At 64.5% G+C, this 57,671-nt stretch carries 42 protein-coding genes, 1 other RNA gene and 2 pseudogenes (2 of these 45 running past the window's edge); 34 read left to right on the top strand and 11 right to left on the bottom strand.

Annotated elements, in window-relative coordinates:
* Both miaA and QRX41_RS05955 read left to right on the top strand, forming a co-directional pair.
* Nucleotides 1-425, top strand: the final stretch of a protein-coding gene (miaA, locus tag QRX41_RS05960; RefSeq protein ID WP_313839343.1) for a tRNA (adenosine(37)-N6)-dimethylallyltransferase MiaA. It extends 580 nt beyond the left edge of the window; the window shows 425 of its 1,005 coding nt (coding positions 581-1,005); its start codon lies beyond the left edge, outside the window; the stop codon is at nucleotides 423-425.
* A gap of 34 nt (nucleotides 426-459) precedes the next feature.
* Nucleotides 460-981: a MerR family transcriptional regulator gene (locus QRX41_RS05955; RefSeq protein ID WP_313839341.1), complete on the top strand. Its 522-nt coding sequence runs from the start codon at nucleotides 460-462 to the stop codon at nucleotides 979-981.
* 24 nt (nucleotides 982-1,005) lie between these two features.
* Here the strand turns inward: QRX41_RS05955 and QRX41_RS05950 are convergent, their stop codons facing one another.
* Nucleotides 1,006-1,725 (bottom strand): Fic family protein, encoded by a 720-nt coding sequence (locus tag QRX41_RS05950; protein WP_313839339.1) that lies wholly within the window; start codon nucleotides 1,723-1,725, stop codon nucleotides 1,006-1,008.
* Nucleotides 1,726-1,825: 100 nt separating this feature from the next.
* On the opposite strand from QRX41_RS05950, the gene QRX41_RS05945 reads away from it, so the two are divergent.
* The 7 genes from QRX41_RS05945 to QRX41_RS05915 all read left to right on the top strand — a co-directional run bounded on the left by QRX41_RS05945 (nucleotide 1,826) and on the right by QRX41_RS05915 (nucleotide 9,185).
* A complete protein-coding gene (locus tag QRX41_RS05945; RefSeq protein WP_313839337.1) occupies nucleotides 1,826-4,540 on the top strand; it encodes an FtsK/SpoIIIE family DNA translocase in 2,715 nt (904 codons plus the stop codon).
* Nucleotides 4,541-4,647: 107 nt separating this feature from the next.
* Nucleotides 4,648-5,253, top strand: coding sequence for a CDP-diacylglycerol--glycerol-3-phosphate 3-phosphatidyltransferase (gene pgsA / locus QRX41_RS05940; protein ID WP_144085991.1), 606 nt, complete (start codon nucleotides 4,648-4,650; stop codon nucleotides 5,251-5,253).
* The gene (locus QRX41_RS05935; RefSeq protein ID WP_144085992.1) at nucleotides 5,250-5,819 is read left to right on the top strand and encodes a CinA family protein; all 570 of its coding nucleotides are present in this window, start codon (nucleotides 5,250-5,252) and stop codon (nucleotides 5,817-5,819) included. The genes pgsA and QRX41_RS05935 overlap by 4 nt, the downstream gene beginning before the upstream one ends.
* A 166-nt stretch (nucleotides 5,820-5,985) precedes the next feature.
* Nucleotides 5,986-6,504: a helix-turn-helix domain-containing protein gene (locus tag QRX41_RS05930; protein ID WP_372338668.1), complete on the top strand. Its 519-nt coding sequence runs from the start codon at nucleotides 5,986-5,988 to the stop codon at nucleotides 6,502-6,504.
* 145 nt (nucleotides 6,505-6,649) lie between these two features.
* On the top strand, nucleotides 6,650-6,883 hold the full coding sequence (locus tag QRX41_RS05925; protein WP_024627845.1) for a DUF3046 domain-containing protein: 234 nt from the start codon (nucleotides 6,650-6,652) through the stop codon (nucleotides 6,881-6,883).
* Nucleotides 6,884-7,111: 228 nt separating this feature from the next.
* Nucleotides 7,112-8,266 (top strand): recombinase RecA, encoded by a 1,155-nt coding sequence (recA, locus tag QRX41_RS05920; RefSeq protein ID WP_313839335.1) that lies wholly within the window; start codon nucleotides 7,112-7,114, stop codon nucleotides 8,264-8,266.
* Between the two features lie 4 nt (nucleotides 8,267-8,270).
* Nucleotides 8,271-9,185: a regulatory protein RecX gene (locus QRX41_RS05915; RefSeq protein ID WP_313839333.1), complete on the top strand. Its 915-nt coding sequence runs from the start codon at nucleotides 8,271-8,273 to the stop codon at nucleotides 9,183-9,185.
* Between the two features lie 36 nt (nucleotides 9,186-9,221).
* Here the strand turns inward: QRX41_RS05915 and rnpB are convergent.
* An RNA gene (rnpB, locus tag QRX41_RS05910) (RNase P RNA component class A) lies at nucleotides 9,222-9,598 on the bottom strand.
* Between the two features lie 177 nt (nucleotides 9,599-9,775).
* Here rnpB and hpf point away from each other — a divergent pair.
* The 4 genes and pseudogenes from hpf (at nucleotide 9,776) to trpD (ending at nucleotide 14,986) form a co-directional block, all read left to right on the top strand.
* A complete protein-coding gene (gene hpf / locus QRX41_RS05905; RefSeq protein WP_313839331.1) occupies nucleotides 9,776-10,459 on the top strand; it encodes a ribosome hibernation-promoting factor, HPF/YfiA family in 684 nt (227 codons plus the stop codon).
* 234 nt (nucleotides 10,460-10,693) lie between these two features.
* Nucleotides 10,694-13,202, top strand: a pseudogene (gene secA / locus QRX41_RS05900) (preprotein translocase subunit SecA); the annotation flags it as partial.
* 134 nt (nucleotides 13,203-13,336) lie between these two features.
* Nucleotides 13,337-13,654, top strand: a pseudogene (locus QRX41_RS08535) (SEC-C metal-binding domain-containing protein); the annotation flags it as partial.
* Nucleotides 13,655-13,885: 231 nt separating this feature from the next.
* Nucleotides 13,886-14,986, top strand: coding sequence for an anthranilate phosphoribosyltransferase (trpD, locus tag QRX41_RS05895; protein WP_313839328.1), 1,101 nt, complete (start codon nucleotides 13,886-13,888; stop codon nucleotides 14,984-14,986).
* A gap of 96 nt (nucleotides 14,987-15,082) precedes the next feature.
* Here the strand turns inward: trpD and QRX41_RS05890 are convergent, their stop codons facing one another.
* Nucleotides 15,083-15,628, bottom strand: coding sequence for a hypothetical protein (locus QRX41_RS05890; protein ID WP_313839327.1), 546 nt, complete (start codon nucleotides 15,626-15,628; stop codon nucleotides 15,083-15,085).
* Nucleotides 15,629-15,676: 48 nt separating this feature from the next.
* Here QRX41_RS05890 and QRX41_RS05885 point away from each other — a divergent pair, with 48 nt between their 5' ends.
* The gene (locus QRX41_RS05885) at nucleotides 15,677-16,375 is read left to right on the top strand and encodes a lysophospholipid acyltransferase family protein (protein ID WP_101432207.1); all 699 of its coding nucleotides are present in this window, start codon (nucleotides 15,677-15,679) and stop codon (nucleotides 16,373-16,375) included.
* Nucleotides 16,376-16,387: 12 nt separating this feature from the next.
* On the opposite strand, the gene QRX41_RS05880 is transcribed toward QRX41_RS05885, so the two are convergent.
* Nucleotides 16,388-18,583, bottom strand: a complete 2,196-nt coding sequence (locus QRX41_RS05880) for a protein kinase domain-containing protein (RefSeq protein ID WP_313839325.1) — start codon at nucleotides 18,581-18,583, stop codon at nucleotides 16,388-16,390.
* Nucleotides 18,576-19,802: a polyprenyl synthetase family protein gene (locus tag QRX41_RS05875; RefSeq protein WP_313839323.1), complete on the bottom strand. Its 1,227-nt coding sequence runs from the start codon at nucleotides 19,800-19,802 to the stop codon at nucleotides 18,576-18,578. Before QRX41_RS05875 ends, QRX41_RS05880 begins: the two co-directional genes overlap by 8 nt.
* A 184-nt stretch (nucleotides 19,803-19,986) precedes the next feature.
* Between QRX41_RS05875 and QRX41_RS05870 the strand changes: the two genes are divergently transcribed.
* From QRX41_RS05870 to QRX41_RS05855, 4 genes are all read left to right on the top strand, one after another.
* Entirely contained in the window at nucleotides 19,987-20,592 is a 606-nt protein-coding gene (locus QRX41_RS05870; RefSeq protein ID WP_313839321.1) for a DUF4192 domain-containing protein, read from the top strand.
* Nucleotides 20,593-20,706: 114 nt separating this feature from the next.
* Nucleotides 20,707-22,122: an RNA polymerase sigma factor gene (locus QRX41_RS05865; protein ID WP_396176794.1), complete on the top strand. Its 1,416-nt coding sequence runs from the start codon at nucleotides 20,707-20,709 to the stop codon at nucleotides 22,120-22,122.
* Nucleotides 22,123-22,253: 131 nt separating this feature from the next.
* Nucleotides 22,254-24,602, top strand: a complete 2,349-nt coding sequence (locus QRX41_RS05860; protein WP_313839319.1) for a DNA gyrase/topoisomerase IV subunit B — start codon at nucleotides 22,254-22,256, stop codon at nucleotides 24,600-24,602.
* A gap of 49 nt (nucleotides 24,603-24,651) precedes the next feature.
* Nucleotides 24,652-29,571 carry an ATP-dependent helicase gene (locus QRX41_RS05855; protein ID WP_313839317.1) on the top strand — a complete coding sequence of 1,640 codons (4,920 nt, stop codon included), beginning with the start codon at nucleotides 24,652-24,654 and terminating at the stop codon, nucleotides 29,569-29,571.
* A gap of 17 nt (nucleotides 29,572-29,588) precedes the next feature.
* Here QRX41_RS05855 and QRX41_RS05850 read toward each other — a convergent pair whose 3' ends face one another.
* Nucleotides 29,589-32,225: a DNA gyrase/topoisomerase IV subunit A gene (locus QRX41_RS05850; RefSeq protein WP_313839315.1), complete on the bottom strand. Its 2,637-nt coding sequence runs from the start codon at nucleotides 32,223-32,225 to the stop codon at nucleotides 29,589-29,591.
* Between the two features lie 114 nt (nucleotides 32,226-32,339).
* On the opposite strand from QRX41_RS05850, the gene QRX41_RS05845 reads away from it, so the two are divergent.
* Entirely contained in the window at nucleotides 32,340-33,563 is a 1,224-nt protein-coding gene (locus QRX41_RS05845; RefSeq protein ID WP_313839314.1) for an alkaline phosphatase family protein, read from the top strand.
* A gap of 1 nt (nucleotide 33,564) precedes the next feature.
* Here the strand turns inward: QRX41_RS05845 and sepH are convergent, their stop codons facing one another.
* Nucleotides 33,565-34,599 (bottom strand): septation protein SepH, encoded by a 1,035-nt coding sequence (sepH, locus tag QRX41_RS05840; RefSeq protein WP_313839313.1) that lies wholly within the window; start codon nucleotides 34,597-34,599, stop codon nucleotides 33,565-33,567.
* A gap of 167 nt (nucleotides 34,600-34,766) precedes the next feature.
* Here sepH and QRX41_RS05835 point away from each other — a divergent pair, with 167 nt between their 5' ends.
* From QRX41_RS05835 to QRX41_RS05825, 3 genes are all read left to right on the top strand, one after another.
* On the top strand, nucleotides 34,767-35,060 hold the full coding sequence (locus tag QRX41_RS05835; RefSeq protein ID WP_101432216.1) for a DUF4193 domain-containing protein: 294 nt from the start codon (nucleotides 34,767-34,769) through the stop codon (nucleotides 35,058-35,060).
* The gene (gene dut / locus QRX41_RS05830) at nucleotides 35,060-35,524 is read left to right on the top strand and encodes a dUTP diphosphatase (protein WP_313839311.1); all 465 of its coding nucleotides are present in this window, start codon (nucleotides 35,060-35,062) and stop codon (nucleotides 35,522-35,524) included. Before QRX41_RS05835 ends, dut begins: the two co-directional genes overlap by 1 nt.
* An 83-nt stretch (nucleotides 35,525-35,607) precedes the next feature.
* Nucleotides 35,608-37,968, top strand: coding sequence for a RelA/SpoT family protein (locus tag QRX41_RS05825; RefSeq protein WP_232342002.1), 2,361 nt, complete (start codon nucleotides 35,608-35,610; stop codon nucleotides 37,966-37,968).
* Nucleotides 37,969-38,153: 185 nt separating this feature from the next.
* Here the strand turns inward: QRX41_RS05825 and QRX41_RS05820 are convergent, their stop codons facing one another.
* A complete protein-coding gene (locus QRX41_RS05820) occupies nucleotides 38,154-39,665 on the bottom strand; it encodes a DUF349 domain-containing protein (RefSeq protein WP_313839308.1) in 1,512 nt (503 codons plus the stop codon).
* Between the two features lie 84 nt (nucleotides 39,666-39,749).
* On the opposite strand from QRX41_RS05820, the gene hisS reads away from it, so the two are divergent.
* The 7 genes from hisS (at nucleotide 39,750) to QRX41_RS05785 (ending at nucleotide 49,413) form a co-directional block, all read left to right on the top strand.
* Nucleotides 39,750-41,135, top strand: a complete 1,386-nt coding sequence (hisS, locus tag QRX41_RS05815) for a histidine--tRNA ligase (protein ID WP_313839307.1) — start codon at nucleotides 39,750-39,752, stop codon at nucleotides 41,133-41,135.
* A 39-nt stretch (nucleotides 41,136-41,174) separates the two neighbouring features.
* Nucleotides 41,175-42,977 carry an aspartate--tRNA ligase gene (gene aspS / locus QRX41_RS05810; protein WP_313839360.1) on the top strand — a complete coding sequence of 601 codons (1,803 nt, stop codon included), beginning with the start codon at nucleotides 41,175-41,177 and terminating at the stop codon, nucleotides 42,975-42,977.
* Nucleotides 42,978-43,160: 183 nt separating this feature from the next.
* Nucleotides 43,161-43,976 (top strand): amino acid ABC transporter ATP-binding protein, encoded by an 816-nt coding sequence (locus QRX41_RS05805; RefSeq protein ID WP_301280166.1) that lies wholly within the window; start codon nucleotides 43,161-43,163, stop codon nucleotides 43,974-43,976.
* A gap of 43 nt (nucleotides 43,977-44,019) precedes the next feature.
* Nucleotides 44,020-44,850 (top strand): glutamate ABC transporter substrate-binding protein, encoded by an 831-nt coding sequence (locus QRX41_RS05800; protein WP_313839358.1) that lies wholly within the window; start codon nucleotides 44,020-44,022, stop codon nucleotides 44,848-44,850.
* 1 nt (nucleotide 44,851) lies between these two features.
* Nucleotides 44,852-45,529: an amino acid ABC transporter permease gene (locus tag QRX41_RS05795; RefSeq protein ID WP_024627819.1), complete on the top strand. Its 678-nt coding sequence runs from the start codon at nucleotides 44,852-44,854 to the stop codon at nucleotides 45,527-45,529.
* A 6-nt stretch (nucleotides 45,530-45,535) separates the two neighbouring features.
* Nucleotides 45,536-46,726, top strand: coding sequence for an amino acid ABC transporter permease (locus QRX41_RS05790; protein ID WP_313839304.1), 1,191 nt, complete (start codon nucleotides 45,536-45,538; stop codon nucleotides 46,724-46,726).
* A gap of 83 nt (nucleotides 46,727-46,809) precedes the next feature.
* Nucleotides 46,810-49,413, top strand: coding sequence for a DEAD/DEAH box helicase (locus QRX41_RS05785; RefSeq protein ID WP_313839302.1), 2,604 nt, complete (start codon nucleotides 46,810-46,812; stop codon nucleotides 49,411-49,413).
* A 10-nt stretch (nucleotides 49,414-49,423) separates the two neighbouring features.
* On the opposite strand, the gene QRX41_RS05780 is transcribed toward QRX41_RS05785, so the two are convergent.
* A complete protein-coding gene (locus QRX41_RS05780; protein WP_101432222.1) occupies nucleotides 49,424-50,239 on the bottom strand; it encodes an amino acid ABC transporter ATP-binding protein in 816 nt (271 codons plus the stop codon).
* A complete protein-coding gene (locus QRX41_RS05775) occupies nucleotides 50,236-51,750 on the bottom strand; it encodes an amino acid ABC transporter substrate-binding protein/permease (protein ID WP_313839300.1) in 1,515 nt (504 codons plus the stop codon). The genes QRX41_RS05780 and QRX41_RS05775 overlap by 4 nt, the downstream gene beginning before the upstream one ends.
* A 268-nt stretch (nucleotides 51,751-52,018) precedes the next feature.
* On the opposite strand from QRX41_RS05775, the gene QRX41_RS05770 reads away from it, so the two are divergent.
* Together QRX41_RS05770 and QRX41_RS05765 are read left to right on the top strand one after the other, a co-directional pair.
* Nucleotides 52,019-53,413, top strand: coding sequence for a replication-associated recombination protein A (locus QRX41_RS05770; RefSeq protein ID WP_045924187.1), 1,395 nt, complete (start codon nucleotides 52,019-52,021; stop codon nucleotides 53,411-53,413).
* Between the two features lie 185 nt (nucleotides 53,414-53,598).
* Nucleotides 53,599-54,996: an MFS transporter gene (locus tag QRX41_RS05765; RefSeq protein WP_313839297.1), complete on the top strand. Its 1,398-nt coding sequence runs from the start codon at nucleotides 53,599-53,601 to the stop codon at nucleotides 54,994-54,996.
* Nucleotides 54,997-55,012: 16 nt separating this feature from the next.
* Here the strand turns inward: QRX41_RS05765 and QRX41_RS05760 are convergent, their stop codons facing one another.
* Nucleotides 55,013-55,453, bottom strand: coding sequence for a MarR family winged helix-turn-helix transcriptional regulator (locus tag QRX41_RS05760; RefSeq protein WP_045924188.1), 441 nt, complete (start codon nucleotides 55,451-55,453; stop codon nucleotides 55,013-55,015).
* Between the two features lie 431 nt (nucleotides 55,454-55,884).
* Here QRX41_RS05760 and QRX41_RS05755 point away from each other — a divergent pair, with 431 nt between their 5' ends.
* The 3 genes from QRX41_RS05755 to mtrB all read left to right on the top strand — a co-directional run.
* On the top strand, nucleotides 55,885-56,463 hold the full coding sequence (locus QRX41_RS05755) for a haloacid dehalogenase-like hydrolase (protein WP_313839294.1): 579 nt from the start codon (nucleotides 55,885-55,887) through the stop codon (nucleotides 56,461-56,463).
* A 120-nt stretch (nucleotides 56,464-56,583) separates the two neighbouring features.
* A complete protein-coding gene (mtrA, locus tag QRX41_RS05750) occupies nucleotides 56,584-57,297 on the top strand; it encodes an MtrAB system response regulator MtrA (protein ID WP_313839293.1) in 714 nt (237 codons plus the stop codon).
* Nucleotides 57,294-57,671: the 5' end (the start) of an MtrAB system histidine kinase MtrB gene (gene mtrB, locus QRX41_RS05745; RefSeq protein WP_313839291.1), read on the top strand. The gene runs 1,260 nt beyond the window's last position; only the first 378 of its 1,638 coding nucleotides appear in the window; the start codon lies at nucleotides 57,294-57,296; its stop codon lies beyond the right edge, outside the window. Before mtrA ends, mtrB begins: the two co-directional genes overlap by 4 nt.

The following is a 57,671-nucleotide window of genomic DNA, read 5'->3' as shown; positions in this document are numbered from 1 at the left end:
CCGCCCTGCAGCTGGGACTGGACCTGCCCCGGGAGGAGCTGGACCGCAGAATCGACCGACGCACCCAGGCCATGCGCGACCAGGGGCTGGTCGATGAAGTGAGCCGGTTGCGCAACCGCCTGGGGGCCACGGCCTCACGCGCCCTGGGCTATCAGCAGATTCTGGACTATTTGGACGGCCGCACCGACCTGGATGCCGCCTTCGGTTTGATAGCGCAGAAGACCAAGCGCCTGGCCCGCAAGCAGATGGGCTGGTTTGGCCGGGACCCGCGCATCCACTGGCTGAATGCCCTGGCCCCGGACCTGGCCCGGCAGGCCCTGGACCTGGTGGACCAGGCCGACCAAGGCTGCTTCGACCAGGCGGACGCCCAGGCCGACCAGTCGGACCAGGGGAGGGTGACCAGACACCATCTGGGCGCGCTTTGACTTCAAGCACTTGAAGTTCCTAGGCTGGACGGGTATGACCACCATCACGCAGCCCCAGGCTGAAACCCAGACCGCCCAAACCCAGCCCGACCAGGAATCAGGGCCCTGGTACACCATCCGCCAGGCCTCGCTCATGTCGGGGATGCCGGAGACCACCCTGCGCTATTACGAGACCATCGGCATCATTCCGCCCATCGCCAGGGATCCCTCGAGCGGCCACCGCTGTTACAACCAGGAGGATCTGGACCTGCTGGAGACCATCTCCTGCCTGAGCGCCACGGGCATGTCCCTGGAACACATGCGGGAGTATCTGGGCAACCGCGCTGGGGGAGCCGAGGCCGCCGGACGGCAGATCGAACTCCTGGACGAACAGGGGCGGCGGCTGGACCAGCGGATGGCCGACCTGCAGGCGCGGAAGCGCTATGTGCAGCTCAAAATACAGTACTGGGGACACGTGCGCGACCACGACCAGGCCGGGGCGACAGAACTGATCAACCAGAGTGCCCAGATCATCGAGGCCGCCAAGCGCAGCGGCAACGAGCGGCTGGCAGGCTGAGACTGCCGGGCTGAGGCTGTCGGCTCAGTGGGCTGGGCCCTGGTCCCATCCGGCGATCAGAAATATTCTGGTTGGGTTGACCGGGCGGACCATGCCCGCGATCAGGGTCTGCAGGCCGTCGGTGTCGCCCTGGAGCGCCCGCTGGAGGGCCCGGCGGTGGTCGGTCGGATCAGTCCGCCCCCAGTCCAGGTCCCAGCCTGCATCGTGGGACAGGCGTGACAGGAAGATGCGCAGGGTCATGCCGTCGCAGTCGGCGAAGGGGTGCAGGTAGGAGAGCTCGTCGTAGTAGTGGGCCAGGCGCTCCACGAAGACCGGACGGTCCAGGCTGGCCAGGTTGCGCTCGGCCGCCAGCTCCTGGCCGATGGCTGCCGCTCCCTGCTCCAGCATGGCCGCCGGGTACAGGTTGGCGTTGTCGTCTGGTTGAGGTCGGCGCAGCGCTCCCTCTTCCGGCTGGCTGGGCAGCAGCCGGCGGTGGATGGCCCGCAGCTCTGCAAGATCGCCCTCGGTCGCCCAAGGCTGCTGACCGACCAGGATGGTCCGCAGAAAGAGGGCATCCACATTGGCGTTCGTACTATTGCTCTGGGCTTCCAAGCGTCGGGCCGTGTCGGCCAGTGCCTCAGTCTGCTTCCTGCCTGCCATGAAGTCGCTGGCTGCCTGCAGGGCTGAAGGACTGGGATGACGGTCATCCAGAAGCAGGTTGCGCAGGGCGAAGGCCACGGCGCTCTGACGTTCGGCTGGTGTCATGCCAACGATGCTAGCCCGGGCGGCCCCCGTCTGAAAGAGTTGTGCACACTGACCCGGCGGGCCCGATGCGGACCGGGGTTCTGGGTAGGCTGAAAGGGTTATGACACGTAAGCAGCAAGCAGACGCACGCGGTCGCGGCCGGACCGCATCCAAGGACAGCCAGGACCCGGAACCCTTCTGGCACAAGGCCTTGCTGGCCCTGCCCCGGGGCCTGGGATCCCTGGTGCGCGCCGTGGCCGGCAAGAACGGCGACAACTCCGCCTACCGCAAGGACGGGCTCTGCTTCGTGCTGGTCATTCTGGCCGTGCTCTTCTGCGCCAGTGAATGGTTCCGTGTGAACGGCTTCCTGGGCCGGGGACTGCATGCCCTGGCTGCGGGCGTTCTGGGACTCTGCAGCATCATCCTGCCGGTGGTCCTGCTCTTCGCAGCCTTCCGACTGGTCTGCTACACCGGGCGCGAGGCGGGCAACCTGCCTGTGGTGGGCGGCCTCGTGGTGGTGCTCTGGTCGGTCTGCTCCATTCTGGATGTGCTCATGGCTTCGGACCATCGTGGTTTCGACATGAGGGCCATCAGCGGCTCAGGCGGCCTTCTGGGGTTCGCTCTGGGTTCGCCCCTGGCCTGGGGGCTGTCCAAGGTCTTCGCCGTCATCATCTTCGTCCTCGTGGGCATTTTCGGCCTCTTTATCACCTTCAGATTCCATATGAGCGACCTGGTTGCCTTGCTGCGCGGCAAGAGGACCCATGCCTCGGGCTCGGCTCAGGCGCAGACCGCTCCCAACGAGGTCAGGCTGGGGGATGACACCCTGCCTCTGGCGCCCGGCGTGCCCGCCCACGAGGAGTCGGACCAGGAGGATGCCCAGGATTCCGGCCGTGGCGGGGTGGCCGGCTGGTTCAGTCGCTTGCTGCATGGCCGCATCGGCAAGGACACGGACACCCATCTTGAGCGTTACGAGGCTGACGAGCCTTTCTCCCAGGCGGCTTCGCTGGAGGGGGCTGACCAGGCCGACCAGGCTGACCAGGGTGATCAGGTGTCCACGCAGAACATGCCCGCGGTGGAGGCCCCGGCCACGGCCGCCCTTCTGGATGCCAGGGAGCAGGGGCACCCCAAGGTGGATCCGGCCGCCCTGTCCGGCGTGGGGGCCTCGGATCCCTGGGCCGCTGCCGCAGCTGCAGCCGACACCGTGCAGATGGATGCCCAGCCCGCTCCGGGAGCAGGGAACCAGGCTGCTGGAACCCAGGCTGCAGGCGCTCAGGCTGCAGAAGCGTCAGGTTCCTCAGACGACCGCCAGGTGGACGAGAGCCGGCCCTATGTGCTGCCCAGCACGGACCTGCTGGTCAAGGGCAAGCCCCATGCGGTCAGGACCTCGGCCAACGACGCGGTCATCAAGGCCCTGCAATCGACCTTCCAGCAGTTCGACGTGGATGCCAAGGTGGTCGGCTTCCTGCGCGGCCCTTCGGTCACCCAGTACGAGGTGGAGCTGGGCCCGGGCGTCAAGGTGGAGAAGGTCACCAACCTCCAGCGCAACATCGCCTACGCAGTGGCCAGCTCGGACGTGCGCATCCTGTCGCCCATCCCGGGCAAGTCGGCCATCGGCATCGAAATTCCCAACGTGGACCGCGAGATCGTCCACCTGGGCGACGTGCTGCGCTCCGACAAGGCCCAGCAGGACGACAACCCCATGATGACCGCCGTGGGCAAAGACGTGGAAGGCCACTATGTGACCGCCGACCTGACCAAGATGCCCCACCTGCTGGTGGCCGGCGCCACGGGATCGGGCAAATCCAGCTTCATCAACTCCATGCTGGTTTCGCTGATCATGCGGGCCACGCCGGAACAGGTCCGCCTGATCATGGTGGACCCCAAGCGTGTGGAGCTGAGCGCCTACGCCGGCATTCCCCACCTGCTCACGCCCATCATCACCGAACCCAAGAAGGCCGCCCAGGCCCTGGAATGGGTGGTCAAGGAGATGGACGCCCGCTACGACGACCTGCAGTTCTTCGGATTCCGGCACATCAAGGACTTCAACAAGGCCGTGCGCGAGGGCAAGGTCCACGCCCCCGCCGGCTCCAACCGCAAGGTGGCCCCGTATCCCTACCTGGTCGTGGTGGTCGACGAGATGGCCGACCTGATGATGGTGGCCAAGAACGACGTGGAGAGCTCCATCCAGCGGATCACCCAGCTGGCGCGTGCCGCCGGCGTCCACCTGGTCCTGGCCACCCAGCGGCCCTCGGTGGATGTGGTCACCGGCCTGATCAAGGCCAACATCCCCTCCAGGCTGGCCTTCGCCACATCCTCCTCAACCGATTCCCGGGTCATCCTGGACGCCACCGGCGCCGAGACCCTGATCGGCCAGGGCGACGCCCTCTTCCTGCCCATGGGGCAGGCCAAGCCCACCCGCGTCCAGGGGGCCTGGGTTTCCGAGTCCGAGATCCGCAAGGCGGTGGATTATGTGCGCACGCAGCGCAAGCCCCACTACCGTGAGGACATCGAGCAGATGGCCGACAAGGCCGACCACAAGAACGAGATCCAGGAGGAGATCGGCGACGACATGGACGAGCTGCTCCAGGCGGCCGAGCTGGTGGTGACCACCCAGTTCGGATCCACCTCCATGCTCCAGCGCAAGCTGCGTGTAGGCTTCGCCAGGGCAGGGAGGCTGATGGACCTGCTGGAGTCGAGGGGAATCGTGGGGCCGTCGGAGGGTTCCAAGGCCCGCGAGGTGCTCATCCAGCCGCCGCAGTTGCAGCAGGCCCTGGCCTTCATCCGAGGCGACGCCACCTCCATGGATCCCGCCCCGGATGAGCAAGCGCAGGGCTGAACATCGGCCCAAAAAGCTGGGCCTGGTCTACCGTTATGATGAAACTGCCGCCCGGCATCTCTTGTTGGACGGCCCGAGCGCACGAGTATCGCGTATAAGGAGTGGCAATGCAGGAGCATGCCGAGTCAGAGACCGGTCGTGAGAGGCGCAGGCTTCTCGAAGGATGGAATTCACCCCCAAACCTGGTCACCTACACCCGTATCCTCCTGGTCCTGGTCTTCATCGCCCTGGATCTGATGGCCGGTCCCTGGGGCGAACGCAGGCCTGGCATGCGCTGGACCGCCGCCGTGCTCTTCATCCTCGCCGCCTCGACCGACAAGCTTGACGGGTGGCTGGCCCGCCGGTACAACCAGGTGACCGAGCTGGGCAAGCTCATGGACCCCATTGCCGACAAGCTGCTGATCTGCTCGGCGCTGATTGTGGCCTCCGTCTTCGGCGAGCTCTGGTGGTGGGTCACCGTGCTCTTCCTGGTGCGGGAACTGGGCATCACCCTGCTGCGGGTCCTGGTCATCAACAAGCAGGGCCGGGTCATCGCCGCCTCCCAGGCTGGTAAGTACAAGACCTTGTTTGAGTGCATCGGCCTGGGCATGCTCATGATGCCCCTGTCGACGGTCTGGCCCTGGTACCTGGTGGCCACCCGCGTGGTCATCCTGGTGGCCCTGGCCCTTTGCCTTTACTCGGGGGCGGAATACGTGATGGGGATGCGGCGATGATCGGCAAGAGCGTGCAGGGCCGTTGCGACGACCTGGCTGGACGGATCATCGACACCTGCCGTGATTCGGGCCTGTTCCTGGCCGCCGCCGAATCGCTGACCGGGGGGCTGCTGGCCGATGCCTTCGTCAGGATTCCCGGGGCCTCAGACGTTTTCCTTGGGTCGGCCGTCACCTACGACATCGCTGCCAAGGCCGCCATCCTCAAGGTGGACCAGGATCTGCTGGCCACCCAGGGCGCGGTCCATCCAAGGGTCGCCCAGGAGATGGCCGAGGGCACGGCCAGGCTCTACACCAGGCCGGGGCACGAGGACACGGTCATCGGCATGGCCACGACGGGCGTGGCCGGTCCGGGCCCTGACGGGGACGATCCTGCCGGGCTGGTCTACATCGGTCTGGCTCTGCCCGTCCGGGTGCTGGGTCGGCGTATCGAGACCGGCCTTCAATCCCACGCCTACCGGACCTATGCCTACGAGCTGCATCTGGACGGCGACCGGGAGCAGGTGCGCCGGGGCACGGTCATGCGGATTCTGGACCAGCTGGATCGGGCCCTGCACTCGCGGGGCTGACGGCCTGATGCGGTGAGTCGCTTCCACTTACCGCTGTCGGACCTTGTGCATACGTGACCTTGGTCACAAAGCGGGCCTTTCGGGTTCCTCCCCTGGAATAATTCAGCGGCTCGTCTGTTGGTCACTGTGTAAGAAGTTGAACACGATAATGGCGAAAGGGGCTGCTATGGCCAGCACCGAGACCGTGATGACTCGAACCAACGATACCTATGATGTCAAGCCGGCCGCACCCGGAGTGGAGCGCAACGCGCGGGTTCGTGATCTGACACCCGCCCAGCGTCGTGCCGTCGTCTTCGCCCAGCAGCAGGTGATCCGTGCCAAGGCCGCCAAGAAGGCCAAGGAGGAGCGCCAGGCCAACCTGAACAAGATGTGGATGGAGGAGGACGGCATGGAAGCCAGCCGTCAGCGGGCAGCCTCCAACAACGACGGCCGGGCCGTCACCCATACCGTCTCCCTGCGCGAGGCCCTGGGCCACGTGCTGCGCGAGCTGAGGACCAACGATCACAAGACCCTGCGTGAGGTCAGCGAGAAGGCCGGCGTCTCCCTGGGCTACCTGTCCGAGGTGGAACGCGGCCAGAAAGAGGCCAGCTCCGAACTGCTGAGCTCCATCGCCGACGCGCTGGGCCTGGGTGTGCCGCAGACCCTGCGGATGGTGGCGGACTACCTGGAGTCCACCCAGGAGTAAGCATGTCAGGTCCGGTCGGCTGACCCGGCGGACCGTTCTTGAGGGCGTCCGGTTCTGAGGAACCAGGCGCCCTCTTCTGCTGACTGTCGGTTGCTACCGTAGAAGGGGTGTGACAGGGTGGGTCTTGGACGAAAGGTGATGTCGGGTGCGTGAACGGGAATTCTGGCAGCTGCTGGAGGAGGTCTTCGGCCGGGTCTACGGACGCAGTCTGGCCCGTGACCAGAGGCTGACCGCCCTGGATGCCATGACCGTAATAGAGGCCCTGGATGCGGGTGTGGAGCCGCGCGTGGTCTGGAATGTGCTCTGCGATCAGATGGAGATTCCCGACTCCCGGCGCTGGGGGAAGGACCACAATGCGCCGCCCCTGCCGGCAGCCTGATCGGCGGGTTTTATCCTCCGCGAATTTATTGCCCATTCCAGGTGATTTTCGAACATTTGTTCGCATAGTCGGGTATACTGATACCCATGGTCCGGTGACCATCGGCACGTTTGACCACATCGGGCGCCGGGACCGCAGACAGGTTCCGACGGCGGATAGGCTGTCAATCGTGAGGTCGTCAATCAGGATGTCGTCATCGTGAGGTCGGTTACGAAGAAGGAGAGCCATATGGCACGTCAGAGCAACAGTGGCAAGGCGAAGAAGGAAGAGGAGGGCGGGATCGACCCCCGTCGCCAGGCAGCCTTGAACACGGCCCTCGCGCAGGTGGAGAAGAGCTTTGGCAAGGGTTCGGCCATGCGCCTGGGCGACAAGCCCGCCCAGGATGTGGAGGTCATTCCCACCGGGTCCCTGGCCTTGGACATGGCCCTGGGCATCGGCGGACTGCCCCGCGGCCGCATCGTCGAGATCTATGGTCCAGAATCCTCGGGCAAGACCACCCTGGCCCTGCACGCGGTGGCCAATGCACAGGCCGGCGGTGGAGTGGCCGCTTTTATCGATGCTGAGCACGCTCTGGATCCCGAGTACGCCAAGAAGCTGGGCGTGGACACGGACTCCCTGATCGTCTCCCAGCCGGACAACGGCGAGCAGGCGCTGGAGATCGCCGACATGCTGATCAGATCGGGCGCCCTGGATGTCATCGTCATCGACTCGGTGGCCGCCCTGGTGCCCAAGGCTGAAATCGAGGGCGACATGGGCGACAGCCACGTGGGTCTGCAGGCCAGGCTGATGAGCCAGGCCCTGCGCAAGATGACCGGTGCCCTGTCCCAGGCCAACACCACGGCCATCTTCATCAACCAGCTCAGGGAGAAGATCGGCGTCTTCTTCGGCAGCCCGGAGACCACCACCGGCGGCAAGGCCCTGAAGTTCTACGCCTCGGTCCGCTTGGACATCCGCCGTATCCAGACCCTGAAGAACGGCGACGAGGCGGTGGGCAACCGCACCAAGGTCAAGGTGGTCAAGAACAAGATGGCCCCGCCCTTCAAGGTGGCCGAATTCGACATTCTCTACGGGGAGGGCATCTCCAAGGAGGGTTCGGTTCTGGACATGGCCCTGCAGACCAACATCGTCAAGAAGTCGGGCTCCTGGTTCACCTACGAGGGCGATCAGCTGGGTCAGGGCAGGGAGAACGTCCGTCAGTTCCTCAAGGACAACCCCGGCCTGACCAAGGAGATCGAAGATAAGGTCAAGGTCGCCTTCGGCCTTATTCCCGCTCCTTCCGAGGACGACAAGGCCGATCAGGCTGATGCTGGCCAAGACAGCAAGGAAGACGACTCGGCTCCTGTCGACGTCAACACCACTGTGCCCACGGCCCAGGCTGCATGACCCGATGATCTCGGCCGAGGACTTCCTCAAGGAAAATCCGGTCCGACTGGCGCAGACCGGGGATCCTGCCGACTCCATCACAGAATCGGTGGATTCCCAGTCGGACCGGTTCCAGGCAGAATCTGCGGGTGCGTCTGCTCCAGCAGATTCGGTGGCACTCCTTGCTCCTGCCCCTGCGCAGAAGGATGACAGCTACAAGGAAGACAGCCGCCCAGTGCCGCCCCCTGTCCCCGGTCTGGGACATGGCGCTCGGTTCGGAGGCAGTCTGGAAGATATTGACAGTCCTGCCAATGCTGATATGGGTGAGGATTCCCTGGCAGATCGCTATTCCCATGGTCGCCGTTCTGCCCGGGGTTCCGACAGAAGGACCCGCCGCCGTGGCCGTCGTCCACGTGCTGGCGGCTTTGGCGGAGGTTCAGCGCCTGCAGCCCCTCGAGCGGATGCGGATGATGCGGATGCTTGCCGGGAGGCTGCCCTGACCCTGCTGGATGCAGCGGCCCGTTCGAGTGGAGCCCTGGCCCGTCGTCTGGTCGACAAGGGGTTTGACACGAACGTGGTCGATCAGGTGGTCGATCGGTTGACCAAGCTGGGCCTGGTAGATGACCAGGCCTATGCCCAGGATCTGCTGCGTTCCTGTCTGCATCGCACCATGGGGGAGCGCGGCGTGCTCTCGGAGATGACCCGTAAGGGACTGGATCCGGGACTGGCTGCACAGGTAGTGGCCCAAGCCTCTCGTGAGGGACTCTTCGTCGACTCCGCCTACGAGCTCGGCCGCAAGGTGGCCCGGAAGACAGCCGGACTTGATCTTAAAGTGCGCAAACGGCGATTCTGGAGTGCTGGATCTCGCAAAGGCCACAGTCCCGGCCTTCTCAACCAGGTGGCAGCTGATCTTTTCGTCTCCGGCGACCCTCTCGATTGAGCCGATGGCTGCCTAGGCACTGTACAGTAAAAGAGAAAATGAGACCTCTCATATACCCCGGGTTCTGTCATCGACCGGATAAAATCCGGACGACGGATGGCCATCCATCTCGACCTGACGTTGCCGCCAGGCTCTAGCGGCCTACCCGAAGGCGGGACGAGCAGCCCCTGAATGCCTTCTGCTTGGCCTTGCTCCCGATGAGGCTTGCCATGCGGTCGGCGTTACCGTCGACCCGGTGGTCTCTTACACCGCCGTTTCACCCTTGCCCGCCTTTAGAAGGCGAGCGGTCTGTTCTCTGTTGCGCTATCTCTCAGGTCACCCTGGGCGGACGTTATCCGCCATCGTGCTCTGTGGAGCCCGGAAGTTCCTCAGCCCCTCCCAGGAGGAGGGGCCGCGGCCATCCGAGAGGTCTCGGGGATTCAGCATAGCGGAACTGAACGACCTGACCGGCGGTCATGATCCCGCTCTGGCCTCAAGCTCAATCAGTGAGTCAGCCCTGCTCTTCGGATACAATCGGAAGCACAGTCGATGGTGACCAAGTCCGCCATCGCACCAGCGGTTCGTCCGCTCACGAGTGCAAGGAGATTCCCATGGAGATCGTCATTACCGGTCGACATACCCAAATCAAGCAGCGGTTCCGCGATGTTGTGGACAGCAAGATGAATAGGGTGACGGCCATCGCCCCCGATGCCCAGCGCATCCAGGTCGTTCTGACACATGAAGGCAATCCCCGCCAGGCTGACAGCGCCAAGAGGGTGGAGCTCACGGTCCAGGCTGGCAAGACCGTGATCCGCGCCGAGGCCTCCAGCGCCGACGAGTTCAGCGCACTGGACATGGCCCTGGACAAGCTGACCCAGCGTCTGCGCCGGGTCCGCGACCGCCGCAAGGACCACCGCCGGGGACTCGAGCATCCGCCCCTGCCCGCCGACCTGCCCGTGGATGACCAGACAGGCGATGAGGGCGATCAGGGAGACCAGGGCCAGGAGTCCAACCCCGATAACAGCGCCCAAACCGCCGTGGCCTCGGACCTGGCTCCGGGCCAGTCGGTCGAGGTGCAGGTGGGCGACACCCCCATCGTCATCCGCCGCAAGCTGCACATCGCCGAGCCCATGAGCATCGACGAGGCCCTTTACGAGATGGAACTGATCGGCCACGACTTCTTCCTCTTCGTCAACAAGGAGACCAGGCGGCCGTCAGTGGTCTACCGCCGGCACGGATGGAGCTACGGCGTCTTCGAGATCGATACGCCCGAGCATGTAGGCCAGAAGAAGTAACAGCACAACGGATACACGGATATTGAACTGTGGGGCGATTCCCCGGCGGCAAATTAGCCTGACCTCCGGAGAATCGCCCTTCTTCAATGCCCGGCCCGGCTGCCAAGGCCGCAGCCGGGTTTGCGGAACCATCGGTTTCGAGAAAATCGGTGCATTCGCGTAAGATAATCAAGGTCTGGGCCTACGTCAGCTGAGGGCGTGCGAAGGCCATAAAAGAACGGTAGGGAGCGCAACGTGGTAGCAGTCTTGGACAAGGTCCTCCGTATGGGCGAGGGTCGTCAGATTCGCAAGCTTCAGGGGGTGGCCAAGGCGACCAACGCCTTCGAGGATCAGATCTCGGCCATGTCCGATGAGGAGCTCAAGGCGCAGACGCCCAAGTTCAAGCAGCGACTGGAGAACGGCGAATCCCTCGATTCCCTGATGCCCGAAGCCTTCGCCACGGTTCGCGAGGTTTCCAAGCGCACCCTGGGCCAGCGGCACTTCGACGTCCAGCTGATGGGCGGCGCGGCCCTGCACTGGGGCAACATCGCCGAGATGAAGACCGGCGAGGGCAAGACCCTGGTGGCCACCCTGCCCAGCTATCTGAACGCCCTGGAGGGCAAGGGCGTGCACGTGGTCACGGTCAACGACTACCTGGCCTCCTACCAGAGCGAGCTCATGGGGCGCATCTTCCGCTTCCTGGGCATGAGCGTGGGCTGCATCATCACCGACCAGCGCCCCAACGAGCGCCGCAAGCAGTACCAGGCGGACATCACCTACGGCACCAACAACGAATTCGGCTTCGACTACCTGCGCGACAACATGGCCTGGGACAAGGACGAGCTGGTCCAGCGCGGCCACCATTTCGCCATTGTGGACGAGGTGGATTCCATCCTGATCGACGAGGCTCGAACTCCTCTGATCATCTCCGGACCCGCCGAGGGCGATGTGACCCGATGGTACCGGCAGTTCGCCAAGCTGGTCCCCAAGCTCACCAGGGATGAGGACTACGAGGTCGACGAGAAGAAGAAGGTCGTCGGCATCCTGGATCCCGGCATCACCAAGGTCGAGGACTACCTGGGCATCGACAACCTCTACGAGCCCGCCAACACCGCCCTGATCGGGTATCTGAACAACGCCATCAAGGCCAAAGAGCTCTTCCTGCGCGACCGTGACTACGTGGTCCAGAACGGCGAGGTCCTGATCGTGGACGAGCACACCGGCCGTCTGCTCAAGGGCCGCCGCTACAACGAGGGCCTCCACCAGGCCATCGAGGCCAAGGAGGGCGTGGAGGTCAAGGCTGAGAACCAGACCTTCGCCACCATCACCCTGCAGAACTACTTCCGCATGTACGACAAGCTGGCGGGCATGACCGGCACGGCCGAGACCGAGGCCGCCGAGTTCATGAATACCTACAAGCTGGGCGTGCTGCCCATCCCCACCAACAAGCCCATGATCCGCAAGGATCAGGACGATCTGATCTACCGCTCCAAGAAGGAGAAGCTGGCCGCCATCGTCCGGGACGTTGCCAAGCGGCATGCCAAGGGCCAGCCCATCCTGCTGGGCACTGCATCCGTGGAGTCCTCCGAGGTGGTCTCCTCCCTGCTGGACGTGGCCGGCATCGACCACCAGGTGCTCAACGCCAAGCAGCATGCGCGCGAGGCTGCTGTCGTAGCTGTGGCAGGGCGCAAGGGGGCCGTGACTGTGGCCACCAACATGGCCGGGCGCGGCACCGACATCATGCTGGGCGGCAACGTGGAGTTCCTCGCCGATCAGAAGCTCAAGGAGCAGGGCTACTCGCCCGACGACACCCCTGAGGAGTATGAGAAGCGCTGGCCCAAGATGCTGGATTCCGTCAAGGAACAGGTCAAGGATGAGCACGAGGAAGTCGTCAAGCTGGGCGGCCTCTACGTGCTGGGCACCGAACGGCACGAGTCCCGCCGCATCGACAACCAGCTGCGCGGTCGTTCCGGCCGTCAGGGTGACCCCGGTGAGTCCAGGTTCTACCTGAGCCTGGAGGATGACCTGATGCGCCTGTTCAACACTCAGCTGGTGGCTCGAATGATGTCCTCCACGAGCCTGCCCGAAGGTCAGCCCATAGGCACCAAGAGTGTCTCCAAGGGTGTGCGCAATGCACAGAAGTCTGTCGAATCCCGCAACTACGAGATCCGCAAGAACGTGCTCAAGTACGACGACGTGATGAACAAGCAGCGCCAGGTCATCTACGGCGAGCGTCAGGCCGTGCTCAAGGGCGAGGACATCCACCAGGACATCCTCCGCTTCATCCGTGAGACCGTGACGTCATACATCCATGGGGCGCAGAACGGCTCGGACAAGCCTCAGGATTGGGATGCTGACGGGCTCTGGAAGGCGCTGGCCTCCGTCTATCCGATCAGTCTCGACCAGGACGAGACCATGGACTCCCTGGAGTCTCTGAAGGGTGACAAGGCCGTCAAGGCCCTGGCGGACAAGATCGTGGAGGACGCCGAGTCCATCTACCAGGAGCGCGAGGATGAACTGGGCGAGAAGGGCTCAAGGCAGCTGGAGCGCCAGGTGGTCCTCTCCGTCCTGGACAGCAAGTGGCGCGAGCACCTCTACGAGATGGACTACCTCAAGGACGGCATCGGCCTGCGCGGCATGGGTCAGCGCGACCCCCTGGTCGAGTACCAGCGCGAGGGCTACCAGATGTACAACTCCATGATCGACGCCATCAAGGAGCAGACCGTGCAGCTGCTCTTCAACGTGGACCTCAAGCAAATTGCGGCCAGCCAGGAGAACGAGCGGCGGGCCCGCGAAGAACGCAAAGAAAACGAGGCCAGCCAGTCCGAAGAGGTCAACTACCAGGCGCCTGAAGAGCCTGACGCCGAGGATGAGACCACCGACATCGACGAGACGGCCGAGGAGCGTGATGAAGATGCTCCGGCGGGCAGCGTCCAGGAGGACTCCGCCGAGGATACCGATGACGCCCAGTCGGGTCTGAGCACGTCCGCCGCGGACTCGGAAGCACCCGACGCTTCGAGCCCGGCTCCAGTGGGGCCTGCGCCCATCAGCCATGCCGAGGGCAAGGTTCCTGCCAATAAGAGGCCCAAGGCCGTAGAGGACCACTCGCCCTGGGCCGACGGCCGCACCTTCCCGGGCACGCCCCGCAACGCACCTTGCCCCTGCGGCTCCGGACGCAAGTACAAGATGTGCCACGGTCAGAACGAGAAGAAATGACAGGTACGCGTAATCAGTAGCGGCTTTTGCAGATAGGGTTGCTGATCTGATTGACGGCCATCGCTCACCAGGGCGGTGGCCGTTTCCATATAGTGGATTGCCTTCTTTCATATATTGGTAGCAAAATGACCAAAATATGGGATGGTCTTGTGCAGGGGAGGGGCAGGGCAGTAAACCTAGAGCAAACAGCGGGGCATCCGGCCCCGCTTCTTCAAAGGGAAAAGAGTCATCATGCGGCCACTTAGCTGGAAATCCGTCCTGAACTCCTTGGTGTCCGGTCGACACCTGAGCGCGGATGAGGCCGAGTGGTGCATGAACGACCTGATGGACGGCAATGCCGACCCGGTGCAGGTGGGCGCCGCCCTGTCCATGCAATCCACCCTGGGGCTGACCAGCCCGGAGGTCGAAGGGGCCGCCAAGGCCATGGTGGGCCATGCGGTACCGCTGAAGGTCAGCGGTGACGTGACCGACATCGTCGGCACCGGCGGCGACGGGGCAGCGACGGTCAACCTGTCGACCATGGGCGCCATCGTGGCTGCAGCTGCGGGGGTCAGGATCGTCAAGCACGGCAACCGGGCCGCATCCAGCAAGAGCGGCACCGCCGACTGCCTGGAGCAGTTGGGCCTGCCTTTGGATCTGCCGCCGCAGGAGGTGGCTGCCATGGCTGACCGCTACGGCATCACCTTCGTCTTCGCCAAGACCTTCCACCCCGCCATGCGGTTCGCCGGGCCTGTCCGCTCGTCGCTGGGCATCCCGACGGTCTTCAACCTCCTGGGTCCCCTGACCAATCCGGTCAACCCCCGCTATGTGGCCATCGGATGCGCCCAGCGCCAGCTGAGCCCCATGCTGGCCCAGGTCTATGCCTCACGCGGCCAGGAGGGCATGGTCTACACCTCGGCCGAAGGCCTTGACGAGATGGCCCCGACCGGGCTGGTCTCCATCTGGGAGATCCACCAGGGCAAGGTGGAGGAACGCTCCTTCGACCCGACCCGTGAACTGGGCCTCGACCCGGTGGATTTGGATGACCTGCGCGGCGGCGACCCCGCCTTCAACGCCAGCGTCGTCAGGGACTTCCTGGCTGGAAAGTCGGTTCCCTCCCGTTCCACGGCCCTGCTCAATGCGGCCTCGGCCATCGTGGCTGACGGCACGCAGATCGACGCCGGTCCCGAGGCCGACCTGAACGTGCGGTTTGCCCAGGCCTATCAACTGGCTACCGAGGTTGTGGACCAGGGCAGGGCCGCCGACCTGCTGGCAGCCTGGATCCACGGAGCCCAGGAAGCGCAGTCCCGCTGCCAGCAAGAGCATCCGACACGCCGTCCGATCTTGGTGTAAGTTCGCTGCTGCCAAACCTGTTCGGGCCTCGCTGGCGGAAACATCAGCCAGCGAGGCCCGACTCTTTTGGCGGCTCACCAATGGCGGCACATGGCATTATCGCCGGTAGTGTCGTTCGTCGTCATCGAAGAGCCCGCTTGAATCGTCGCGGAAATTCTTCCGGTCGATGATCAGTCCTGCGATGCCTATCAGCAGGAGCAGGCCCGCCAGCAGGCCGGTCAAGCCGGACCAGCGGGGAAGGAAGATGGTCAGGAAGAAGCAGACCAGGCCCAGAGCCGTCATGATCATGAAGGCCACCCGCCTTCCGCCCAGGTCGCTCAGGTCGGGGTTGGGCGGCACAAAGTTCGACGACCGGTCCATGACCTCGTCGGTGTCCAGCCAGCTGCTGCCTTGGAAATCGCGAGGCCCGGAGCCGCCGACGAAGGAGTCGCGCTTCAAGTCCTCGGCCCTCAGCGCCGCCTTCTTCTCGGACTTTCGAGCCTTCTTCTCGAATTCCTTGGCCGTCCTGGACGATTCCAGGGAACCCAGCTCGTCAGCATGCGAGTTCAGGAAGTCCGCCCACTCCTCGTCCCCCTGTGGGGAGCCGGTTCCCGCCTCGCTGTTATACTGATTCCCGGCGTCGTTATGCTTGTGCTCGGTCATAGAACCATCGTAACCTCGGCCGCACGCATTCGCTACCAAGGAGTCTCTGTGCTGTACTGGTTCTTCGTCAAACTGCTCGGTCCGTTGGCGCGTACCTGGTTCAAACCGACCGTTGAAGGCACGGAGAACATTCCCAAGCAGGGGGCTGCCATCATCGCCTCCAACCATCTGGCCGTCATCGACGACGCCCTCCTGCCCATCACCTGCCCTCGGATGATCCACTTCATGGGCAAGGCCGAGTATTTCAACGGCAAGGGGATCAAGGGCAAGTTCAAAAAGTGGTGGTTCAGCTCGGTCGGCGTCTTCCCCGTGGACAGGTCAGGCGGCTCCAAGTCGCTGGGCGCCATGGAAACCGCGCGTTCCATCCTTGAGCACGGGCACATCTTCGGCATCCATCCGGAGGGCACGCGCAGCCCGGACGGCAGGCTTTACCGGGGGCATACCGGGGCGGCACGGCTCGCCTTCGAGACCGGGACGACGGTGGTGCCCGCAGCCATCATCGGCACCAGGCAGCTTCAGGAGCCCGGCCATGTGATTCCTCATAAGGGCCGGACCAAGGTCATCTACGGCAAGCCCATCACCGTGCCCTGCGTTCCGGTCAACAGCCTCACCCATGAGGAGATCCGCAACCTGACCGACCGGATCATGCAGGAGATCCAGGAGATGAGCGGGCAACGCTACGTGGACGTGTATGCCCAGGTCATCAAGGCGCATGAAAACCATGAGAACAACCAGGAGCTGGACTGACTTCCCAGGGGTTCAGACCACGGTCAGGGTCACGACGGCCGGCGAGCCGTCATCGTTGAGCACCTTGACCTGACTGCCGGGATTGGGGTCCTGGATGCGCACCGTGTGGGTCAGGTTGCCCAAGGGAGCGGAGATGTTGACCTTGAGCCCGTATCCCTCCAGAATCCGGGTGGCCTCGTCCTGGCTCTTGCCCTTCACGTCGGGCATGGTGATGGACTGCGGCCCCTTGGAGATCACCACGTTGACGGCGTCGCCCCAATGCAGCTGCTCCTGGGCCTGGTGGGAGGCGGAGATCACCTGGTTGCGCGGCACCTTGTCGGACCAGTCCTCGCTGTAGCTGACCTTGAGTCGCAGGGCTTCCAGGGCCGCTTGAGCCTCATCCCTCGCCTTGCCGACGATATCGGGCATGGCCACGGGCATGCGACCCTTGGACAGGACCAGGCTGACCTTGGCATCGTGACGGGTCTTGGTCCCTGGGGCCGGATCCACTGAAATGGCCGCTCCTTCGGGGACGTTCATGGAGTATTGGTCCTTGGACGCGTCGTGGTCGATCCTGTCGAACCCGGCTGCCTTCAGCGCCTGCACCGGATCCTTGCCGTTGGATGTGTCCGGCGTGAGGATGTCCTTGGGCACCGTGGCCTGGCGCACCCCTTTGGAGACGGTCAATTTGAGCCTGCCGCCCCGCTTGCTGATATGGGCTCCGACCGTATCGGGATCCGCGGCCATGACGGCTCCCTTGGCCACCTGGTCGCTGAAGTCATAGGCCGTGTCGACCTCGATGCCGGCGACCTTGAGTGTACGGGCGTACTTGGAGAAGGCGGCGCCGATGACCTTGCACTCCTGGTTTTCGGCGCAGGAGATGTCATCCGGCTTGGGCAGTGCGACATAGCTGCCCGGACCCAGGAAGTACCACCAGGCGCCACCGCCGCCTCCGGCCAGGGCCAGGACCAGCAGAACCGCCAACACAATGATCAAGCCGCGATGCCGGTGCTTGGGTTGAGCCGCTTCAGCGCCTTGCTGCATGGTCGTTGCATCGGCGGAAGATGCTGCCGGATCCTGAGGCTGCAGAACGGTCGTGGTCTCGGCTCGGGAGGGGGTGTCCACGTCGTTGAGCTGATAGCGTCTGGTCGCTGCGCCCGCATCGGTTTCGGGCGGGACGGGCACAGACAGAACCGTGTCTGAATTCTCCCGGTCTCTGGCCGCCTCCTCGTCGTCATTGGCAGCTGCCGCCGTCTGCCTTGGCGACCCGGTCACCTCAGGGTCGTGCCTAGCGGTTCCGGCGATGGCGGATTCGGGCTGTCCGCCGGCTGCGGCCGCTGCGGCGCCTGCGGGCAGCACATAGTCCATGGCCTGTCGGTCCAGTCCCTTGACCACCTTCCTCAGGCTCTCCAGGGCCTTGCCGGCGTCATCCGGGCGATGCTCGGGGGAGCGGTCGGTCAGTTCGGCAACCAGGGCGGCCACCGATGGGTCGATTCCCGGGCAGACCCTGGCCAGGGAGGGGACGTCCTCGTGGACGTGCTTGAAGACGATGGTCACCGGATTGTCACTGGCGAAGGGGACCGTGCCGGTCAGCATCTCGTAGGCGATAATCCCCACGGCATAGAGGTCGCTCTGGGGGGAGGCCTCGTTGTTCTCGATGGTCTCGGGGGCCAGGTAGGCGGCCGTGCCCATGAGCATGCCTGTCGAGGACAGGGTGGCCTGGGCGGCGGCGCGGGCCAGGCCGAAGTCGGTGATCTCCACGTGGCCGCGGTCGTTGATGAGGATGTTTTCCGGCTTGATGTCGCGGTGGATGACGCCGGCTCGGTGGGCGGAGGCCAGGCCGTCCAGGATCTCGCCCACGATGCGCAGGGTCTCCTTCAGGGGATAGACGCCCTGCCGGACCATGTCCCGCCGCAGGCTGATGCCGTGGACATACTCCATGACCAGGTAATCCAGCCCCTGATCGACACCCGTGTCGTAGACCTGGACGATGTGGGGGTTGGCGATGGCGGCCGCGGACCTGGCCTCCCGGCGGAAGCGCTCCTCGAACTGGGCCCTGTGCGGCCCTTGGGCCAGCATGGTGTGCATGATCTTGACCGCCACATGCCTGGACAGCCGCTGGTCCAAGGCCTCGTAGACCGTGGCCATGCCACCCTGCGCGATCTCACGCAGAATGCGGTAGCGCCCGTCGATGATCCGGTCGCTGGTCCTCTCGTCCGCTTCACTCATGCTCGTCTTGTCCGGCCCTCTGCACCTCGGAGGCCTGACCGGCCTCAGCATCAATGGAAGATACACGTTCATGATACCCGGCGGTGGTGGCAAGCGGCAGGAAGCGTCGGCAGGCCTTGAGGAATATGGTTCGGCCCCCTGTCGACAGATGCAGATGATCGGCCAGGGCCTGGGCTTGGGCCTGGGCCCGGACGGACAGGTCGGCCATGCGTTGCCGGCTGGCTTCTACGGCCCCGCAGGACTGCATCAGGTCGCGGACCATATTCACCTGGGTGTCATTGCGGCCTTGGGAGGGGGGGCCGTACAGTCGGCGGATTTCCTTGGCCTGATCAGGATCGGCCAGGGCCAGGGTGTCGGCCAGGAGGACGGTCCGCTTGCCCTCGCGGATATCGCCACCCACAGGTTTGCCGGTGCGTCGGTCGTCGCCTGTCACATCCAGCAGATCATCCGCCAGCTGGTAGGCCAGCCCCAGGTCCAGACCCAGGGCGCGCACTGATGCTTTATGCTCTTCCAGGTCTGCTCCAGCGGCCAGCAGGCCCAGAGCCAGCGGGGCCAGGGTGGTGTAGGAGGCGGTCTTCCAGGCCATGGTGTGCAGGGCCTGGCGGCGCAGGCGTTCCGGATCGTCCAGACAGGCCTCCTCCATGCCCATGTCCAGGACCTGGCCGGTGACCACAGCCGTCTGCATGGCTTGAAAGGCCCTGCCGATGGTCGGCCCCTGAGGCAGTTTGGCAGCCGCCTGGAGGGCCATGTCCGTGCTCAGCGAGGCCAGCAGGTCGCCAAGGAGGATGCCTAGGCCGGTGCCGCGGGCATCAGGTCTTGCGGGCGCCCGGCCGCTCGAACCGTTGCCGGCAACCGACCGGCTCAGGGCCAGGTGGGCGGCAGGGCGGCCCCGACGACGGGGGGAACCGTCGATGATGTCGTCATGGACCAGCGCGCTGGTCTGATAGACCTCTAAGGCGCAGGCAAGATCCACTACCGCCTGTTCACGGTCAGGATGCTGCTCGGACTCCAGAGCCTGCCAGACGTCGCAAAGCAGCAGGGCGCGCAGGCGTTTGCCGCCGCGGCCAGCCTCCACTGCCTGCAGGATGACCTCCTGCAAAGCCTGCCGGGAGGGGTCTTGATCCAGGGGTGAGTCCGCTCCGGGCTCTGGAGCAGTCAGGTGGTCGCAACAGCGCTGGAGCAGTTCCTCCATGCGCTGTTCGACCCGTGCTGCAGTCACGCTTTTCATGCCTTAGAGCCTATCCGCATATCTGCCCAGCGGACAGGCTGCCAGGACCACGGTGGATGGATGGCCTCACTTGACCACATGATCGGTTGCGGCCTTCCTGACGGCTCCGACTGGATCAGGATGGTACCAAGGCTCCCGGTGCTCATGCTGGGAGCGAATGGGAGGCGATGACGGCATGGACGATGTGCATGAAGACGGCATGAAAGAACTGGTGGAGCACTACCGAGAGGGCCGGCGACGATGGGGTGTGGAAGAGGCCGACAGACGATGGCTCCATCAACCTCTGACAGATTGGACTGCTGGTTTGCAAGGGCCGCAGACGCACCAGCAGTTGGACGCCGACTCGGCCGACTGCCTGGCCGTGGCCATTAAGGAGACACTGGCCATACGCGACGGGCTTATTTTGTCGATTCTGGCACCTGAGCCTGGTCTGGACAGCGATCGGCTGATGGACCTGTGTGTTCGTCCCAACGATCCATCGAATGTGACATCGCTCTGCAGCATCCTGGATGCGGTCTTCAAGGATCCTGCGACGCGGCCGGACCAGCCCCGTTGCCATGCTGGGTTGGCCATGCTTGAAGCTATGGCAGATCAGGTTCCGCCGGGGTTTCGGTCCCAGCCGCTGGCGGTCGCGGCTTATGTCGACTGGTGGAGTGGGGGATCCCGGGCATCGGAGTTTGCCGAGGAAGCCCTGGCAGACGATCGTTCCTGTACCTTGGCTGCCATCGTCCTGGCCTTGATAGGCCGCGGCATCGACCCGGCCTGGAGGCAATTGAGCTGAATCGGGAATAATCGTCCCCCTGGGGTGGTTCACTTTAATGAGTCTACGATTTGACCTTGCCAGAGCTGTGCCCTAAAAGCAGTGTCGGCGGGTGGGATGATCCAGGAGGAGAATTTGGCCACGAAGGACACCAAGTCAGCCAAGACAGCCGCAGTGGATACCGCAAAGGGCCGGACCAGTTCAACTGCCGGCAAGACCAAGACCGCCACCAGGTCCAAGACCAGCAGCAAGGCGTCCCGCAAGACCGCGTCCCGCAAGACCGCGTCCCGCAAGAGCGCCACTACGAGCACCTCAGCGACCAAGACGAACCGCCGTCCGGCCTCCAAGACCGCCAAGAAGGTCGAAGAGAAGCCCATCCTGCAGCAGGAGGAGCAGGAGCCCGACGAGGACCTGCTCGAGGATCAGGAGGACGACGACCAGCTGGAGGACGAGCCCGACGAGGACGATCAGGAGGAGGACGAGGCCTCCCAGGTCCAGGACGAGGCCGAAGAGGACCGCAAGGCCGCCCATGCCCTCGCAGCCAAGGTCAAGGGCGCCTTTGTCGTCGACGATTCCGATGACGACGAGAATGTCACCCCCTCTGGCAATCCCAAGCGTCGGGTGGTCACCGCCGGCGCCACTGCCGATCCTGTCAAGGACTACCTCAAGCAGATCGGCCGCGTCAGCCTGCTGAACGCCGAGCAGGAGGTGGACCTTTCGGAGCGCATCGAGGCCGGCCTCTACGCCCAGCATCTGCTGGATACCGAGGGCGAAGGCATGGACTTCAAGCGTCGCCGCGAGCTCAAGTGGGCCGCCAACGACGGGAAGAAGGCCAAGGACCATCTGCTGGAGGCCAACCTGCGACTGGTGGTCTCCCTGGCCAAGCGCTACACCGGCAGGGGCATGCTCTTCCTGGACCTGATCCAGGAAGGCAACCTGGGTCTGATTCGCGCCGTGGAGAAGTTCGACTACACCAAGGGCTACAAGTTCTCCACCTACGCCACCTGGTGGATTCGTCAGGCCATTACCCGCGCCATGGCCGACCAGGCCCGCACCATCCGTGTGCCCGTCCACATGGTCGAGGTCATCAACAAGCTTTCCCGCGTCCAGCGTCAGATGCTGCAGGATCTGGGCCGCGAACCCACCCCCGACGAGCTGGCCAGGGAGCTGGACATGCCGGTCGAGAAGGTTCAGGAGGTCCAGAAGTACGGCCGCGAGCCCATCTCCCTGCACACCCCTCTGGGTGAAGACGGCGACTCGGAGTTCGGCGACCTGATTGAGGACACCGACGCCATCGCCCCATCGGATGCTGTAGCCTTCTCCCTGCTGCAGGAGCAGTTCCAGCAGGTTCTCGAGACCCTGAGCCCCCGCGAGGCCGGCGTCATCAAGATGCGCTACGGCCTGGAGGATGGACAGCCCAAGACCCTGGACGACATCGGCCGCGTCTACGGGGTCACCCGTGAGCGCATCCGCCAGATCGAGTCCAAGACCATGTCCAAGCTGCGGCATCCCTCGCGCTCGCAGACCCTGCGCGACTTCCTGGACCAGTGACCTCTGCGCCCGACGGGGAGGTCCTGGTGCTGTCGAGGCCTCCTTGCTAGAAATGGTCATCGGTGCGTAAGCGACCGCCCATGCGGGGATCCCTGTCCCCCTTGGGCGCCATGAGGTGAACGGCGAGGTAAATGGTGGCGAAAAAGCCTGATACGGGAAAGTCCTATGGTGCCGGCAGTCTGACGGTTCTGGATGGCTTGGACGCAGTGCGCAAGCGTCCAGGCATGTACATCGGAACCACGGACAGCCAGGGGCTCATGCACTGCCTTTGGGAGATCATCGACAACGCCGTGGACGAGGCCTTGGCCGGCCAGTGCGACCACATCAAGGTCATCCTGCACAGGGACGGCTCCATCGAGGTGGACGACAACGGCCGAGGCATCCCCGTCGATACTGAGCCGCGGACCGGGCTGACCGGCGTGGAGGTGGTTCTGACCAAGCTTCACGCGGGCGCCAAGTTCGGCAACTCTTCATACACGGCTGTCGGCGGCCTGCACGGCGTGGGCTCTTCGGTGGTCAATGCCTTGAGCTCCCGACTGGACGTGGAGGTGGACAGGGACGGCAAGACCCACCGGATGCGCTTCCATCAGGGCCATCCAGGCACCTATCAGGACCCTGATCCGGAGCATCCTTCGCCCGATTCGCCCTTCAAACGCACCAGGAAGAACCGGCCTACGCCCTTGGAGGTGGTGGGCAGCGTGCCCAAGTCCCGGACCGGCACCAGGGTGCGCTACTGGGCCGACCCAGAAATTTTCAACTCAACGGCCCGGTTCAGCTACGCTCAGCTGATCGACCGGGTGCGTCAGACCAGCTTCCTGGTGCCCGGCCTCAAGATCACCGTGGTCGACGACCGCATCCCCGCCACAGGAAGCGCCGAGCAGGACCTGCGCCTGGAGGTTGACGGCGAACCTGCTGCGGAACCGGACGATCAGGACGTTCAGGGGAACCTTGGTGAACCGTCTGACAGCGGGGACTGGCCAGAAGAAGGCGCCGAAGACCAACCTGCCGAGGATGCGCAGGTGGACGATGCCAGCCTTTCGGCCACCGAGCAGGCCGACCGGGCCATGCTGCAGCCGGAGGACGAGTCCGGCCATCAACGGGTGGAGGAGTTCCTGCACACTGGCGGGGTGACGGATTTCGTGGACTTCCTGTCCAAGGGGGAGCCGGTCAGCGACATCTGGCGGATCAGCGGCCAGGACACCTACCAGGAGGAGACCCAGCGTGTGGGTTCGGACGGGGAGCTGCACGCCGAGCAGGTGGAACGGGTCTGCGGAGTGGATATCGCCCTGCGCTGGGTCAATGACTACGATTCTGTCGTCCGCAGCTTCGTCAATGTGGTGGAGACGCCTGGCGGAGGCATGCACGTGGACGGGTTCATGAACGCCATGACCCGTCAGGTGCGCAAGGCCGTGGAGGCCAACGCCCGCCGCCTCAAGGTCAACCTCAAGGACTCCCACACCAAGGTGGAGCGCGACGACGTCCTGGCCGGTCTGGTGGCCGTGGTCACCGTGCGCATCGCCGAGCCGCAGTTCCAGGGCCAGACCAAGGACGTGCTGGGTACGGCCCAGGTCAAACCCATCGTCACCCGGATGACCGACGACCAGTTCGGCCAGATGATCAGCGGCTCCAAGCGCGGCTTCAAGGAGCAGTCCGGCCAGGTGCTGGAGAAGATCGTGGGCGAGATGCACGCCCGCGTCCAGGCACGCAAGACCAAGGAGGTCACCAGGCGCAAGAACGCTCTGGAATCGGCCTCCATGCCCTCCAAGCTCTCGGATTCCATGCCCGGCAACGACGACATCGCCGAGCTGTTCATCGTCGAGGGCGACTCCGCCCTGGGCACGGCCAAGGCGGCACGAAACTCCATGTTCCAGGCCCTGCTGCCCATCCGCGGCAAGATCCTCAACGTGCAGAAGGCCTCCCTGTCCCAGATGCTGACCAACAAGGAGTGCGCCTCCATCATCCAGGTGGTCGGCGCCGGCTCGGGAGCCAGCTTCGACATCGACCAGGCCCGCTACAACAAGGTCATCATGATGACCGATGCCGACGTGGACGGCGCCCACATCCGCATCCTCCTGCTGACCCTCTTCTATCGCTACATGCGTCCCCTGATCGAGAACGGACGGGTCTACGCAGCCGTGCCGCCCCTGCATCGAATCGCCCTGGCAGGCAAGAACAAGGGGAAGTTCATCTACACCTATTCGGACGATGAGCTGGAGGGCAAGCTGGCCGACCTGCATGCCAAGCACATCGACTACAATCCCGATGTGCAGCGCTACAAGGGTCTGGGCGAGATGGACGCCGACCAGCTGGCCGACACCACCATGGATCCCAGGACCCGCATGCTGCGCCGCATCCGCATGGAGGATGCCGCACAGGCGGCCGGCATCTTCCCCCTGCTGATGGGGGACGACGTGCCGCCGCGCAAGCAGTTCATCGTGGACAATGCCGACGACTTCGACCGGAGCAAGATCGACACCTGATCGACTTTCAGCAAGGCCCAAAAAGGGCGGGGAGGGGAGTATGACGCATATGGGCGATCCCTTGGACAATTTCTCCCCGCAGACGGCCGACTGGTTTTGCCGGACCTTTCCTGAGGGGCCCACGCCGACCCAGGTGCAGGCCTGGCCGGCCATCCGCGCAGGCGGCGATGCGCTGATCATTTCGCCCACAGGCTCGGGCAAGACCCTGGCCGCTTTTCTTTGGGCTATCGACGAGCTTATGACCAGGCCCCGGCGCTCCCGGAAGCCTGGGGTCGCCGTGCTCTACATCTCGCCCATGAAGGCCCTGGGGACGGATGTGGCCCGCAACTTGCAGGCTCCGCTGGAGGGCATCGCCGAGCGATTTGAACAACAGGGACGCCAGGCACCCAAGGTCCGGACGGGCATCCGCACCGGAGATACCGACGCCCGCGGCCGCAGGGCCCTGGCCGCCCATCCGCCGGATATTCTGGTCACCACCCCCGAATCCCTCTATCTGATGCTGACATCCAAGACGGCCAGCACGCTGAAGAACGTGCAAACCGTTATTGTGGATGAAATCCACGTTATGGCGGGCAATAAGCGCGGGGCTCATCTGGCCCTGAGCCTGGAGCGCCTGGACGACCTGGTTGGGGGGCCGGTGCAGCGGATAGGCCTGTCGGCTACTGTCCGGCCGCCCGAGCAGGTGGCACGTTTCCTGGGTGGCAGCCGTCCGGTCAGTCTGATCCAGCCCAAGTCGTCCACAGCCATGGACCTGCGCCTGATCGAGCCCTTGGAGGACATGGGCGATCTGGCGGCGCCGCCCGGCGAGCCCGGCCAGGAGGGTCAGGAGGGCGACCAAAGAAGCGGATCCATCTGGCCAGCCATCGAGCGGGCCATTCTGGACCAGGTGCTGTCCCATCGCACCACCCTGGTCTTCGTCAACTCCCGAGGGCTCGCCGAACGCCTGACCGCCCGGCTGAACGACCTGCACCAAGCCGATGTAAGCCAGGGCGGCCGTGATTGGAACGGGCGTGACCGGTCAGGCCCCTCTGACAAGTCCGAGTCGGCCAGGGAGCCAGCCCACTACGATTCGGCCACCGGGTCCACCTCCGAGAGAACCTCAGGTCAAACTGTCGACCAACCCATTGCCATGGCCCACCATGGTTCGGTGTCCAAGGAACGTCGCCGCCAGGTGGAGGACGACCTCAAGGCCGGCAGACTGCGCTGTGTGGTGGCCACCTCCAGCCTGGAGCTGGGCATTGATATGGGCTCGGTCGATCTGGTCATCCAGGTCAATGCTCCCCTGTCGACCGCATCGGGACTGCAGCGGGTGGGCCGGGCCGATCACCAGGTCGGTCGGGTATCGCAGGCCAGGCTGTTCCCGCTGACCCGCGAGCAGATCCTGGAGTGCACGGCCAGCATGGAGAGCATGGTCCAGGGCGACATCGAACCGACCATCATGCCCAGCAGTCCCTTGGATGTTCTAGCCCAGCAGACGGTGGCCGCAGCCGCCATGGGGCCGCTCAAGGAGCAGGACTGGCTGGCCACGGTCAGACGGGCCGCGCCCTTCGCCCACCTGGATCAGCAGGTCTACCGGGCGGTGCTGGGCATGCTCAGCGGCGCCTACACCTCCCAGGATTTCACCGCTTTCCGCCCCATCCTGGTCTGGGACCACCAAACCGGCACGCTGACGGCCCGCCCCGGCGCGCAACGACTGGCGGTGACCTCCGGGGGCACCATTCCCGACCGTGGCTCCTACAGCGTGGTCATGCCCTCCGAGGCCGCCGGCGGCAAGCCACGACGAGTGGGTGAGCTGGACGAGGAGATGGTCTACGAGTCTCGCAAGGGGGACGTGATCACCCTGGGCACCACCTCCTGGAGGATCCAGCAGATCACCCGCGACCGCGTGGTGGTGGTGCCCGCTCCGGGGCGCTCCGCCAGACTGCCCTTCTGGCACGGGGAGGGCACCGGCCGTGACCCCGCATTCGGCCGTCGTCTGGGCAGGCTGGCCAGGGAACTGTCCCAGGGCCTGATACCGGCAGTCCAGACTGCCTCCGGTCGGCCGGGCTTCACGCAACCCGTCTGTGCTCGTCTGCTGGAGGACGGGCTGGACCGTCCTGCCATCAACAATCTGGCCGCCTTTCTGGCCGAACAGCATGCCTCCACCGGCCGGGTGCCCGACGACCGTCACCTGGTGGTCGAGCGTTGCCCCAACGAGGAGGGCGATCTGAGGCTGATCCTCCATTCGCCGTACGGCCGCAGGGTCAACGAGCCCTGGGCCCTGGCCATCGCCGCCCGGCTCTCCCGTGAGCGCGGCTATGACGGATCCGTCTGGGCGGGGGAGGACGGCATCGTCGTGCAGATCCCGGGCACTGATGCCTTCCTGGAAGACCAGCGCATATTCGGATTCACCCCCGATCAGGTGGAGCGCGAGGTCCGACGTCATCTGGTCGGCTCGGCGCTCTTCCAGGCCCGCTTCCGCCAGTGCGCAGCCCGCTCGCTCTACATGCCCAGGATGGAGCCGGGCCGCAGGGTTCCGCTCTGGCAGCAGCGTCTGCGGGCCTCCCGTCTGCTGGACGCGGCCCTGAAGGAGGACGACTTCCCCCTGGTTCTGGAGACCATGCGCGAATGCCTGCAGGATGTCTACGACATGCCTGCCCTGCGCGAGCTTATGACCGACCTGGAGCAGGGGAGCGTCCGTCTGGTCCCGGCCTCCACCAAGACCCCCTCGCCCATGGCCTCAGGACTGCTCTTCGGCTACCTGGGGACCTTCATGTACCAGTACGACATGCCCAAGGCCGAGCGCGACGCCGCCATGCTGGCCATCGACTCCGACCTGCTGGAGCAGATGGTCGGCCAAGTGGACATGGCTGACCTCCTGGACCAGGAGACCGTCGATCAGGTGACTGCTGACCTGCAGCGGCTTTCGCCCAAGACCCGGGCCAGGGGGGTCGAAGGTCTGGCCGACCTGCTGCGCACTATGGGCCCCATGGACCTGGCCGGGATTGGTCGGCGCATGCGCGGTCAGGAGGACGAACCGGTGACGCAGGCACAGGTCCGGGCCATGCTGGAGGAGCTGCAGGCCCAGTCCAGGGTGGTTCCGGTCAGGTTAGGCGCTCGCCACTGCTGGGTATGGGCCGGCCAGGCAGGACGGTTGACGGCGGTCCTGGGCCCAGGCGTCATCCAGCCATCCGCCCAGCCGACAAAGGAATCGGAATCAGACAGCGAAGCCTTCGACCAGCTGGTCAGGCAATACGCCGCAGTCCATGGGCCGTTCACCACCGAGGACCTGGCCGGCCACCTGGGCCTGGGCAGCGCTCTCTTGGAGGACAGGCTGCGTTCCCTGGTCGCACGCGAGCTGCTCATGACCGGGGTCTTCCCCCGTCCCGACCTGAGCGCCTATGGCGAGCCCGGATGGGAGGGAGGCGAACCCCGCCGAGGATGGCTGGATCCCGAGGTCTTCCGTCGGCTGCGCTCGCGGTCCCTGGCCAAGGCCAGCAAGGCCGCCAGTCCCGTCCCCGGCCATGTCTACAGCGACTTTCTTCTTCACCGGCAGGGTCTGGCGCCCCTGGGCCAGGAGCCCTTGATGGGCGCCGAAGGACTGCTGGAGGTGATCGGGCAGCTGGAGGGGCTGGCTCTGCCGCCCGAACTCTGGGAGTCGGCCATCTTCCCGGCCAGGGTGCGTGATTACGGCCCGGCATTGATGGACGACCTGCTGGCCTCGGGCCAGGTGGTCTGGGTGGGGTCCGACCAGGGGGAGGGCCCGCTGGGCGCCATGACCTTTTATCTGGCCGAGGACCTGGACGAGGAGCTTCCAGCACAATCCGCCGGCCCTCCGTCAGTCACGAATGGGGTCGGCAAGTCGGGCAACCCGGGCAAGGCGGGCGATCTGGAAGCGACCCTGCTGGGTGTTTTGGCCGATGGGGGAGCCTACCGCTTCGATCGGCTTCTGCGCGCCTGTGCCAGTCGGGGCGGGGACGACATTGAGTCCCCTGTTTCTGAGGCCCCCGACCAGGAGGCCATGGCCCGGTCTCTCTGGGGCCTGGTCAGGCGTGGGCTGGTCACCAATGCCTCCCTGGCTCCGGTTCGGCGCCTGGTTCGAGGATCAGGCTCACCGACCTCGGGCAGGACGCGCCGGTTGCCCCATGGTCTGCGTGGACACGGCAGGTCCTTGGCGCGCGCTGCCTTGGCTCGGGCGGCCGGCTCGTCAGCGCTGTCAGCGGCGGCGGAGGGATTCTGGACCCTGGTTGCGGATGAGCGCTCAGCAGCGAGAGGTGCAGCGGGGACTGGCATGGCTGATGCAAACGACAAGCTCAGCGGTGGCCAGGATGATGACCGGCGGCGGACCGTCCGCCTGGTCCACGACGAGCAGGCCATTCTGGACCGCTATGGGCTCCTGGCCCCGGTCCTGCCAGAAGTGCGATCCCTGCCCGGCGGATTCTCGGCCCTCTATCAGGTCTGCAGACGCATGGAGGAGGCCGGCCAGCTGACGCGTGGGGTCATCGTCGACGGTTTCGGCGGCGCCCAGTTCGCCCCCCGGGAGGTGATTGACCAGCTCAGAGGCTTCCAGGAGGATGAGGGCAATGACGATGGCGAAGGCGGATCGAAGCAGCGGCCGCCCGAGCCCGTGGTCATGGATGTGACGGATCCTGCCAACCTCTATGGCACGGCCCTTGCTTGGCCGGCCACATCAGGGGACGGCGGCGGTCGTCCCATTCGACGCATGGGGAACCTCGTGGTGCAGAATCGAGGCCGCGCCCTGGTCTACGCGGCGCCCAAGGGGCATCATCTGCTGGTCTTCGGTGAGCCCGGGCGTGGATTGCTGGAGGCCGCCTTCGCCCAGCTGGCCTCTTGGCTGAGGCGGGGCGGACAGGGACGCATCCTCTTCAGTGACGCCAATGGCCGGCCCCTGACCATGCGCGAACCGGTGGGCATGGCCTTGGCCACCGCCGGATTCACGGCCGGGCCGGGCGGCATGGCACTCTACTGAGTCTTTGCTGAGTGCCCTCAGGCCACGAAGGCGATGGGCGCTGCCAGCTCCTGACCGGAGGCATCCCGGCGCATGTCCACATCGGGCAGTTCGACCGGAGAACCGGCAGCGGTGCTGGCGTGCAGGGGCCAGGCGCCCACCCGGGCCAGCAGCAGGCTGTCCTGGCCCTTGAGGAAGCGCTGGGAGCGCACGCCTTTCGTTCCACGGCCCTTGACTGGATACATCTCCAGCGGGGTCAGCTTGGCTGAGCCGTTCTCGGTGCCGGGCAGGGCCTCTGAGTCGCCGGCCACGGTCAGGACCACGGCCCCGGCCTGGGTGCTCATGCCATCCTCGCCGGTCTCCTGGTAGGTCCAGCCGATCTCCCCGGCCGGCACGACCGCGAAGGCGGCGACCTGGCAGCCCTGGGCCAGACGGATGCCGGCCATGCCGGCCGCATTGCGACCCTGGGGGCGAACCTTGTCCCCGGTGAAGGTCAAGAGGCTGGCATCCGAGGAGATGAGCACCATGCGGTCCCCGTCCTGGCAGGGGGCCGCGGAGACCACCTGGTCGCCGTCCTTCAGGTCGATGACTGGCCATGAGTCCATGGTGGTCGGGGATTCGCGGTTCCAGCGCTTGACCGTGCCCTGTCGGGTGCCCAGGGCCAGAGGCGCGGAGTCGTTCATGTCGATGACGGTGACGGCGTGCTCGTCGGCCTGAGGCTCGGTGCTGGCGGTCCCGCCCAGGAGCTCGTCAGCCACGATGCCCCCGCTCAGGTTGGGGTTGGCGGTGGCCGGGATCAGCGGCAGGTCGGCCACGGGGGCGGTGATCAGCCGTCCAGCCGTGGTGACCAGGCCGTAGGTGGCCAGGGTGGTGGTGGCGAATATGGCGATGATCTGGTCGTCATGCCCCCGGTCCTGGTTGCGCGGCCGCGACCGCCAGGCATCCAGGGCGCCCGGGGTGCTGCGTGCCAGCAGGCCGGTGGCGCTCATCATGACCGTGCAGGGCTTGTCCTCCATGTGCAGGTCGCCGTCGCCACTGTCGCGGCTGGTTCCTCCGCTGGCTACCAGCGCAGCCTGCGACCCAGCGCCCACTTTGCCGGAGGTTTGCTGAGTGGTCTGCTGATCGCCAGCTGCTGCTGACTGTACGGGGGCCAGGTCGCCGGAAGGCTCCTGGTCCAGGATGACCGTGCGCCTGGGCGTGCCCCACTGGGCCACCGCCTGATCCATCTCCTGGATGACCACCCGGTCCAGCTCGGCCGAGGAGCCCAGAATCCGGTCCAGCTCCTCCAGCTGCTTGTTGAGGTCGTCACGCTCGCCCTCCAGCTCGATCCGGCTCATCTTGGTCAGCCGCCGCAGCCGCAGGTCAAGAATGTACTGGGCCTGGGTCTGATCCAGATCGAAGACCGCCATCAGCCTGGTCTTGGCCGCATCCGCGTCGTCCGAGCTGCGGATGACCTGGATGACCTCGTCGATGTCGACCAGGGCCAGCAGGAGCCCCTCGACCAGGTGCAGACGCTCCAAGGCCTTCTTGCGGCGAAACTCGCTGCGCCGATGGATGACCGTGCGCCGGTGCTCCACCCAGACCTCCAGCAGCTCCTTGAGCCCCATGGTTCTGGGCCGTCCATGGACCAGGGCCACGTTGTTGATGGTGAAGGAGTCCTCCAGGGGCGTGTACTTGAAGAGCTTGCCCAGCACCTTGCCCGGGTCGAATCCCGTCTTGATCTCGATGACCAGGCGGGTCCCGTTGTGCCGGTCGGTCAGGTCGATGGCGCTGGAGATGCCCTCCAGCTTGTGGTTGCGCACCCCATCCGAGATGCGTTCCAGAACCCGCTCAGGGCCCACCATGAAGGGCAGCTCGGTGACCACGATGGCCTTCTTGCGGGCGGTCACGTTCTCCAAGTGGGTGACGGACCTGGTCACGAAGGCCCCCCGGCCGTGCTCGTAGGCCTTGCGGATGCCGTCCCGTCCCACGATGACTCCGCCGCCGGGCAGATCCGGGCCGGGCACGTAGCGCATGAGTTCGTCCAGCCCTGCGTCCGGGTGGGCCATCAGATACTTGGCGGCGGCCACCACCTCGCCCAGGTTGTGGGTGATCATGTTGGTGGCCATGCCCACGGCGATGCCCGAGGCCCCGTTGACCAGCAGGTTGGGGATGGCCGAGGGCAGGACCTGGGGCTCCTTGAGCTTGTTGTCGTAGTTGGGGGAGAAGTCCACCGTGTCCTGGTCGATGTCGGCGTTCATGCCCAGGGCTGCAGGAGCCAGCCTGGCCTCGGTGTAGCGGGAGGCGGCAGGTCCGTCGTCCAGGGAGCCGAAGTTGCCGTGGCCGTCGACCAGGGGCAGGCGCATGGCAAAGGGCTGGGCCAGCCGGACCATGGCCTCGTAGATGGAAGAGTCGCCATGGGGGTGCAGCTTGCCCATGACCTCGCCCACGGCCCTGGCGGACTTCATGTAGGGGCGGTCGGGGTTGAGGTTCATCTGGCCCATCTGGTAGATGATCCGCCGCTGAACAGGCTTGAGTCCGTCGCGGGCATCGGGCAGGGCCCGGGCGTAGATGACCGAGTAGGCATATTCCAGGAAGGACTTGCTCATCTCCTCGTTCAGAGGGGTTTCGACGATGTGCTCCTTGACCTGCCGGGGGTCGTATCCCGCCGCCTTGCTCCTGCGATGAGTTGCCATGCTCAAGCTCCTGCTCCTTCACGTTCCGCCTTATGATAACCGGACGGTCCGCCAAAGCATTCGCAGCAGGCATGCGGTGTCGGCCTGGGGTCTGACCGTGCTTGAATGGAAGGCATGGGTCTGGATACACCTGACATGAAGGAACTGCTGCAGCCGAGTCTGCCTATCCAATACGGGGACCGGGCGGGGAATAACCATGTTGGCGGGGCCAGGCATCTGTCCGCCGTCCTGCCGGCCCTAAGCGCCTGTCTGGGAACGCCTGTGGCCACTGATGTCCATCCGTCTGCCAAGGCCCTCCAGGAGGCCCTGGGACTGCCGGAGGCACGGTCGGTGGTCGTCGTCCTGGTGGATGGACTGGGATTCTGGAATCTGGTCAGCCGCCAGGGCCATGTGCCCTACCTGCGCTCGCTGCTGTCCGAACCCATCAACCAGCGTCCCCTCTACACCAGTCTGCCCTCGACGACCGTGGCGGCCATGGGAGTCTTCGGCACCGGAACCAGCCCGGGGCTGACCGGCATGACCGGCTACACCCAGCTGAACCCGGACACCGGCCAGCTGGGCCAGATGATCCAATTCAGGGGGGCTCAGGATCCCGAGCGTCTGCAACGCCGTCCCACGGTCTTCGAGACCCTCCAGGCGCAGGGGGTCCGGGTGACCTCCTCGGGCCTGCCGCGTTTTCGCGACTCAGCCCTGACCCGTGCGGCTCTGCGCGGCGGGGAGTACCTGGCCCACAATCACTCCCGTCAGCGTCTTCTGGCTGCCTGCCAGGCTGCCCGCCAGCCGGGGCTGACCTACCTCTATATCCGCGATGTGGACAAGGTGGGCCACCACAGCGGCTGGGAGGGCGAGGAATGGGTGGCCGCTCTCGAAGCGACCGATGCACAGCTGGCCGAGCTTCATCGCCGCCTGCCCGCCGGGACACTGACGGTGATCGTGGCCGATCATGGCATGGTTGAGTCCGATCCGAACCAGCGCATTGACATCGCCCAGGACCCGGAGCTGAGCCGGGATGTGCGACTGGTGGGCGGCGAGCCTAGGGCGGTCATGCTCTATCTGGACCAGGGGGCGGATCCCCAGGTCGTGGCCGCCCGCTGGCGGGAGCATCTGGGGGAGCGGGCCTGGGTGCTGACCCGGGACCAGGCCATCAAACGGGGAATCTTCGGTCCTGTGGATGCCCGGATTCGACCCATGATCGGCGACCTTCTGGTGCTGGCCGGCGATCGGATCACCTTAGTGAATTCGGCTGATCAGACCGATGCAGCGACCAGGCTGCCTGGCGTCCATGGCTCTTGGACCCGTCTGGAGACGCAGATCCCCTGCCTGATCGATCTGGTCTGAACTACTTGCCGAAGAGGATCTCATCCCAGCTGGGTACGGCTGACCGCCCGGAGTGCTTTTTGGTCCGATTGCTGCGGCGGCTCTCCTTGGGCTGATCCTCCTGCTCGTCCTGCCCGGCATCATCGCCTTGATCCTCTTGCTGGTGCTGCCCATGGTTCTGCACGGGCAGCACCATGGTGGATTCGTTGTCTCTGATGGGAGGATGCTCGGCCGTGTCTGGGTCCTCGCTCAGCTCGGCACGGGGTTGACTGGGCTCTCGGTCGGCTGTCCGCTCCTGGCCTTCCTTGGGCTTGCCATAGAGCCAGGCCGTGAGTGCCGCCTGGCGCTCACCGTTTTCTTCTTCGATTGGGGTAACGGTATCCTGCTGGCTTGGGGGCCGCCTGTCGGTCTGATCGTCGATTGCTTCGGCGGGTCCCTGGTCTCCAGCGGGTCGCTCCTGTCCGTGGTCGTCTGTGGAATCGTCCAGCAGCATCCTTGCCGCCCCGTTCAAACAGGTCACGGTGTTGTCATGCATGTTCCAGGCCCAGCGGGCGTTGAAAATCCTCTTGTCCAGCGTAAACACGCCGTTGATGTTCCAGGGTTCGTACCCTCGTCTGGTGGCCTGCCAGGAAACCTGGGTCAGGCTGACCCCCGCACGGGCCAGCACCTTGCCGATCAGTTCCTGATAGTTTCGTCCCACCGACCCCTTGGGTGCCGGCATGGTCAGGAACTGCTCGATGGCGTACTTCTTCTCGGTTTCCACAGGAGCCGCGAAACGCCGTACCAGCGCTTCGTTGACAGCGTATTGCTGAGCTACCTGCTCGGGGCGGGCGCCGGCGCGCACAGCGGCCTGAATTGCTGAGACGGGCAGGGGCTTGGACTTGCCGGTCTGGGGGTCCACGTCCTCTTCCTCCTTGACCTGCTTGGCCTCAAGAATGGCGCGATCAAGCGCATCGTCGACTCTTACGGCGAAGTGCCGGTGGTCACAGACGAAGACCAGATCGCCCCTGTCGTCGACATGGTCAAAGCTGGCCACCCTGGTCCCATTCTCAGACATGCACGCCCCTATCCTCTTACGGTTCCTTTACACGGCCTCAGGTATTTCCATTGTGCCCTATGGTTCGTATTTTACGTGCTTTTGAAATCGTGTATCCTATGCGCAGTACATATCGTGTGAAATGACCGGTATACGAGGTGGCTGGTCGAACAAGGAAAGGGTACACGATGGCACAGGATTACGATACCCCGCGAGACAAGGACGAAGACGAGGAATCCCTGCAGGAGCTGGGCAAAAGCGGCCAGGATGCCGGGGCCGACCTGGACGACGACGAGAACGCCATCGCCGAGGACTATGAGCTGCCGGGCGCTGACCTGAGCAATGAGGACTCTTCGGTGACCGTCATCCCCATGCAGGGCGATGAATTCATCTGCTCCAACTGCTTCCTGGTCAAACACCGGAGCCAGCTGGCCTATATGACTCCCGACGGCAAGCCCGTCTGCAAGGAGTGCGCCGCCTGATGGCCTACGACGAGTCCTACAACGAGCCGGAAACGGTCGAGGTCCTGTTCAAATCCTTGGATGGGGCCGAGGTGCCGGAATACGCCATACCTGGCGATGCGGGGGCTGATCTGCGAGCCAGGGTGGCCGTGGACCTGGCCCCCTTCCAGCGGGCCCTGGTTCCCACTGGTGTCGCTCTGGCTCTGCCCAACGGGTACGTCGGCTTGGTTCACCCACGCTCAGGGCTGGCAGTCAAGATGGGGGTGACCGTGCTCAACGCGCCCGGAACCATCGATGCCGGGTACCGGGGCGAGATCAAGGTGCCGCTGATCAACTTGGATCCGCATGAGTCGGTTCACTTCGAGCCTGGGGAGCGCATTGCCCAGCTGGTCATCCAGCGTTACGTACAGGCCCGTTTCGTGCCCGCAGAACGTCTGCCTGGCTCGGTGCGTTCGGATGCCGGATTCGGCTCGACGGGCCGCTGAGGCATCCTTCGGACACGGACGGCCTGAATGGGTCAGGCGCAAGTGTAGGATTGGTGCATTATATCAGGACATTGGAGGCTTGAATGGTCACTCCGGAGGGCAGCGTCTGCAGCAATGATGTCGGCGAGCAGGCCCCGTCCGGCCTGTCCTCCAGAGCCTTGGGCTGCGAAATCAGCGACGATCCGCTCAACCCCCTGATGCCCATCCGGGAGATTTGCGCCGCCCACCATCCCGGCGAGGACCTGTCCATGCTCCAGCGCGCCTATGACCGGGCTGTAGTCCAGCATGCCAACCAAAGGCGCAAGTCCGGCGAGCCCTACATCATTCATCCACTGGCTGTCGCTCAGATTCTGGCCGACCTGGGCATGGGTCCCACGGTGGTTTCGGCCGGCCTGCTGCACGACACGGTGGAGGACACCGACTACACCCTGGAGCAGTGCAGAAATGACTTTGGCGACACCGTGGCCGGCCTGGTGGATGGGGTCACCAAAATATCCAAGATGGACTACGGCGATTCGGCCCAGGCCGAGACCATCCGCAAGATGATCGTGGCCATGAGCCGGGATGTGCGCGTCCTGGTGGTCAAGCTGGCCGACCGGGTCCACAACGCCCGCACCTGGCGCTACGTCAAGGCTTCATCAGCCCAGCGCAAGGCCCGCGAGACCCTCGATGTCTACGCCCCTCTTGCCAACCGTCTGGGCATGAACGCCATCAAGACCGAGCTGGAGGAGCTCAGCTTCAAGACGCTCTATCCCAAGATCTACAACGAAATCGTAGTGCTGGTCTCCCGCAGGGCGGGCCAGCGGGAGGTTTACCTGAAGCAGATCCTGGACGAGATCCACGAGGATCTGGATGCCCAGGGCATCAAGGCCCAGGTGACCGGCCGGCCCAAGGACTACTTCAGCATCTACCAGAAGATGATCGTGCGCGGGCACGATTTCGCCAACATCTACGATCTGGTCGGGGTGCGCATCATCGTGGACACCATCCGCGACTGCTATGCGGCCCTGGGCGCCGTCCATGCACGCTGGAGCCCGGTGCCTGGGCGATTCAAGGACTACATCGCCATGCCCAAGACCAACCGCTACCAGTCCTTGCACACCACGGTGGTGGGCCCGGGCGGCAAGCCGGTGGAGATCCAGATCCGCACCTGGCAGATGCACCGTCGTGCTGAGTTCGGCATCGCCGCCCACTGGAAGTACAAGGAGAACGGGTCTGCTGGCCGCGAACTCTCCCAGCCTGACAAGGCTGACGTCAAGCGCGAGCGCCAGGAGGGGGAGCTGAGCCAGGAGGACAACCTGACCTGGATCCAGCAGCTGGCTGACTGGACCAGCGAGACCCCTGACTCCAATGAGTTCCTGGGCTCCCTCAAGGACGATCTGGGTTCGGCCGAGGTCTATGTGTTCACCCCCAAGGGCAAGATCATCTCCCTGCCGGCCGAATCCACCCCCGTGGACTTCGCCTACGCCGTCCACACCGAGGTGGGGCACAGAACCATGGGCGCCAGGGTAAATGGCCGTCTGGTCCCCCTGGACACCAAGCTGCGCAACGGGGACACGGTGGAGATTCTGACCAGCAAGTCGGACACCGATGGGCCCTCGCGCGACTGGCTCAGCTTCGCCAAGAGCCCCCGCGCCCGCAGCAAGATCCGTCAGTGGTTCAGCAAGGAGCGTCGTTCGGAGACCATCGAGGAGGGCAAGGACGAGCTGATCCGCGCCATGCGCAAGCGGAACCTGCCTGTGGCCACCCTGCTGACCCCCGAAGCCATGGTGGGGGCCGCCGACGAGCTCAACTATCCCAATGAGAAGGCCGTCTACGCTGCCATTGGCGACGGACAGGTCTCCACCCAGAACGTGATCTCCCGGCTGGTTCATGACGCCGGCCGGTCAGCCCTTGAGGACGAAGTGGAGCAGGAGGCCATACCTCTGCAGCGGGTGGCCAAATCCAGCCGTCCGGAGACCTCCCAGGGGATCTCGGTCAAGGGTGTGGACGATGTCTGGGTCAAGCTGGCCCGTTGCTGCACCCCAGTGCCGGGAGATCCCATCACCGGGTTCATCACCCGCAACCAGGGCGTCTCGGTCCATCGGTCCGACTGTCAGAATCTTCTGGACCTGCGCAAGAAGCAGCCCGAACGGATCATCGAGGTCTCCTGGACGGGCAAACAGGGCACCTTCATGGTCCAGATCCAGGTGGAGGCGCTGGACCGGCCCCATCTGCTCTCTGACATCACCCAGGTGCTGTCCGACCACGGCGTCAACATTCTGTCGGGCAGCCAGTCCACTGGCCGTGACCGGGTGGCCGTCAGCCAGTTCGTCTTCGAGATGGGCGACCCCCAGCATCTGAACACCCTCTTGTCGGCCGTCAGGAAGATCGACGGGGTCTTCGATGCCTACCGTCTGACAGGAGCCAAGGGTTCGGCCAGCCCCCATATGCGGGCCATCTGACCTCCTCTGCAACCAGGCTTATAGCCCTTTCCCTGACCTGCTTTTCCGGCTTGTGATCTCTGCATGCTGTTCCAGTCGGTGGCTGTCTGTCTGGAAGTCCTGCTGGGACAAGGCCTCATGGATGGATACGAAAGGACCCCCGGTGGTCGATGACCAGGTCGGGGGTCCTAGTGGAACAGATGCGATCAGCGCACAGCGTTCATCCACTGCTCCTTGGTGGCCTTCTCGGCCTCAAGCTCCTGCTTCTTGGCCGGATCCTGCTCGGCGGCGATCCGACGGTCCAGGTCCTCAAGCTGGGCGGCCAGCTGCTGCTCGAAGCTGGAGACGCGGGCATCGGCCTCGGGATCCGACTGGTTCCAGGCCGCATCCTCCACGGCCTTGATCTGCCGGTCCACAGCATCCATCCTGCCCTCGATCCGGCGCACGTCGTCACGGGGGACAAAGCCGATGCCGTCCCATTCCTCCTGAATCTTGGCCAGCTCCTGCCGCGCCTGCTTGGCGGCCTTGGCATCCTTGACGGGCAGCAGGGCCTCGGCCTTGGCCACCAGGGCTTCTTTCTTGGTTAGGTTCTCGCGCTCGTTGACCGAGGTCTTATCCCGGTCTGCCTGGCGGGCGTTGAAGAAGACATCCGCGGCCTGGCGGAAGCGGGCCCAGAGGGCATCGTCATCCTGACGTCCTGCCCGTCCGGCCTGCTTCCAACGGTCCATGAGCTCGTTGAACTGGTGGGAGGTGGGCCCCCAGTCGGTGGAGTCCTTGATCTGGTCGGCCTCGGCGATGATCTCCTCCTTGATCCGCTTGGTCTCGGACCGCTGGGCATCACGCTGCTGGGCCCACTTGCGGCGGGCCTGGTTGAAGGTGGTGCGGGCAGATGAGAAGCGCTTCCAGAGCGCGTCCGCGTCGGCCTTGTCGATGCGGATGGTGGTGCGCTGGTGCTGCTGCCACTGCTCGAAGAGGGAACGGAACTTGTCCGCTGTGGACCGCCAGTTGGTGGAGTCGCCCAGGGAGGCGGCCAGATCTTCGGCCTTCTCCACGATGGCAGTCCGCTCCTTGATGGCCTTGGCCATGGCATCCTTGCGGGCCTGCGCCAGCTCGGCCTTGCGCGCCTGCCCCTGTTCAGCCAGCTGATCCAGCTGTGTGCGCAGGGCGGCGAGGTCGCCGACGGCCTCGGGCTGCTTGGTCTCCTCTTTGAGCGAGGTGAGGGACTCGTCGATTTCGTGGGCCTTGATCTTGGGGCTGCGCAGCCTGGAGGCGAAGAGGTTCAGCTTTTCCTTGAGGTCCAGGTATCGGCGGGCATAGAGGTTCAGGGCCTCCTTGGCCTCAGCGTTGGGGAACTGACCCACCTGGCGCTCCTGGTCGCCCTCGCGGACGAAGACGTTGCCCTGCTCGTCCACCCGTCCGAAGGCTTCGGCCTTGTCGATCTCCTCCTGGCTGTAGGTGGGGGCGGCCGGAGCGGCCTTGACGTGAGGGGCCTTGTGGGCCAGAGCCGCAGGGGAGGGGACTGCCTTGGGCTTGGGCACAGCCGGTGCCGGTGCGCTCTGGGTCGGAGCATCCTCTGCGGGAGCAGTTTGCTCGGCGGCTGCCTGTCCCTGTGCGGCCTCTGGTGCCGGCGCAGCGGCGACCTGGCCAGCCGCATCCACGGTGTGGTCCTCCTGCGGTGTCGAGGTGTTCTCGGGTGTGATGGCGGTGTTGTCGGCCATGGCCAGCTCCTTAGGCTTGTGTGTTGGAGAGATCGCAAAATATGGCAATACCATTTTCCTTGACCTCCTATAGTATAGGTTCTTATGGCAAAAGGCACATCTCTATCCGGTTTCCCTGAATGGCTTCCTTCACAACGAGTGGTGGAGCAGCGCATCATCGACACGCTCCGCAAGGTCTTCGAATTGAACGGCTACATCGGCATTGAGACCAGGGCCGTCGAAGAGGGCTCCAGCCTGCTCAAGAAGGGGGAGACCAGCAAGGAGATCTACCTGCTCTCCCGGCTGCAGGATCTGGGCCAGGAAAAGGATGTGCCGGTGGAGCGCCGGCTGGGCCTGCATTTCGACCTGACTGTGCCGCTCAGCCGCTACGTGGTGGAGCACAGCAACGACTTGACCTTCCCCTTCAAGCGCTGGCAGATTCAGAAGGTCTGGCGAGGGGAGCGCCCCCAGGAGGGACGGTTCAGGGAGTTCGTCCAGGCTGATATTGATGTGATCGGCAACGGGGAGCTGCCCGACCACTACGAGGTCGAGGTGCCCCTGGTCATGCTGAGCGCCCTGGAGGAGCTGCGGGCCTTCGGCCTGCCCAAGCCCACCGTGCACGCCAACAACCGCAAGCTCTCCGAGGGGTTCTACCGGGGTCTGGGCCTGGAGGACATCGAAGGCGTTCTGCGCGAGATCGACAAGCTGGACAAGATCGGCCCTGACGAGGTGGCCAGTCTGCTGGTCAGTGAGTGCGGCGCCAACCAGGACCAGGCCAGGGCCTGCCTGGATCTGGCCGAGCTGACCGCCGACGATGGCGAGCAGCTGCGCCAGCGCTTCGACGCCCTGGTCGACAAGGTTGGCATCGACAAGGAGTCTCCTGCGTACGCTCTGGCCATTGAGGGTTTGGAGACGCTGGCCATGATCATCGACGAGGCCGCGCGCATCCGGCCGGGCTCGGTCATCGCCGACCTGAAGATCGCCCGCGGGTTGGACTACTACACCGGCTCGGTCTACGAGACCTTCCTGGAGGGGGCGCAGTCCCTGGGGTCCATCTGCTCAGGCGGCCGTTACGACAACCTGGCCAGCCAGGGCAACCGCACCTATCCGGGTGTGGGGCTGTCCATCGGACTTTCGCGCCTGCTCTCCTACCTGCTGGCCCAGGGGGCCCAGGCCTCCCGGGTCTCCCCAGCGGCGGTCATGGTCGCCGTCTGGGATGAGGAGGATCGCACCGCCAGCAACCACATCGCCCAGGACCTGAGGGCCAGGGGGATCGCTGCCGATGTGGCTCCCACCGCAGCCAAGATCGGCAAGCAGATCCGCTATGCCGACCACCTGGGCATCCCCTATGTCTGGTTCCCGGCCAAGGAGGGCCAGCAGGAGGGCGACCAGGTCAAGAACATCATTACCGGCGAACAGGTTCCGGCCGACCTGGTGTCGTGGACGCCGGATAGCCTGTATGCCCGGCAGAGTGTGGAATACCAGGCCTGACGCAGGGGCAGGCTGAGCATTATGGAGGTACAGGAAAGCATGGGCCAGTCGGCTTACAGAACGAGCTACGCCACGGATGTCACGCAGGATATGGTCGGTCGCCAGGTGACGGTGGCCGGGTGGGTGGATCGCCGCCGGGATCACGGAGGCGTGGCCTTCATCGACCTGCGTGACCGTTCCGGTCTGGTGCAGATCGTCATCTACGACGAGGAAGAGGCCCGCCCCCTGCGCAGCGAGTACGTGATCCAGGTCACCGGCAAGGTCCGCGAACGCCCCGAGGGCAATGACAACGAGCATCTGTCCACCGGGCACATCGAGATCGTGGCCGACAAGATCGAGGTTTTGGCCAAGTCAGCCGCCCTGCCCTTCCAGGTGTCCACCGCCCTGGAGAACGAGGCCGAGAACAAGCTGCCCGGCGAGGATGTGCGGCTGCGCTACCGTTATCTGGACCTGCGCCGCCCCTCCATGCAGCGCAACATCCGCCTGAGGGCCGCCATGAACCGTGCCGCCCGTGCCGCCCTGGACAGGATGGACTTCTGCGAGATCGAGACACCGACCCTGATCAAGTCCACCCCTGAGGGTGCCCGTGACTTCCTGGTGCCGGCCCGGCTGGTGCCCGGATCCTGGTATGCCCTGCCGCAGTCCCCCCAGCTGCTCAAGCAGCTGCTGATGGTGGGCGGCTTCGAGCGCTACTACCAGATCGCCCGCTGCTACCGCGACGAGGACTTCCGTGCCGACAGGCAGCCCGAGTTCACCCAGCTGGACATCGAGATGAGCTTCGCCTCCCAGGAGGACGTCATGGCCATGGCCGAACAGGTCATCGCCGAGGTCTGGAAGGCTGCAGGATTCGAGGTCACCCTGCCCATCCCCAGGATCAGCTGGCAGGAGGCCATGGACAAGTATGGCTCCGACAAGCCAGACCTGCGCTTCGGCAACCCCATCGTCGAGCTGACCGACTACTTCAAGGACACCCCCTTCCGCGTCTTCCAGGCTCCCTACGTGGGCGCCGTGGTCTACCAAGGTGCGGCCAACCTGCCCCGCAGGCAGTTCGATGCCTGGCAGGAATGGGCCCGCCAGCGGGGTGCCAAGGGTCTGGCCTACGTCCAGTTCACCGGCGACGGCACCCTCAAGGGCCCTGTGGCCAAGAACCTGTCTGATGCCGAGCGCCAAGGCCTCAAGGAGGCCGTGGGTGCCTCGGATGGCGATGCCGTCTTCTTCGCAGCCGGTCCCCGTGAGGCTTCGCAGACCCTGCTGGGTGCGGCCCGCGTGGAGATCGCGCGCCGCCAGGGGCTGCTCAAGCCTGACGAATTCGCCCTGACCTGGGTGGTGGACTTCCCGCTCTTCAAGCCCACCGACGACCCGGATGACGACGATGTGGCCGTGGGCCATTCCAAGTGGACCTCCATGCATCACCCCTTCACCATGCCCTCGGCCGACTGGATCGACCGTTTCGACAAGGATCCCGAGCATGCCATGAGCGACTCCTACGACATCGTCTGCAACGGCGAGGAGATGGGCGGCGGCTCGGTGCGTATCCACCGCGACGACATCCAGGACCGGATCTTCAAGGTGCTGGGCATCGGCCCCGAGGAGGCCCAGGAGAAGTTCGGCTTCCTGCTGGATGCCTTCAAGTACGGCGCTCCGCCCCACGCGGGCATCGCCTTCGGCTGGGACCGGACCGCACAGATCCTGACGGGAGCCGACTCCATCCGCGATGTCATCGCCTTCCCCAAGTCCGGCGGCGGCCAGGATCCCATGACCGGGGCTCCGGCGCCCATCTCCGACCAGCAACGCGCCGAGACCGGCGTGGACTGGGAGCCGGATCAGGAGGATGCCGACTGAGCGCATCCCGCCGCTGATCGACGAGAGTCGTAAAGGGCTGGAATCCTGCGGGGTTCCGGCCCTTCTTGTGTATGCCCGGTCATGTGCTGCGGACCAGTCGGCCGGGGTTTGCCCTTGCCGCTGCTTTACCGGAGAACCGTTTCTATGGCCGTTCTGCAACAAAGGATGAGTAAACTGCCCAATATGAGCGAAACAACCAAACAGCCGTCGGAGCGGATTCTGCCGGAGAAACCGGCCTCGGATCGCCCCGTCAAGGACAAGTCCGGGCCGCTGGTCGAGCTGGCCCACGTCGAGAAGCATTTTGGCAGCCTGCACGTCCTCAAGGACATCAACCTGCAGGTCGACACCGGCGAGGTGCTGGTGGTGGTCGGGCCCTCAGGCTCCGGCAAGTCCACCATGTGCCGGACCATCAACCGTCTGGAGTCCATCGACTCCGGCGTCATCAGGATCGAGGGGGAGCCCCTGCCCCAGGAGGGACGCGACCTGGCTCGGCTCAGGGCCGAGGTGGGCATGGTCTTCCAGTCCTTCAACCTGTTCGCCAACAAGACCATCCTGGAGAACATGACCCTGGCGCCCATCAAGGTGCGCCACATGCCCAAAAAGGATGCGGAGGACCTGGCCATGGACCTCTTGGCCCGGGTGGGCGTGGAATCCCAAGCCTCCAAGATGCCCTCCCAGCTCTCCGGCGGGCAGCAGCAGCGTGTGGCCATCGCCCGCGCCCTGGCCATGCAGCCCAAGATCATGCTCTTCGACGAGCCCACATCAGCCCTGGACCCGGAGATGGTCAACGAGGTGCTGGATGTCATGATCCAGCTGGCCCAGGAGGGCATGACCATGATCTGCGTGACCCATGAGATGGGCTTTGCCCGTCAGGCGGCCGACCATATCGTCTTCATGGCCGATGGGCGGATCCTGGAAAAGGATGACCCCGACGACTTCTTCGACCACCCCAAGACCCAGCGGGCCGCCGACTTCCTGTCCAAGATTCTGACCCACTGAAGCAGGAGGGAAGCATATCCGCATGAATGCAAGCATGCATGGCATGGGCCGGCCGCTGAAACGGCTGGCCAGGAATCTGACCGCGATCCTGTGCGCTCTGGGTTGCCTGGTCTCCCTGGCGGCCTGCGGCTCCGACAAGGAGGTAGGCAAGATCCGGGTGGGCATCAAGTTCGACCAGCCCGGTCTGGGCTTCAAGAAGGCCGGGACCTATGTGGGCTTCGACGTGGACGTGGCCACCTATATCGCCGACAAGCTGGGCTACAGCGCCGACGACATCGTCTGGAAGGAGGCCCCCTCCAAGCAGCGGGAGGCCATGCTTCAGAACGGCGACGTGGACATGATCCTGGCCTCATACTCCATAACGGATGAGCGCAAGCGGGCCGTCTCCTTCGCCGGACCATACATCGTGGCCGGCCAAGACCTGCTGGTGCGCAAGGAGGACCACCATATCCGCGGCCCCGAGGACCTCAACGGCAAGCGTCTGTGCTCAGTGACCGGATCCACCTCGGCCGTCACCGTCAAGAAAAAGTTTGCCAAGGAGGTCCAGCTGATGGAGCAGCCCGGCTACGCCGAATGCGCCACCGCCCTGTTCTCCGGCATCGTCGATGCGGTCACCACCGACGACATCATCCTGGCCGGCCTGGCCTCCGCCTCCCGGGGAAGACTGCGGCTGGTGGGCAAGCCCTTCACCCAGGAGTACTACGGCGTGGGCATCAAGAAGGGCAATACCAAGCTGGCCCACAAGATCAATGCGGCCCTGGCCGACATGGAGGCCAACGGCTCCTGGCAGCGGGCGCTGGAGAACAACACCCGGGGCACCCACTACAAACCCGACCCGCGGTTCAATCCGCCCAAGCCCACGGAAGGGGAGTGAGATGTCAACCATCATCGAACTGTTTTCCGACTACGACATCCCGGCGGCCTTCTGGGTCAACATCCAGCTGACCCTCTGGTCGGCCCTCTTTTCGCTGATTCTGGGCATCATCCTGGTGATCATGCGCATCTCGCCCATCTCCTCCCTGCGCGCCGTCGGCCGAGGGTATGTGGAGTTCTTCCAGAACATGCCACTGACCATCATCATGGTCTTCATGGTCCTGGGTGCCTTCGCCCAGCTCAAGATCAGCTTCTCGCCGGAATTCTCCGTCAACTTCTTCTGGCTGGCGGTGACGGGCCTGTCCCTGTATACGGCGGCCTTCGTCTGCGAGTCCCTGCGCTCGGGCATCAACACGGTGCCCCTGGGTCAGGCCGAGGCGGCCCGTGCCCTGGGGCTGAGCTTCTTCCAGTCGGCCTCGCAGATCATTCTGCCCCAGGCCTTCCGCGGGTCGGTGGCGCCCCTGGGCAACACCTTCATCGCCCTGCTGAAGAACTCCACCGTGGCTGCAGCCGCTTCCGTGGCCTCCGAGAGCTCCTCCCTGATGAGCGAGATGATCGAGTTCCACGCCAACGCCATTGTGGCCATCTTCCTGATCTTCGCCCTGGGATACGTGATCCTGGTTCTGCCTATCGGGGCGCTGACCACGTACCTGTCCAACAAGCTGGCAGTGAGGAGGTGAGCGGCCATGGCACAGGACAATGAGAGCTCGCTGCTCTTCGATCAGCCCGGTCCCAAGGGCCGGCGCACCATACGAATCGCCAACTGGATAGCTGCCGTCATCCTCGCCATAGTGGTCATCCTGGTGTTGATGAGGCTGCACAACCCTCCGGAGGGTGAGAACCAGCTGAGCTGGGAACTCTGGCGTCCGGCTCTGGACTACGAAGCCTGGTCCGACTTCTACCTGCCCGGGCTCTGGCTGACCATCAAGGCCTCGGTCGTTGCAGTGATTGGCTCGGTCATCTTCGGGTTCATCTTCGGCATCGGCCGTCTGCTGCCCAACGGGTTGGTCAGGGCAGTCTCAGGCATCATAGTGGAGTTCTGCCGGGCCGTTCCGGTGTTGATGATGATGATCTTCTTCTGGCGCTGGTTTGCCTTTGCCGGAATCAGCCAGGCCTCCTACTGGGCCGTCGTGTTGGGTCTGATCCTCTACAACGGCTCCGTGGTGGCTGAGCTGATCCGTTCGGGCGTGGGCAACCTGCCCAACGGTCAGCGCGAGGCCTCCCTGGCCCTGGGGCTGACCAGGACCCAGTCGCTGATGCAGATCGAGGTTCCGCAGGCCGTCTACGCCATGCTGCCGGCGGCCGTGACCCAGCTGGTCGTGGTCCTCAAGGATACGGCTCTGGGCTCCATCATCATGTACACGGATCTGCTGCAGGAGTCCCGTCGTCTGGGTTCCATGTACTTCAACATCCTGCAGACCCTGGTGGTGGCCTCGGTGGTCTACTTCTTCGTCTGCTTCCTGCTGTCCCACTTCGCCCGCTGGCTGCCCACGAAGATGCAGGAGCGCACTGCCGCCCCAGCCGACTTCGTGGAGCCTGCCGCGCCTGTGGCCATCATGGATCCCTCCAATGTCAACCAGATAGCCGTGGCCAAGGAGGTGGACGAGGACCGGTACGGCGGCGCGCCGCTGCAGTACCATGCACATCACCGTGGATCGAACGCCTCCATCCAGCACTGGAGGAAGACCCGCTACATCCAGGGCTATGACCGTACCCAGCCCGACACGCTGGTCGATCCGCACAAGGCGAGCCTGGAGATTCCGGACTTCCTCAAGCCCGGCCGTGGCGGCCGCTCCGGGGGCGATCAGCACGCCGAAGGCAAGACCGGAAAGGGCGAGAAAGACGGTGGCGACAAAGACAGCAAGCACAGGAGCTGACCAAGATCTCCCGGCCGCTTTGCTGCCTGGACGGAGCCGGTCTCCGGCCGGACTTGTGTGCCTGGCCGGATAGACTGGTGGACATGGTCCAAGAACATGCTGATTCCTCAACCGCCTCGACCGACCGGCCCGTCTCCCTGGGCGACCTGGTTCCCGAGGCGGGAGGCCCCCGCAACCTGACCGAGGATCAGATTTACGACCGCTTCTTCTCCTGGGTGGCTTCCCGGGGCATCACCCCCTGGCCGCACCAGGAGGAGGCCGTGCTCTCCCTGGTTTCTGGCGACCATGTGATCCTGTCGACCCCGACCGGCTCGGGAAAGTCCATGGTGGCCCTGGCCATGCATTTCATCGCCCTGTGCACAGGGCGGCGCTCCTATTACACGGCTCCCATCAAGGCCCTGGTCTCCGAGAAGTTCTTCGACCTGGTTTCGGTTCTGGGCCGCGACCGTGTTGGCATGATCACCGGCGACACCCATATCAACACGGATGCCCCGGTCATCTGCTGCACTGCCGAGATCCTGGCCAACCAGGCCTTGAGGGAAGGCAGACATGCCGATATCGGCTGCGTGGCCATGGATGAGTTCCACTATTACGGGGACCCGGACCGAGGCTGGGCCTGGCAGGTGCCCCTGCTGACCCTGCCCGATGTGCAGTTCCTGCTCATGTCGGCCACCCTGGGCGACGTGGATCAGATCGCCGTGGACCTGGAGCGCAAAACCGGGGTGGGTGTGGACATCGTCGCCGACGCCCCACGACCGGTGCCTCTGGATTACCGCTATGTGGACACCCCTCTGCCTAGCACAGTGGAGTCCTTGCTGGCCGATGGGGATTCGCCGGTCTACATTGTTCACTTCTCCCAGGATGCCGCCCTGGAGACGGCCCAGGCCCTGTCCAGCACGGGGGTCTCCGACCGGGGCCAGCGGGACCGGATCAAGGAGGCCATGGCCGGCACCCGCTTCACCACGGCCTTCGGTAGGATTCTGCAGCGCTTGTTGCGCACCGGGGTCGGGGTCCACCATGCGGGCATGCTGCCCCGGTATCGGCGTCTGGTGGAGCAGCTGGCCCAGGATGGCCTTCTGCCGGTCATCTGTGGCACGGACACCCTGGGGGTCGGCATCAATGTGCCCATCCACACGGTCCTGCTGACCGGGCTGACCAAGTTCGACGGCTACAGGATGCGTCGCCTGAGGGCTCGGGAATTCCACCAGATTGCTGGCAGGGCCGGGCGCATGGGCTTCGATACCAGCGGGCTGGTCGTGGCCGAGGCCCCCGAATACGAGATTGAGAACGCCAGGGCCGTGGCCAAGGCTGGCAACGACCCCAAGAAGCTCAAGCGGATCAAACGCAAGAAGCCCCAGGAGGGGTTTGTCACCTGGGGCAAGGGGACTTTCGACAAGCTGATCGAAGCCCGTCCCGAGACCCTGACGCCGCACCTGAAGATCTCCCACGCCATGGTCCTCAACGAGGTCGACCAGGGCGGTGATGCCAGGAGGCGGGTGGAGGATCTGATCGAGGACTCCCGTCAGACCCCGCAGCAGAAGGAGCATCTGCAGGACCGGGCCGACGAGATCTTCCAGACGCTGACCGACACCGGGGTCATCGAGACCGAACGAAACCCCGACGGCGGCCTGGACTACTTCACGACCGTGGACCTGCCCGAGGATTTCGCCCTGGACCAGCCCCTCTCGCCCTTCCTGCTGGCCGCCCTGGAGCTGCTGGATCCCGAGGACCCTGACTACGACATGAATCTGCTCTCCATGGTCGAGGCCACCCTGGAGGATCCCCGGCAGATTCTCAAGGCCCAGCAGCGGCAGGCCCGTGACGCGGCCATCCAGCGGATGAAGGAGGATGGCCTGGAGTACGAGGAACGGATGGAGCGTCTGCAGGAGGTGACCTGGCCCAGGCCCCTGGAGGAGCTGCTGGGGGAGGCCTTCGACCGCTACCGTCGGGACGTTCCCTGGGCCAACGACTATGAGATCCACCCCAAGTCCGTTCTGCGGGACATGATCGAGACGGCCTCGGACTTCAACGGCTACATCGCCCGCTACGGAATATCCCGGTCGGAGGGGACCCTGCTGCGCTATCTGTCCGATGCCTATCGGGCGCTCAGCAGGACGGTCCCCGAAGAGTTCATGGACGAGCGGCTGGAGGACATCCTGGCCTGGCTGGGACTGATCGTGCGCTCGGTGGATTCCAGCCTGGTGGATGAGTGGGAGGCCGCGGGCAGGGCTGAACATGGCGAAGTCGCAAGCGGCCTGGATGCCGCTCCGCCCAAGGTGGAGAACCAGGTGGTGGCTGACCGGCGTGGGTTGACCCTGCTGGTGCGCAACGCCATGTTCCAGCGGGTGGAGCTGGTTGCCGCCGACCGGCCGGAGGCCCTGGCCGACCTGGATGCGGACTGGGGCTACGGCCTGCGGGCCTGGAGCGACGCGCTGGACGACCTTTACGAGGACCATGAGCAGATTCTGACCGATGCCCAGGCCAGATCCTCGGACTTCTTCAGCCTGGATGACCGTGACGAGTACCAGGGGCACACCTGGCGGGTCCAACAGATCTTCGACGACGTCGAGGGGGAGCGCGACTGGGGCATCGCAGGCATCGTGGACCTGGACGCCACCCAGGAGAGCGGCCAGGCCGTCTTCAAGGAATACCGCGTGGGTCCCATCGAGGAGCTGATGGACCTCTAGCCCCGAGGCGCTACAGGACCTTGGAGAGGAAGGACTGCAGCCGAGGGCTCTGCGGGTGGCCGAAGATCTGTTCAGGCGTGCCCTCCTCCTCGATGATCCCGGCATCGGTGAAGATCACCCTGGAGGAGACCTCCCGGGCGAAGGCCATCTCGTGGGTGACCAGAATCATGGTCATGCCGCCCTCTGCCAGGGAGCGGATGACTTCAAGCACGTCGCCCACCATCTCCGGATCCAGGGCCGAGGTGGCCTCGTCGAAGAGCATGATGTCCGGGTGCATGGCCAGTGCGCGGGCGATGGCCACACGCTGCTGCTGCCCGCCTGACAGATCCGTGGGCCGCGCGTCCGCCTTCTCCTGAAGCCCTACGGTCTCCAGCAGGTCCAGGGCCTGCTGCCGGGCATCCTCCTTGGGCGTCTTGTGCAGCATGTGGGGGGCCAGCGTGATGTTGTCGGCCACGCTCATGTTGGGGAAGAGGTTGAAGTGCTGGAAGACCATGCCCACGTGCTCGCGCAGCTTGTCGATGTTGGTCTTGGGATCGGAAATGTCGATTCCATAGACGCTGATGGTGCCCGAGGTCGGCATCTCCAGGGCATTGATGCAGCGCAGCAGGGTGGACTTGCCCGCGCCCGAGGGGCCGATGATGGAGATGACCTCGCCCGGCTTGACCTCCATGTCGATCCCCTTGAGGACCTCGGTGTCGCCGTAGCGCTTATGCAGGTCGCGGATGGATACGGCCGCCTGGGAAGTTCCCTGGTTGAGGCGACTTTGGTTCTGGCGGATGCGACGGGTCAGTCGTCCGGTGTCCATGTCCGGGTCCTCGAAGTTCATCGATGCAGCCTCCTATCGAGCATATTGGCCATCCAGGTCAGGGCGCTGATGGCGACGAAGTAGATGACGCCCACCATGAACAGGGTCTCGGTCACGCGGAAGTTGGCCGCGTAGATCTGCTGGGCCTGGTAGAGCAGCTCGCCGAAGCCGATGGCCAGCAGCAGGGAGGAGTCCTTGAGCATGATGACCAGCTGGTTGATGATGGAGGGCGTGGCGAATCTGACGGCCTGGGGCAGGATGACCCGACGCAGGGCCATGCGACGTGTCAGGCCCAGGCTGCGGGCTCCCTCCATCTGCCCGACATCCACCGACTCGATGGCCCCGCGCACGATCTCCACCAGGTAGGCTCCGGAGTTCAGGGACAGGGTCAGTGCGCCTGCCAGCCAGATGCTGATGCGGTGACCGATCAGCTGGGGGACGCCCAGGTAGAAGAAGAAGGCCCAGACCAGGACTGGTGTGCCCCTGAAGACCGCCACGTAGATCCGGGCGATCCAGGACAGGATCCGGTTGGGGCTGATCCGCCACAGTCCCAGGATGATGCCGATGGCCAGGGCGATGACGAAGGATATGGCCGTGATGGCCAGGGTGTTGCGCAGGCCAAGCATCAGGGAGGGGAAGGCCTGGCGGACCAGCTCGAAGAATCCTGGCCTGGAGGCTGGGGCGCTCTTGCTGGACTGGCCGCTGCCCACATAGGAATCGACCAGCTGTTTATAGCTGCCGTCGGCCTTCATCTTGGCCAGACCCTCGTTGAAAGCGGCCACGAACTCCCTGTTCTCGCCCTTGCGGACGGCCGCCCCGTAGGAGGCACCAGGCTCCTTCTTGGTCACGGTCTTCAGCCCGTTGCCCTGGGCTATGCCGTAGGCCAGGACCGGGTAGTCGTCAATGACCGCCTGGGCATTGCCGGACTTGACCATCTCGTACATGGTGGAGGACTGGTCCACCGCCTTGACCGTGAAACCGTACTGGGCCGCCCGCTGCTTGGCGAAAGCCTCGCCCTCGCTGCCGGTCTTGACGGCCACCACGCTGCCTCGCAGATCCTTGTAGCTGTGGATCTGGTCGTTGTCCTTGGCGATGGCCATCTGCACGCCGGAGTCGAAATAGGGGTCGGTGAAGTCGTAGACCTGCTTGCGCTGGTCGGTGATGGTCATGCCGGCTATGACCACATCGGCCTGCTGGGAGTTCAAGGCCTGGAGGGCGGCGTTGAAGCCCAGGGACTGGATCTGCACCGAGAACCCCTCGATGTCGGCGATCTTGCGGATCAGATCCATGTCGATGCCGACCAGCTTGCCGGAGGAGTCGCGGAATTCGAAGGGGGCAAAGGTGGTGTCGGTGGCGACGCGGAAGGTGCGTCCGTGGACCGCCTGCGCGGCGGGTGAGTCCTGGGCCGCCTGCGCCGGCGTGGCCAGGGGGGCGACAATCAGGGCTGAGAGCCCCAGGACCAGGGCGAGCAGGCCCATGGCCCACCTGCCTGGACCGGATGTCCATCCCTGGCGAACATGCTTGGCGATCACTGGCGATTCTCCTTATTGCTCCTACTGTGCCGGTCCCGGTTGTTTCAGGGCGCAGGCCTTGCTGCCGCCCATGGGCCTACCTGAAGATGTTCAGGCGGATGACCAGTAAACTGTACACACACCGGGTTTCCGGGACCCAACTACGCGCTGGGCGATACGGTCATATAGGTTTCCAGTCTAGCGCGTTCGTCTTGCTGTTTGTGGCAGGCGCAGGCCTATGCTGGTGAAGGCGGGGAGCCATAGGGCCCCGAGGAATGAGGTATTGCAGATGGTTGATGATCTCTTCCAGGCGGCGGATCCCCCCGAGGAGCACACCCTGCCTCTGGCGGTCAGGATGCGGCCCAGAAGCCTGGACGAGGTGGTCGGCCAGGACAAGGTCACGGCTCCTGGAACCCCTTTGGAGCGGCTGGCCCGGTCGGATCCGAACAACCGCCTGACGGCTCCCAGCTCGGTCATTCTTTTCGGTCCTCCCGGGGTGGGCAAGACCACCCTGGCCTACATCGTCGCCCGACAGTCCGGGCGGCATTTCGAGGAGCTTTCGGCCGTCACCTCGGGGGTCAAGGAGGTGCGGCAGGTTCTCGCCCAGGCTCGGGAGCGGCTGGTCAGCCAGGGCCAGGAGACGGTCCTCTTCATCGATGAGGTCCACCGCTTTTCCAAGTCCCAGCAGGATGCCCTGCTGCCCAGCGTGGAGAACCGGGATGTGACTTTTATCGCAGCCACCACGGAGAATCCCAGCTTTTCGGTCATTGCGCCCCTGCTTTCCCGCTCGGTGGTGGTCAAGCTGGAGGCCCTGGACGACCAGGACCTGGCCAAGCTGGTCCGCAGGGCCGTCAAGGACCAGCGGGGGCTCAAGGACCAGGTGCGGCTGGATGCAGAGGCTCTGGACCAGATCGTGCGCTTTTCCGGGGGCGACGCCCGTCGTGCTCTGACCATTCTGGAGGCTGCGGCCGGGGCCGTCACCGAGGGCGGGCCTCGTGCCAAGGGGGCGCGTCGGCCCCTGATCAATGCCAAGGTGGTCTCCTCGGTCATGGACGTGGCCGCCGTCCGCTATGACAAAAAGGGCGACGACCACTATGACGTGGCCTCGGCCTTCATCAAGTCCATGCGGGGTTCCGACGTGGATGCGGCCCTGCACTACCTGGCTCGGATGATCCGGGCAGGCGAGGACCCGCGTTTCATCGCTCGACGGATCATGATCGCCTCCGCCGAGGAGGTGGGCATGGCCTCTCCGGAGGTGCTGGAGATCACGGTCGCGGCTGCCCAGGCCGTGGCCATGGTGGGCATGCCGGAGGCCCGGCTGATCCTGGCCGAGGCAGTCATCGCCGTGGCCACTGCGCCCAAGTCCAACGCCTCCTACCTGGCCATCAACCAGGCCCTGGAGGATGTGGACGCCGGGCATATCGGCCAGGTTCCCCTGCACCTGCGCAATGCCCCCACCAAGCTGATGAAGGCCTGGGGCAATCATGAGGGCTACCAGTATGCCCACGATGCGCCGGATGCGGTGGCGCCCCAGCAGTACATGCCCGACGAACTGGTCGGGCGACGCTACTACCACCCCAATGACCGGGGCTATGAGCGTCAGCTGGGTCCACGACTGGAGGCCATCAGGGCCATCCTGGACAGGGCAGCCGGGCCGGGGGGAAACGCCGGGTCTGGGCAATGACCGTCCAGACTCCTATACTGGGCACCCAATAGACGTTGAGCAGCCACACAATGACCGAAACGCCGCAGGGTCCAGGCCTTCCATATTGACGGTCGCCACGCTCCCACAAGGAGCCTGTCGTCGTCGGCAGGTCTGGCATGGACGCATGGGGCATGCCTGCCTCATGCACGGGCGCGAGGGTGACGATGTCGACAGCGGTCATTGACAATGCAGACATATCCGAACAATCAAAGGGCCTCGGCGTGGCCGAGGACGACCTGGCGGTCCGCGAGATTACCCGGCGAGTAGACAATGCTCGTGAATCGGCTACTTTTTACAAGATCGTGGCCCTGGTGGCCGCGGGAATGCTCATGGACAGCATCGATGTCTATGTGGGCAGCGCAGTAGCCAGTTCAGCACTGAGCACCGGGTGGTCCACGGTCGCCCAGAATTCCCTCTTCCTGTCGGCTGGTTTCCTGGGGCTCCTGGTGGGCTCGCTGCTGGCCGGATTCATCGGAGACCTGCGGGGGCGCAAGACCTCCTATCAGATCAACCTGCTGCTCTTCGGCGGCTTTACCCTGCTGGGCGCTCTGGCCCCGAACATGGCCGTCCTCTCGGTCTGCCGCCTGGGGGCCGGCCTGGGTCTTGGCGCCGAAATCGTCACCGGATTCTCCATGGTCAACGAATTCGCTCCCATCAAGCATCGCGGCCGCTGGAGCGCCATCGTCTCGCTGGTGGCCAACACCGGAGTGCCCCTGGCCATGCTCCTGTGCGCCTGGATCATTCCGCGCTGGTCCTGGCGGCCGCTCTTCGTGGGCATTGGTCTGGCAGCGGCGTTGATCTGGTACCTGCGGCGTGACATCCCTGAGTCCCCTCGATGGCTGGCCCAGCACGGGCGGATAGACGAGGCCACCCAGGTGGTCGAGCTTCTGGAGGCCAACAACGCTCAGGGTAATTCGGGCTCCGGTTCTGCCAGTGGCTCCGCCCTTGTTGGGAAAGATGAAGGCACTCAAGCACCTGCCAAGGCTTCGGGCAGCATTGTCCGCGGCCTGATTGTGGCCACTGTGGCAGTCTCGGCCACCAATGTCTGCTCCTACGCCTTCACCTCCTGGGTGCCCACCATCCTGCTCAAGCGGGGCATCAATCTGAGCGGATCCCTGTGGATCAGCACCCTGATGATGCTGGGTGCCCCCCTGGGCTGCCTGATCGGATCCCTGCTTTTGGACCGGATAGGTCGTAAGCGGATCATCGTCACCGCCTTTCTGCTGACAGCGGTTTTCGGTATGCTCTACGCCGCGCAGACCAGCCAGGTCACGGCCATCCTGGTGGGCATCCTGCTCATGGCCAGCCTCTACGTCCTCATGTCTTCAGTGGTGGCCGTCTATGCGCCCGAGCTCTTCCCGACCACGGTCCGCTTCCGTTGCGTGGGCATTGCCAATGCCGTTGCCAAGCTCTGCAATGTGCTCATGCCCGTGCTGATCGGTGCCATGCTCAGCGTATGGGGGAGCACCTCGATCTTCGTCACCATCAGCCTGGTTGCTCTGGCCTCCATGCTGGTTGTAGGCCTGATGGGCTGGGAGACCTCGGGCCGTTCGGTGGGCTGATTCTGCGGTAAGCGGGTCAGAGCTGATTGGCCAGCAGCCGGTTGTAGACGCAGCGCAGCTCGGTCTGGAAGGTCTCGGGGTCGATATCGGGATTCTGCTTGAACAGGTCCGTCCACCAGTTGTTGACCGACCTGATCCGTTTGCGCGCGATGTCTGCGCCCGACCTGGTCAGGGCGATGATATTGACGCGGTGATCGGCTGGGTTCTGTTCACGGCTGACCAGGCCCTGGGCCTTCAGAGCCTTGAGATCCCTGGCCAGCAGACTGGGGTCTACGCACAGATCCCGGGCGATCTGCCGCTGACTGAGGCCTGGATGATCATAGAGATATACGATCAGATCACCTTGAGTGCCCCGTAAGGTGGAGTCGCCCATGTACCGGCTGGTGTCATTGCGTGCATGCCGGTAGATTCCGGCTATGCAGCTGCTCAGGTTGTGGTAGTGGCTCTTCTTCAACATCGCTGCTGCCCCCTAGCTGGTAAGGAAAATCAAAGAGCTCGGCGGACATGATTGACCGCATGGACCCCTTCGGCGCCGTTCCCCTTCCAGGCCCATTTTCGACAAGTCCCAAACCTCGGCCTTATATGAACAACGCATTTTCATCATATCAATACCGTCGACACCATGGGGATGATCCACGATCGGGACATGGATCAGGCAGGCCATGATTGCCCAGACGCCGATTCCGATCGAGGCCTGTCACGGCCGATCGTCTAGGGATTTCTGTCTCCTTCGTGCTCGTGGGCTGAAAAGGGACTGCCTGTTCACGAGGCTGTGCGGGTCAGCATTTGGGGGAGTATGACCCATGGAAGTCGGGGACTATCACCGTCATTGCTCCACGGTATGCTAAGATGTTCGCTTTTTAGCGCTGAGATCTGGAAAGGACTGGCATGCGGGTACTGGACTTCGACGGCACCATCTACGATGGCGAGAGCCTGCTTGACTTCTACCTGTTCACTGTCCGCAAGGATCCGCGGGTGCTTGGCTACCTGCCGATTGCCCTCTTCTATGCCGTCCGCTATCGTCTGGGCCGGGTCACCCTGGAGCAGCTGGACTCGGCCATGCGTCGGGTGGGCTCGCGCTACCTGCGTCGGCTGACCTCGCGTCCCGGCTTTGACATGGACCGGCTGGTCAACCAATTCTGGGATGCCAACATGCACAAGATCATGGATTGGTACACCCCCCAGGCTGACGATGTGGTGGTGACCGCCTCCTTCGATCTGGTGGCGGGGGAGGCCTGCCGCCGACTGGGCATCACTCGCTGCATCGGCTCCACCCTGGATTTGGAATCCCTGACCGTGGGCTACCTCAACTTCGGGCCTGACAAGCCCCTGCATTTTCAGCGGATCCTGGGCAAGAAGACGGCCATTGACGCCTTTTACACCGATTCGGCCTTCGATCTGCCCATGATCGATCTGGCGCGGCGTGCCTATATGGTGGAGCATGGCCGGGTCCGTCGCATCAAATAGGTCAACCCTGCCAATTCCCGCCAAGATCCGTCGGCGGGTTCAGCCCCGACCAACCCTGCTATCGTTCTGCTTAGAAGCAAGTGAGCATAATGGCATGCTGAGAACGAGGGAGGGCTTCTTGTGAAAGAGCCGGCCACGATACTGATTGTCGACGATGACAGGGATCTGGGCGAGATGTTGTCAATAGTGCTGCAGACGAAGTCCTACAGGCCGGTGACCTGTACGGATGGGTCCAGGGCAGTGGAGATATTCCCTACGGTGGAACCTGATCTGGTGCTGCTGGACATCATGCTGCCCGGCATGGATGGGATTGGCATCGCCCGGTGGATCAGGTCCAGATCCAATGTCCCCATCATCATGCTGACGGCCAAATCCGATACCAGGAACATCGTCGAGGGTCTGGAGGCTGGAGCCGATGACTATGTGGTCAAGCCCTTCAGCACCGATGAACTCCTGGCCAGGATCCATGCACGTCTGCGTCCGGTCTCGGTCCGGGCTGATCAGCAGGGGCAGGAGTCACCGGCCGCCATCCATGGCCTGATAGAGATCAACCGCCAGGAGCACACTGCGGTCAAGCGGGGCAGGCAGCTTTCCTTGACACCCACGGAGTTCGAGCTGCTCTACGTGCTGGCCTCGCATCCCGGGGAGGTGCTCAGCCGGGGAGAGCTGCTGCGGAAGGTCTGGGATTACCAGGATATGGGCGATACCCGTCTGGTCAACGTCCACGTGCAGCGTCTCAGGCAGAAGATCGAAGACGATCCCGAAAATCCCAGAATCATCGAGACGGTTCGGGGCATCGGTTACAAGTATGCGGCTGAGCGGCCAGGATCATGAGCAGTCGCACGAGGCACGGGGTCGTGTCTTCCGCAGTCGGGATGTTCCTGCGCAGGCTCTACAGAGCAGTCAGGAGCTCCCTGCAGATACGAATGGTCCTTCTGGCAACGGTTTCGGCACTCCTGATCGGCGTCGTCTTCATGACAGCCTCCCTGTATTCGGTCAGGACCTCCCTCTTGAACCAGGTTCTACGACAGGCACAGGCCGACTTTGCCGCTGAGCTGACCAGGGCTCAGGGAGGACTTGACTCCGCAGACATCACCGGTGATGAGGGCAGCTATCAGAAACTGGTGGTCAATATGGCAGCCAACGTTCAGAATGAGGGGGCGCCCAACATGGTTGGGGTCTTCATCTGGCCGGATGACTCCACAGCC

Origin of the sequence: Bifidobacterium kimbladii (assembly GCF_032193675.1) — a bacterium.
Taxonomy (GTDB): domain Bacteria; phylum Actinomycetota; class Actinomycetes; order Actinomycetales; family Bifidobacteriaceae; genus Bombiscardovia; species Bombiscardovia kimbladii.
The sequence above is the reverse complement of the archived record's forward strand: the minus strand, read 5'-3'. Positions and strand labels throughout refer to the sequence as shown.

Excerpts from the sequence above, each read along its gene's own strand:
- QRX41_RS05785 (WP_313839302.1), top strand. The coding sequence starts at position 46,810 with ATGGTCCAAGAACATGCTGATTCCTCAACCGCCTCGACCGACCGGCCC.
- QRX41_RS05915 (WP_313839333.1), top strand. The coding sequence starts at position 8,271 with ATGATCTCGGCCGAGGACTTCCTCAAGGAAAATCCGGTCCGACTGGCG.
- QRX41_RS05950 (WP_313839339.1), bottom strand. The coding sequence starts at position 1,725 with ATGACACCAGCCGAACGTCAGAGCGCCGTGGCCTTCGCCCTGCGCAAC.
- QRX41_RS05805 (WP_301280166.1), top strand. The coding sequence starts at position 43,161 with ATGAGCGAAACAACCAAACAGCCGTCGGAGCGGATTCTGCCGGAGAAA.
- QRX41_RS05770 (WP_045924187.1), top strand. The coding sequence starts at position 52,019 with ATGGTTGATGATCTCTTCCAGGCGGCGGATCCCCCCGAGGAGCACACC.
- QRX41_RS05835 (WP_101432216.1), top strand. The coding sequence starts at position 34,767 with ATGGCACAGGATTACGATACCCCGCGAGACAAGGACGAAGACGAGGAA.
- QRX41_RS05935 (WP_144085992.1), top strand. The coding sequence starts at position 5,250 with ATGATCGGCAAGAGCGTGCAGGGCCGTTGCGACGACCTGGCTGGACGG.
- QRX41_RS05800 (WP_313839358.1), top strand. The coding sequence starts at position 44,020 with ATGGGCCGGCCGCTGAAACGGCTGGCCAGGAATCTGACCGCGATCCTG.
- QRX41_RS05755 (WP_313839294.1), top strand. The coding sequence starts at position 55,885 with ATGCGGGTACTGGACTTCGACGGCACCATCTACGATGGCGAGAGCCTG.
- QRX41_RS05860 (WP_313839319.1), top strand. The coding sequence starts at position 22,254 with ATGGTGGCGAAAAAGCCTGATACGGGAAAGTCCTATGGTGCCGGCAGT.
- QRX41_RS05945 (WP_313839337.1), top strand. The coding sequence starts at position 1,826 with ATGACACGTAAGCAGCAAGCAGACGCACGCGGTCGCGGCCGGACCGCA.
- QRX41_RS05855 (WP_313839317.1), top strand. The coding sequence starts at position 24,652 with ATGGGCGATCCCTTGGACAATTTCTCCCCGCAGACGGCCGACTGGTTT.
- QRX41_RS05850 (WP_313839315.1), bottom strand. The coding sequence starts at position 32,225 with ATGGCAACTCATCGCAGGAGCAAGGCGGCGGGATACGACCCCCGGCAG.
- QRX41_RS05765 (WP_313839297.1), top strand. The coding sequence starts at position 53,599 with ATGTCGACAGCGGTCATTGACAATGCAGACATATCCGAACAATCAAAG.
- QRX41_RS05890 (WP_313839327.1), bottom strand. The coding sequence starts at position 15,628 with ATGACCGAGCACAAGCATAACGACGCCGGGAATCAGTATAACAGCGAG.
- QRX41_RS05760 (WP_045924188.1), bottom strand. The coding sequence starts at position 55,453 with ATGTTGAAGAAGAGCCACTACCACAACCTGAGCAGCTGCATAGCCGGA.
- QRX41_RS05825 (WP_232342002.1), top strand. The coding sequence starts at position 35,608 with ATGGTCACTCCGGAGGGCAGCGTCTGCAGCAATGATGTCGGCGAGCAG.
- hpf (WP_313839331.1), top strand. The coding sequence starts at position 9,776 with ATGGAGATCGTCATTACCGGTCGACATACCCAAATCAAGCAGCGGTTC.
- trpD (WP_313839328.1), top strand. The coding sequence starts at position 13,886 with ATGCGGCCACTTAGCTGGAAATCCGTCCTGAACTCCTTGGTGTCCGGT.
- QRX41_RS05790 (WP_313839304.1), top strand. The coding sequence starts at position 45,536 with ATGGCACAGGACAATGAGAGCTCGCTGCTCTTCGATCAGCCCGGTCCC.
- dut (WP_313839311.1), top strand. The coding sequence starts at position 35,060 with ATGGCCTACGACGAGTCCTACAACGAGCCGGAAACGGTCGAGGTCCTG.
- QRX41_RS05780 (WP_101432222.1), bottom strand. The coding sequence starts at position 50,239 with ATGAACTTCGAGGACCCGGACATGGACACCGGACGACTGACCCGTCGC.
- QRX41_RS05820 (WP_313839308.1), bottom strand. The coding sequence starts at position 39,665 with ATGGCCGACAACACCGCCATCACACCCGAGAACACCTCGACACCGCAG.
- QRX41_RS05845 (WP_313839314.1), top strand. The coding sequence starts at position 32,340 with ATGGGTCTGGATACACCTGACATGAAGGAACTGCTGCAGCCGAGTCTG.
- QRX41_RS05880 (WP_313839325.1), bottom strand. The coding sequence starts at position 18,583 with ATGAGTGAAGCGGACGAGAGGACCAGCGACCGGATCATCGACGGGCGC.
- QRX41_RS05955 (WP_313839341.1), top strand. The coding sequence starts at position 460 with ATGACCACCATCACGCAGCCCCAGGCTGAAACCCAGACCGCCCAAACC.
- QRX41_RS05795 (WP_024627819.1), top strand. The coding sequence starts at position 44,852 with ATGTCAACCATCATCGAACTGTTTTCCGACTACGACATCCCGGCGGCC.
- hisS (WP_313839307.1), top strand. The coding sequence starts at position 39,750 with ATGGCAAAAGGCACATCTCTATCCGGTTTCCCTGAATGGCTTCCTTCA.
- aspS (WP_313839360.1), top strand. The coding sequence starts at position 41,175 with ATGGGCCAGTCGGCTTACAGAACGAGCTACGCCACGGATGTCACGCAG.
- pgsA (WP_144085991.1), top strand. The coding sequence starts at position 4,648 with ATGCAGGAGCATGCCGAGTCAGAGACCGGTCGTGAGAGGCGCAGGCTT.
- sepH (WP_313839313.1), bottom strand. The coding sequence starts at position 34,599 with ATGTCTGAGAATGGGACCAGGGTGGCCAGCTTTGACCATGTCGACGAC.
- QRX41_RS05870 (WP_313839321.1), top strand. The coding sequence starts at position 19,987 with ATGGACGATGTGCATGAAGACGGCATGAAAGAACTGGTGGAGCACTAC.
- recA (WP_313839335.1), top strand. The coding sequence starts at position 7,112 with ATGGCACGTCAGAGCAACAGTGGCAAGGCGAAGAAGGAAGAGGAGGGC.
- QRX41_RS05930 (WP_372338668.1), top strand. The coding sequence starts at position 5,986 with ATGGCCAGCACCGAGACCGTGATGACTCGAACCAACGATACCTATGAT.